Below are 54,538 nucleotides of genomic sequence, written 5' to 3'. Positions count from 1 at the left end.
TTTCCGCCATCTGCGGATCTGCAAGGGCGGCACGCTTCGAATGCAGGTTCTTCTATGTGTTTTTCTGCTATGCGATGAGGCGGTTTTCGGGTGTCGTGATTGAAGGCGGATATCTGGGGATTGTCATGTCGAGGTTGCTTCAATTTGGCGAGATCGTTCCGGGCCATGACATTCCGGTCCTGAACGAGCGCGAGGCCCGGGCATGGGGGCGGCATCCTGCTGCCGATCGCGCTGGTGATGAGCTCCGAGGCAAGCCACCACATGGCGCCGGTTATTGGCGCGGAGGCGCCGCTTGCCTTCGGGGCAGGGACGCCATCGGCCTGCGCCGGCGGGCCAACGGGCGGATGCACGCCAGCTGCCAGGCCTGACGCCGATGTCTGAGCAGCCGGTTCGTCTCGCCCGCGCGATCGGCCTCGGCCCGGCGGTGCTCTATGGGCTGGGCATCACCATCGGGGCCGGGATCTATGTGCTTGTCGGCCTTGCCGCTGGCCGGTCGGGCGCCCATGCGCCGCTTGCCTTCCTCATCGCCGCGCTGGTTATGGGCTTCTCGGCGGCCAGCTTCGCGGAATTGGGCACGCGTCTGCCAGTGGCGGCCAGCGAGGCGGCCTATGTCGAGGAAGCCTTTCGCCGCAAGCGGCTGGGGTTTGCGGTCGGCCTGCTCTGCATCGCCACATCCACGGTTTCCGCCGCGACCATTGCGGTCGGTGCATCGGGCTATCTCAGCGTCTTCCTGCCGCTGCCGCAGCCTGTCCTCATCGCCGGCATCGTGCTTGGGCTCGGCGCGCTGGCCATGCGCGCGACGCTTCAGGCCATCGGCATCGCCGGCGGAATGACGTTGATCGAGGTTGGCGGCCTTGCCGTCATCATCGTCGCCGGGCTGGCAACGCTCGATCTCGGGCCGCCGCTGGCGGCCATCATTCCGGGCGTGCAGGACGGAGGCGCCTGGGCGGGCTTGGCCTCGACAGCGCTGCTGGCGGTGTTCGCCTTCATCGGCTTCGAGCATCTGGTCAACATCTCCGAGGAGATGAAGGATCAGCGCCGCACCTTGCCGAGAGCGCTCTTCATCACGCTCGGACTGACGACCCTGTTCTACGCCCTCGTCGTGCTGATAGCGGTGACGGCCGTGCCGTCCGCCGAGCTTGCGGCGTCGCCTGCGCCTCTGGCGCTGGTGTTTCAGCGGCTCACGGGCTGGCCGCTCTGGCTGATGAGCCTTGTGGCGGTGGCCGCGACGCTCAACGGTGTGCTCGTCAACATGATCGTTATCGCCCGGGTGGTGTATGGACTCGCCGATCGCGGGCAATTGCCGGCGGCGCTCGGCAAGGTGGACCCAACAAGCCGCGCTCCTGTGACGGCCACTGTCGCCGGGGTTTGCGCGATCCTTGCGCTCTCGCTGGCTGTGCCGCTCTCGGGCCTTGCTGACATCGCCTCGACCGGAACGCTGATCGTGTTCGTGGTCATCAACATCGCGCTGATCGCCATCAAGGCGCGGGAGGACAAGCCCCCGACCGGGGTTTTCGTGTGTCCGACAGTGGTGCCCTATGCTGGCGCCATCGCAAGCGCGGGCCTGCTGGGCGCCGATCTATGGGGACGACTTTGAACAGTGATCCACCCCCATTGAATTGGTCTGCCTTGAGGTGTGTCTTGTGGCAACGAGGAGGATCTGATCCATGCCGGGAAAGCGTCATAAACCCGAAGCAGACAGTCCGCCCTTTGCCTGATCTCATCGGAACCTCGCATCCGCAGCAAGGATTCAATCAGGATCGCCGTGGCATCGGTCGAAAGGCATCGGCGTAAACGGGCGCGGGCAAGACCCGGCAGATCCGCTTCCTAATCAGACTCGCGCATATCTGCACGCTGAATGATCCGGAAGTTTGCGCCGCTCTCTGGCTGCTCGAACAGGACGAGCGCGTCGACCTTCAGGAACGCAGTGCCGATCTCGTTGGCCATCGCGTCCGCCAGCATGTCGGCGATGTCATGCACGTCGGCGACTTCTCCGGTCAACGTCATGTGGAAGCGAAAGTCGGGCCCGACGAACGGATAACCGAAGCGGTCCAGCGCGTCACGCTGGCGCGGGCTCAGGCGCTCGGGCCGTCTTGCTGCACGATCGGCCGCCGTCATCGGGCTCCGAAAATCATCGAAGGCGCAAACCGTAGCCATCTCCAGCTCCGCCAACGGAGCAGATGGCAAGGTCTGCGTCAGCGCAGCGAAACCATGGCCCGATCCATCGGCGATGGCGGTGACAGCCAGGGGGCCGAGATCGAAGGCGTCTCTAGCGGCAGCGAAGGCGGACAGCTTGCACTGAAGGTCTTCAAGACTCTTGCCGGCAGCCAGATGAAAAGGCGCCTTCAGCGTTGCGTGAAATCCATATTGGCGCGGCCGCATCGTGATCCTGCGCCAGGCGGCAGGGTCGATTCCGCGTGGCGCGAAGCCCTGCAGGTCCTTGCCGGTGGCGGCGTCATGGCCGAGCACCTTTGAGCCGAAGGCCCAGAGCGGGGCATCTACGGGCGGCGCGAGATAGATGGCGTAGCGCGGATGGGACATGATCGGCCGCTATCTCGCCAGCAGGGATCTGAGCGCGGCGACAAAAGCGTCGATGCTGTGATGCAGCGCCCCGTCATTCTCGATGCGGATGTCGGCCTCGACAGACTGATCCTTGAGCAGGGCGCGGGCCAGGCGATGCTCACGCTGGTCCGCAGGCTCGCGGCCGCGCTGTTCAAGGCGTGCGGCAAGGGTCTCGGACGAGGCTGTGACATGAACGACCAGCGCCCTGGAGAAACGGCTGCGCACCATCGGCGTCATGTCGCGTGAGACATTCGCCACGATGACCCGACCGTGCGCGAAATCGTCGAGAAGGGAGGCCGGAAGCCCGTACTCCAGGCCGTTGGCCGACCACCATAGCGCGAAGCCTCCACTCTCGGCTCTGAGGCGGAAAGCCAGCGGCGTGGCGCTTTCATAGGGCTCGCTGTCATCAGGCGGCCGCGTGATCACGCGCCGTGCAAAGACGATGCGTTCATCACCGGCAAAGACATGCCTCGCTCCTGCGATCAGGCTGTCTTTCCCTGCGCCGCTTGGTCCGGCGACTGCGACGAAAACTCCTGCGCCAGGCTGCGCCACCGGAGCGGCCTGACCGACGAGTGACCCGTGCCCCCCGATCGTCATAGGCTTACGCCACACGCTCGCCAGCCCGCCAGACGGTGCGGACCACGGGCGCAGAAGCCGAGCCCGTGACCCTGATCAGGTCCGCGCGTTTGCCTTTCGCGATCTCGCCCCGGTCGGAAAGGGCGAGTGCGGCGGCGGGATTGGACGTGACCAGCCGGACGGCGCCAGGCAGGCCGTCGATTCTCGGGCTATCCGCCAACTGAAAGGCGCCGAGCAGCAGGCTTGCCGGGACATAGTCCGAGGAGAGCATGTTGAGCAGGCCGGCGTCGGCCAGTTCCCGCGCCGCCACGTTGCCGGAATGCGAGCCGCCGCGCACGACATTGGGCGCGCCCATCACTGTGGACATGCCAGCCTCCTGGGAGGCGGCCGCCGCATCAAGCGTGGTTGGAAACTCGGCGACGCTCACGCCTTCCGCATGCGAACGCGCAACCTCATCGAGTGTCGTGTCGTCATGGCTTGCGAGCTTGATCCCCTGGGCTGCGGCCATCGCCACGATCAGGGGGCGGTTGTGCTCGGCGCGCTGGCCGCCGGTGCTCTGGCGCCGCGCCACCACTTCACGAACCTCGGCGTCGGATTTGCCGGTCCTGCCGCCGTAGTAGGTGAAGTATTTGTCGAGGTCACGGAACTGGCGCTGGCCGGGCGTGTGGTCCATCAGCGAGATCAACTGCACAGGGAAACGGTCGAGGAACAGCTTGAGTTCGTCCACCACGTCCCTTGCCGGGACCTCGCAGCGTATGTGGGTCAGGTGATTGCAACGCAGATGCCCTGCGGCCGAGGCCTGGGCGATCAGCTCCGCAAACTCGGCGACCCTTGCGCTCACGCCGGCCTTCGACTCGTGCTCGTCGATCCCGATGCGCAGTGAATCGAACACCGTCGTGATGCCAGAAGCAGCGATCTGCGCGTCGTAGGCAAGCACAGCGCTTGCCGCATTCCATTCCACCTTCGGGCGCGGCATGAAATGCGCCTCCAGATGATCGGTATGGATCTCGATCAGGCCGGGCAGAAGAAAATCACCGCCGAGATCGATGCCTTTCTCGGGCGCCGCGCCGGCGCCAACCTCGCTGATCAGTCCGTTCTCGACAACGAGATAGCCCCGAAAGCGGTCTTCGCGCGTAACGATCTCGGCATTGGCAAATATCTGCGCCATGGTCATCGCCTTGCCTCATAACGCATCAGGAATTCATCAATGGGAAGCGCACGGAAATCATCGAGCGCGTCGCGCAATTGCCCGTGGCTCCAGTCCCACCAGGCGAGCCGTTCGAGGCGCGCGCCGGTTGCTGCGTCGAAACGTGCACGGATCAGCCGGGCGGGCACGCCGCCGACGATGCTCCATGCTGGCACATCCTTGCTGACGACAGCCCCCGCGCCAATGACCGCGCCATTCCCGACCGTGACCCCCGGCAGAACCGTCGCGCCATGGCCAATCCAGACGTCGTGGCCGATATTGACCGCGTGCCTCCGTCTCCAGTCGAAGAACTCCGCCTCGTGCTGCGCATCGGCCCAGTAGTCGCCCGCGCGATAGGTGAAGTGGTGCAAGCTGGCGCGCCATGTGGGATGATTGGTAGCATTCAGCCGGACATGGCTGGCGATGTTGACAAACTTGCCGATCGTCGCTGTCCAGACCTCGCACTCGCGCATCATGTACGAGTAATCGCCGATCACGCTGTCGGTCACGGCGCAGCGTTCGGCGACCTCGGTGTAGCGGCCGATCTCGCAGCCGATGACGACTGCGGTCGCGTGGACAAGAGGCTCCTCCGACAGGCGCGTCGGCAGGCGCTCGGGCAGCTGGCCGGCGCTCATGCTGCCTCCCCCGTGACGTGATCACGCGCCGCGAAGCCGGCGACGTCGATGATGCGGTCGGCGACGCGAGCGCGCACCTCCTCGTCGTGGAATATCCCGACGAAGGCTGTGCCGGCCGCCTTGCGCGTCGCCATTAGCCCGATAACCGCCTCGCGGTTGGCGGCATCGAGCGATGCGGTCGGCTCGTCGAGGATGAGGATCGTATGTTCGCCAGCGAAGCCGCGCGCGATGTTGACGCGCTGCTGCTCGCCGCCAGAGAACGTCGCCGGCGGCAATCTCCAGAGGCGCTCGGGCAGGTTGAGCGTGTCCAGCAGCCCGGCTGCGCGCTCCATCGCCCGATCGCGCGCCACGCCCGCGGCGAGCGCCGGCTCCGCCACGATCTCGATCGTCGGCACGCGCGGGATGACGCGCAGGAACTGGCTGACATAGCCGAGCGTGCGCCGCCGGACGTCGAGCACGACGCGCGGCTCGGCGCCCACGATGTCCACCATATCCGAATCATGCCGCACCCGGATGTGGCCACAACCGGCAAGGTAGTTGCCGTAGAGCATCTTGAGGATGGAGGATTTGCCGGTGCCCGACGGCCCGCCCAGCACCACGCACTCACCCGCGTGGACGACGAAGCCGACATTCGCCACGACGGGCAGGCGCGCGCCGCCATGCATGTGCAGGATGAAGCTCTTGCCGAGACCCTCCACGGCCAGCGCGACCTTGTTGGGAAGATGGTTCATGCTGCCAGCACCGAAGAGACGAGGAGTTGCGTGTAGGGCGCCTGGGGATCGTCGAGCACCCGGTCGGTCAGCCCGCTTTCGATCACATGTCCCTCCTTCATCACGATGATGCGGTGGGAGAGCAGCCGCGCCACGGCGAGGTCATGGGTGACCAGAACGACACCAAGACCCAAATCCGCTACAAGCCCGCGGATGAGATCGAGCAGGCGTGCCTGCACGGAGACGTCCAGCCCACCGGTGGGCTCGTCCATGAAGACAAGGCGGGGGTTGGTGACGAGGTTGCGCGCGATCTGCAGCCTCTGGCGCATGCCGCCCGAATAGGCGGTCGGCTTGTCGTCGATGCGGTCGACGCCGATCTCGACGCGGGTGAGCCAGTTGGCCGCAGTTTCGCGGATGTTGCCATAATGGCGCCCGCCGACCGCCATGAGCCTTTCGCCGATGTTGCCGCCAGCGGAAACATTCATGCGAAGGCCAAGCGCCGCATCCTGATGCACGAAGCCCCAGTCAGTGCGCGCCAGAAGCCGGCGCTCAGCCTCGGACATCAGGGCGATGTCGCGCACCAACCCGTCACGCATGCAGTAATGGACCGTCCCCGCGTCGGGCGCGAGCCGGCCTGACAGGAGGTTCAGCAAGGTCGACTTGCCGGAGCCCGATTCCCCGACGATCGCCAGGACCTCGCCAGCGTCGAGGCTGAGGGAGACCTGCCGGCAGGCGGGGCGGCCGCCATAGCTCTTCGTCAGCGACCTCGCTTCGAGAAGGGGTCTGTGCCTGGCCGGGTTCATTCGGCTGCCTCCATATTCCGGCCCTGCTCGGGCCCGGTGGAGGGCGCATTGGCCAGCATCGTCCCGCGATGGCCCCTGGCGCGACGATCTTCGCAATGATCGGTGTCGGAGCATACGTACATCCGCCCGCCGCGATCGTCGGTCACCACTTCATCGAGATAGCTGTCGGTCGCGCCGCACAGCGCGCAGGGCGCGTCGAACCTGTTACGCTCGAAAGGATGGTCCTCGAAATCCAGGCTGACAACTTTGGTGTGCGGCGGGATGGCGTAGATGCGTTTTTCGCGCCCGGCGCCGAAAAGCTGAAGGGCAGGGCAGTCATCCATCTTCGGATTGTCGAATTTCGGGATGGGCGACGGGTCCATGACATAGCGGCCGGCGACCTCCACGGGATAGGCGTAGGCGGTTGCGATGTGGCCGTGGCGGGCGATGTCCTCGTAAAGCTTGACGTGCATCAGCCCATACTCCGAGAGCGCGTGCATGGTGCGTGTCTCGGTCTCGCGCGGTTCGAGAAAGCGCAGCGGCTCCGGGATCGGCACCTGGTAGACGAGCACCTGATCGGCGGTCAGCGGTGCCTCGGGGATGCGGTGACGGGTCTGGATGATGGTGGCCTCGGCCGTGGAAGTCGTCACGGCGACATCAGCGGTCTTCGCGAAGAAGGCGCGGATCGAGACCGCGTTTGTGGTGTCGTCGGCGCCCTGGTCGATCACCTTGAGCACATCGTCCGGCCCCAGGATCGCGGCGGTGACCTGCACGCCGCCCGTGCCCCAACCATAGGGCATTGGCATCTCGCGGCTCGCGAAGGGCACCTGATAGCCCGGCACCGCAATGGCCTTCAGGATCGCGCGGCGGATCATCCGCTTGGTCTGCTCATCCAGATAGGCGAAGTTGTAGGCGGCATTCATGGCTGGTCCCGTCATTCCGCGGCCTCCTGAACCTGTGCGGCCGCGCGCGCCGCGACCTCGGCGCGCATCTCGCGCAGCATCGAAATCTCGGCCTGGAAGTCGACGTAATGGGGCAGTTTGAGGTGCTCCACGAAGCCGGTCGCCTGCACATTGTCCGAGTGTGACAGGACGAACTCCTCGTCCTGCGCCGGACCCTTGCGTTCCTCGTCGAACTCGGCGGCCCGCAAGGCGCGGTCCACAAGCGCCATCGACATGGCCTTGCGCTCGCAATGGCCGAAGCCAAGCCCATAGCCCCGCGTGAACCGGGGCGGCTCCGTGAGCGAGCCCTTGAACTGGTTCACCATCTGGCATTCGGTGAGCGTGATGTCCCCGAGAGGAACGGCAAAGCCGAGGTCTTCGTCGAGCATCTCGACCTCGACCTCACCCATGCGGATCTCGCCCACGAAGGGGTGATTGCGGCCATAGCCGCGCTGTGTGGAATAGCCCAGCGCCAGCAGGAAACCCTCGTCGCCGCGTGCGAGGTTCTGCAGGCGAAGGTCGCGGCCTGCGGGAAAGCCGAGCGGATCTCGCGTGAGATCACCGACCGGCTGGCCCTGTCCGGGCGCCGGGTTGGCCTCGATCATGTCCTCGGCGCCGATGATGTCAGTGACGCGCAGCATGCGCTCATCCGCATCGGCCGGAGCGGTGGCGGGGCTTTCGGTCTCGCCACTGTCCTCGCCGTCGGCCATCAGCGCGAAATCGATCAGCCGGTGGGTATAGTCGAAGGTCGGGCCCAGCACCTGGCCGCCGGGCAGATCCTTGTAGGTGGCCGAAATGCGCCGGCGCACCTGCATGGCGGCGGTGTCCAGCGGCTCGGAGAAGCCGAAGCGCGGCAACGTGGTGCGGTAGGCGCGCACCAGGAAAATCGCCTCTATCAGGTCGCCGCGCGCCTGCTTGATCGCCAGCGCCGCAAGCGTGCGGTCATAGAGCGAGCCCTCGGTCATCACACGGTCAACCGCAAGGGCGAGCTGTTCCTCGATCTGTTCAACGCCGATGACGGCAACTTGCCTGTCGCCGCGCCGCTTGTCGGCCAGCAGCCGATGAGCGTTGGCGATGGCGCGTTCGCCCCCTTTGACCGCGACATACATCAATAAGCCTCCCCGATGATGCGGGCGCTGCGCGGCAGGCCGACAAGGGCTCCCGGCGCCGCGAAGATCATGTCGACGCCAAGCGGGAAGCTGGCGCGGTTTGCCGCCCACTGCGCGATGAAATCCGGGGGCAGGTCGGGAACGTGCAACTGCGCCACATCGGCGATGCCCGGCCCGGCAACGAACAGGGCCGCATCTGCCTGCAAACTCGTGCAGCAGGCGATGATGGTGGTCGATCGATCGGGATATTCGGGCGTGCCCTGCGCGAAGCTGCCGAGATCCAGCCTGTCATGGGCCAGGTCCAGCAGGGCGAAGGCCGCTCGTGAGGGCTCGGCCACCAGCGGGACCCCGCTGTGGAAACGCAGGAACGCGGCGACGCCGGGCAAGGCCGCGAGATGCGGCGACAGATAAAGCGGCGTCTCGAAGTCGCAGAGCGCGAGGATGAGGCCAGCGGCCGAAGGCAGGAGGGGCGCATCCGGCAGGATGTCTGCGCCGATCGGCCTGATGCGCCCTGGGCGGGCCAGCGCTTCCATTGCGGAGCGGAACGTCGACTGGCTGTCGAAGACGGAGTTCGAGAACCCTTCAGCGAGGGAAGGGCGAGCCTGTGCGGTCGTGGTCATGTCAGCCGTCTCCGCGCACCATGGTGAAGAAATCGACGCGAGTCGCCGCCGTCTCGGATCGCGTTCTCGTCGTCATGCTGGCCAGTCTTGCGCGGATCGGGGTCAGGATGTCGCGCTCGATGCGCGGCCGTTCCGCCTCGTCCTGCCATAATGCGTCGACAATGGCGGAAAGCCGGGCAACTGTCGCATCGCGCCCCAGCCTCTGGCCGTGGCCACGCTGTCCACCGGCAAGCTCCACCACGGCGCGCGTCACCGTGGCCTCGCCGAGGTTGAACGGGGCGCCGTCGCCGCCCATCCGGCCGCGCAGCATGGCAAGGCCGATCTCCGGCTTTCTCAGGTCGCGCACGACGATGTCGGGCCAGTTCCGGCCAAGCGGATCGGCCAGTTCCGGCCTCGTGGCCCGCGCCAACAGCGCGAGCACGGCCTTGCGGTCATCGATGGAATATGTCGTTGTCATGACCGTGCCTTTGACAAGCGTATATGACAGTGGCGTGACGTTTCTCACAGCTTTCCCGTCCTTGTGCCGACGAGCGCTAGTCTGAGGCGCGAGGAGACATGGTCGATCACGGCGACCGTCGCCAGGATCATCAGGATGATGAACGCCACCTGGTCCCATTCGTATGTGCGGATCGTCTCGGCGAGATAAAGCCCGATCCCGCCAGCGCCGACGATGCCGATGATGGTGGCCGAGCGCGTGTTGGATTCGAAGTAATAGAGGGTCTGGCTGATCAGCACCGGCATGACCTGCGGCACGATGCCGAACCTTATGGCGTGCAGCCGGCTGCCGCCGGTGGAGATCACGCCCTCTCCAGCCCTGCGGTCGATACCCTCGATGGCTTCCGAATAGAGTTTGGAGAAGGAGCCAATATCGCTGGTCATGATGGCCAGCACGCCCGCAAATGGCCCGAGACCGACGACATTGATCCAGATCAGCGCCCAGATCAGCGTGTCGACGCCGCGTATCGAATCGGAGAACCTTCGGGTGAAGAAGCGCACGATGCGGCTCGCCATGGTGTTGCGGGCCGCGAGGAAGCTGAGCGGAAAGGCGATGATCGCTGCAAGCAGCGTGCCCAGAAAGGCGATCGCCACGGTTTCGGCCAGCGCCTTCAGAAGCATCCAGAGCTGCGTGCCGGGCGTCGGCGGGACCATCATCCCCAGGAACGTCCCGAGCTGCACGATGCCGCTGCCCAGACGGGCGAAGGAAAACTCAAGCCTGACGAGCGCGAGCAGCGCGACGCCGGCCATTGCCAGGACGACGGCGAGCGTGATCCAGCGCTCGCGCCGGGAGCCGATCACCAGCGCTCCATGGCGCACCTTGACCGCAGACTGGTCAGGAAACATGCGCGAGGGCTGCCGAAGAGAGTTCACTTTGCGTGCTCCTGCGTGATCAGGCGGTGGCGGATGCGCTCGGTCACAACATCGATGACCATGACCGTGGCGATGATCAGCAGCAGGATCGCGGATACATCCGAGTAGTAGAATTTGCGGATGGCCTCGATCAGGTCCTGGCCGATCCCTCCCGCGCCGACGAAGCCCATCACGGAGGCGCCGCGCACGTTGATCTCGAAGCGCAGCAGCGCGTAGCTGGCGAAGTTGGGCAGCACCTGCGGCACGACCGCGTAGCGGATGGCCTGCCAGCGGGTCGCGCCGGTGGCGATGGCTCCCTCGACCGGATTCATGTCGATGTTCTCGACCACCTCGGCGAACAGCTTGCCGAGCGCCCCGACCGTGTGGATCATGATCGCGATCACGCCCGGCACAGGCCCGAGCCCGAAGGCCACCACGAAGATCAGCGCGAAGACGATCTCTGGAACTGTGCGGCAAAACTCGAGAAAGCGACGGGCAAGGAAGCGCTGCGCCGGGTTGACCGCGAGGTTCACCGTGGCCGCGAAGCACAGGAAGAAGGCCCCGATGGCACCCAGCAGCGTGCCGAGATAGGCAATCAGCACCGTGTCCCAAAGACGGCTCATCCAGCGCCAGAAGCCCCAGTACCAGTCGGCGATGTCGGTGAGGACGAGCTTGCCGTTGTCCAGGTAGAAGATGCGGCCGAGATAGCTCGTGAGTTGATGGGCGTTGGCCCACAGCTTGGCGAGATCAACCTCGGCGACGCGGCCCGCCAGCATGATCAGCACGGCAAGAACCAGCACGCCGATCAACGTTGTGCGGCGCTTGGCGGCCTGTGCTGACCGGTAGGCGGCGGACAGGTCAGCGATCTGGTGGTCTGGAAGCCGGGAAATCGCGTGTGCCATGGGGTCCTGGCGGCCTTGCCTTTGCGTGCAAAGAAGAGGGGCGCCGCACGATCATGCGGCGCCCCCGGTGAAGTCGATGGCTCAGGAGCCGCTGCGGCGGCGCAGGCTGTCGACGAAGCGCTGAAGCTCGATCGTCACCTGATAGTCAGAGTGCTGGGCTGGAGCGAAGTTGGGCGACTTGCCGTCCGAGAGGCGATCGAAAGCCGCCTTGCCCTTGGTAGGGGCATCGAAGAAGGCCTGCCGGATCGCGGCCTTGGCCTCGGCGGGCAGCGAGGTCAGGTAGGCATAGGGCGAACCGGGGATCTTCTCCGAGCGGAACACGATCTTGAAGTCTTCCTTCTTGACCATTCCCTTGTTGGCCATGCGGGTCAGGTTGGAGTCGTCATCCGAATTCCACCAGTTGAAGGCGACGTCGCATGTGCCCTGCTGTACGGCCATCACAGCATTTTCATGGCTGCCAGCATTGGTGACCCGGGCGAAGAACTGCTCCGGGTTCAGGTTCATCTTGCTGAAGCTGTAGAGCGGAACGTTGTTGCCCGACGCCGAGTTGGGATCGACGAGGCACAGGTTCTTGCCGCGAAAATCCTGGAGCGTCGAGCCGGGTGCGGAGGCTTTGGCGTAGGCAACCGAGAAGTATCCCGTGGAACCGTCGCCAGCCCGCAGCGTGGCGAATGCCTCGACGCCCCCATTGGTGACAGTGTGGGCGCGCACGTAAGACGACGGGCCGTAATCGCCGATGTGGATCGAGCCGGCGCGCTGGCCCTCGATCACGGCGGCGTAGTCGGAGGCGATGCGCAGCGTGACCTTCACGCCGAGTTCGCGGGAGAGATACTCCATCCAGGGGCCCATGCGCTCGGTCACGCCGGAGGCGTTCTCGGCTGGCACGACAGCGTACACGAGTTCCGGGAACCGGGCCCGCCAGTCCTGGGCGAAGGCGGCGGAAGATGTTGCGGCGAGCGCGAGGCCGGCGACGGCCCCGAGAGCAAGGCGGCGGGTCAGGGACATGCTTTCACTCCAGCGAGAAAGTTGGGGTTGGGACGTGTGGAACCGCGCCGACCTGAAGCCGGCAGCGGGCTCAGGCGACAGCCGCAAGGGGCTGATAGATGCCGCCGGCGACAGGCGGCAGGACGGTCATCGCCTCATGGGCTTCGAGGCCGTACAGGTCGCGGGCAGCGCTTTCGGTGAGCGCATCGGGCGCGCCATCGAACACGATCCGGCCCTGCGCCATGCCGATCAGCCGACCGCAGTATTCCTTGGCGATGTCGAGGTCGTGCAGGTTGCAGATGACCGTGATGCCGAAATGCTTGTTGAGGCGCAGCAGCGCATCCATGACGACCTTGGTGTTGCGCGGGTCGAGCGAGGCGATAGGCTCGTCCGCCAGCACAATCTCGGGCTCCTGCACCAGCGCGCGGGCAATGGCGACGCGCTGCTGCTGCCCGCCAGACAGAGATTCAGCTCGCTGGCCGGCAAGCGCCGTGATGTCGAACTGCTCCAGCGCGGAGACGGCGATGGCGCGGTCGTCCGCAGACCAGAGCTTGAGCAGGGAACGTATCTGCGGGGCGTGATTGAGCCGGCCCATCAGCACATTGGTCATCACGTCAAGGCGGCCGACGATGTTGAACTGCTGGAAGACCATGGCGCAGGAGGCCCGCCAGTCACGCAAGGCCTGACCTTTCAGCGTGGTGACGTCCTGTCCATTCCAGCGGATTGAGCCCGACGAGACATCCTGCAGGCGGTTGACCATCCTGAGCAGCGTCGATTTGCCGGCGCCGGAGCGGCCTATGACGCCAACGAAGCTGCCTTTTTCAATATTCAGGCTGACATCGTCGACAGCGCGCTTGGTGCCGAAATCGCGGTTGACATTTAGCAGTTCAAGCATGCTGTCCTCCTACTCGTTTGGCGACGCCTAGCGGTGTAGTGCGACGGTTGGATGACGCTTCAATGCAAGTTCAGTGTCAGGGGCCGTGCCTCCCGCCGCTGTCCACAGGCTGGCGGAACGGAATCCTCAGGCCCACGGCGGCAATGCCATCATGTCGGGGCTGCCGACGGCCGCTCCGAGGGGGCATGCGGGCACATCGGCGGCGAGGCGGCAGTGGCCGGCGATTTTTCGGTGGTGGTCCCATCCACCCCCATGCGGCTGTCCGTTCTCATGATGGCCGCGCAACTCGCGCAAACTCGGCGTAGAGACCATGGCGCACGCCCGTCACGCCACCGGCCGCTACCCGTGGGTCGCGGGCCTGCATGTCATGGACGCCGAGCGGCTGTCCTTTCCGGACGGCGCGTTCGACGCGGTTGTGGCGCAGTTCGTGATCACGCTTGTCGCCAACCCGGAGCGCGTGCTGGACGAGTGCGCCAGGGTGCTCGCACCGGGCGGCGAGATCATGCTCGTCAACCACTTCCATTCCGGGCGCGGCTTCGTGGCGAAGCTTGAGGATGGCCTTGCCGGCGTCGCACGGCCGCTGGGCCTGCGTCCGGAGTTCCCGTTCGCGCGGATCGCGCTGTGGGCTGAGTTGCGCGGCGACATGAGGTTTGTCGAGCGACGTAAAATCAAGCCGTTCAAGGCGTTCACGCTGGTCAGGATACCGGAAACGCTGACCCTCCGCCTGGCAGCCGGCGCCTTGCCGATCGCCTCGCGCGTCCGAATCATCGTTTCGGATGGCCTCTGCTGGCCGGACCCGGATCAGCTTCGGAGGTGTCGCGCACGATGCGCTCTCAGCCCCGGGCGAATGCCCGGGACACTTCTTGGATTACCTTATGCCGTGCGCTCGGAGAAGGCGGTGTCAACAGAGAGTCACCGCGCCGCGATCATTGCGCCAGGCCGAGCCGTATCAGATGGTCCGCCCCGGCCCTGACTGTCTCCTTCTCGCGCACTTCGAGGATAAGGCGCGGGTTGCTGCCGAGCTTGGCAAGGGCGCGGAACACGGCCTGCCACGGAATGTTGCCTTCGCCCGGGTTCCAGTGCCGGTCGGCATGTCCATCGGTATCCTGCAGGTGGACATGATGCAGCATGTCGCCGGCAGCATGGACGTAATTGTCAACCGGAGGTCCGTTGGTCGAGCCATGGGCGTAATTGGCGTGGCCCGTGTCGATCGAAACGCGGACGGAGGGGCTGTCGAACGATTTCGCCAGATCGACGCGGATTTGCGCATCGACATCCTCGATGTTTTCGATAACCAGAACGCAGCCGATCTCCTCGGCGCGCTTCACGGCCGCGGCCAGCGTCGCATGGGCGCGCTCGACCACGCCCTGCCGACTGCCCGGATTGGTGTCGAGATTGTTGTGATCCCAGGTGGTGTAAGGCGAGTGGATGACCATCTGCGTCGCGCCCAGCGCCTCGCAGACATCGAGCCCCTGCATCATGCGGCGGGAGACGACGGCGCGGATGTCGCTGTCCATCGAGGCGATGGCGAAGCCCCAGAACGGGCCGTGGATGCCCAGCCGGCCCGTGTAGCCGTCAAGCGCCGCCTTGTACTGGGCGACCATGCCGCGCCAGTCCCCATCGAGCAGTTCGGTATGGCAGAAATCCTGGATCTCGAGGTCGCGCTGCTTCTCGAGGATCCAGTCACGGTGCAGGCGGAATCCGCCAAGCGGCAGGGCGACGCCGAGGACGGGCAAGGTCGGGTGGCTGGTCATGTTCGGTCCGGTGTTCGGGTGGCTGTCAGGGGGCGGGATGGGCCGGGCTGCCAGCAAAGGGCAGAGGCGGCGCAGCGCACTCAATCCACGCCCAGATGACGCGCAGATGACGCGCGGATGACCACAAGCACGTAGCGCATCCTTCAGCCATGCGGCCGCGCACCGGAATCCAAACTGCCACAAAAGCACAACATGCCTGTCATTCCGCTGACCTAGGGAGCCATGCCGGCAGATGCCGCAAGCAGATGAGGGGTCCACCATGGCAACACGTTTATTGAGCATTGCATCGCTGGCGCTCGCGGCCACGATCGGCGCGGCGCAGGCGCAGGCACCACGCATCAAGTTCGAGTACTGGTATGGGCTCACCGGGCAGCTCGGCGAGATCATGGCCGAGCACTGCAAGCGCTTCAACGAGGCGCAGACACGATTCGAGGCGGTGTGCGTGGGCCAGGGCGGCTATGACCGGGCCGAGCAGAACACCATCGCCGCTTTCCGCGCCCGCCAGCATCCCACCATCGTGCAGATCTATGATGCAGGCACCGTCAACTTCATGCTGTCGCAGGCGACCTACAACGCGGTCCAGTTCGCCAAAGACTTCAAGATGAAGATCGAATGGAATGACTATTTTCCAGGAATCCGGTCGTACTACGCCACCTCGAAGGGCGAGATGTGGTCCTTCCCCTACAACTCCTCCACCGCTGTGATGTACTGGAACCGTGCGGAATGGGCCAGGATCGGGCGCACCGAAGCCCCCGCCACATGGGAGCAGTACGAGAAGGACATGCGGGCTCTGAAGGCCGCCGGCAGCGCCTGCGCGCTCGGTTTCGACATGGACACCTGGCAGAACATGGAGCAGCTCTCGGCCATCCACAACCAGCCGATCGCCACTATGGGCAATGGCTATGACGGGCTTGGCGCAGAGCTGGTCATCAACAAGGGCCTGTTCCCGCGCCATGTCGCCAATCTGAAGAAGTGGCAGGACGAGGGGCTGGCCCGGGTCCAGACCGCGCAGACCGGCAAGACGATCGTGCAGGCCTTCGCCGACGGCTCCTGCGCCTCGATGGTTTCCTCTATCGCCAACCATGGCGTCGTCGGCGCGACGGCTCGCGACGGGCTCGACTGGGGCGTCGCGATGATCCCGATCTATGAAGGCTTCACGCGCCACAATTCGCTGGTGGGCGGCGCCTCGCTCTGGGTCATGGCCAACAAGTCCAGGGAGGAATACGAGGCCGCCGCCGCCTTCCTCGATTTCGTGCTGACCCCGGCCGAGGTGAAGTGGATGCCGAACGTCACCGGCTACATCCCGATCACCGTCCCGGCCTATCGCCAGATGCTTGATGACGGCTTCTATGCGCAGCCGCGCTTCAAGGGCCGCGAGGTGGCGATGCAGTCGCTGACCTACACCCCTCCGACCGAGTTCACCCGCGGCATCAGGCTCGGCAACTTCACCTCGATCCGTTCAGAGGTCCGCTCCGAGCTTGAGGCGATCATGAACGGGCAGAAAACGGTCGAGGTCGGCCTGAACGACGCGGTGGCGCGCTCCAACCAGATCCTGCGCCGCTTCGAGCAGACCTTCCGCGGCCGCTCCCTGCCCTGAGCGGCAAGGCCAACTCTCCCGCGGTCGGGCAACACGCCCGGCCGCGCCTCAAGATGGATGCGGCCGATCGAGCCGCCGGGGCGCCAACATGACCGGAAAACGCGTGACATTCGCCGGGACCTGGCTGGCGGCGCTGCTGATCGCGCCGCAACTCATCCTGGTTTTCACCTTCTTCTACTGGCCGGCCGGCGAAGCGCTGTACTGGTCCTTCACGCTCGAGCCGCCTTTCGGCGGAGAGAACCAGTGGGTCGGCTGGCAGAACTTCAAGACCGTGTTCGACGATCCGCTCTACTGGAACTCGGTGCGCATCTCGGTCACCTTCGCGCTGGCGTCGACGGCGCTGGCGATGGGCATGGCGCTTCTGCTCGCGCTCTTCGTCGATCGGCAGCTTCCGGGCTACAAGACCTACCGCTTCCTTTATTTCTGGCCCTACGCCGTCGCGGCTCCGGCAGTCGGGCTGGCCTTCCGCTTCATATTCGCGCCCGATGCCGGTTTCGTATCCGCGTTGAACCACTGGTTCCCGGGGATATGGAACCCGGCGCGTGACGGCCTTGACGCGGTCATCCTCATCACCTTGGCCAATGCCTGGTCGATGGTGGCCTACAACTTCATCTTCTTCCTGGCAGGGCTGCAATCCATCCCGCGCACGCTGACGGAGGCTGCCGCCATGGACGGGTCAGGGGTGCTGCGCCGGATGGCCGACATCCAGTTCCCGCTTCTGGCGCCGACCTTCTTCTTCCTTGTGGTGATCAACCTCACCGACAGCTTCGTCAATTCGTTCGGCATCGTCGACATCACGACCGCCGGCGGCCCGGCCCGTGCGACCGACCTGATGGTCTACAAGATCTATTCCGACGGCTTCAAGGGCAAGGATTACTCGCTCGCCGCTGCCCAGTCGCTTGTCCTCATGCTCCTCGTCGTCAGCCTGACCTTCATACAGTTCAGGTTCGTCGAACGCCGCGTTCATTACAGCTGAGGTCGCCATGGTTGAACGCACCCCGATCCTCAACGTCCTGACGCACCTGATCCTGCTCACCGGCCTCGTGATGCTGCTGGTGCCGCTCTGGATCGTCTTCGTCGCCTCGACCCACGATTTCCGGACGGTGAACACGGTGCCGATGCCGCTGTGGCCGGGGAACCAGATGGTCGAGAACTACACGCTCGCCTGGAACCAGTCCGGGTTCGGGCCGAAGATGCTCAACTCGTTCATCGTGGCCATCGGCGTCACGGCCGGCAAGATCGCCATCGCGGCCATCTCCGCCTATTCGATCGTCTACTTCAACTACCGGTTCCGCAGCCTGTTCTTCTGGCTGATCTTCATCACGCTGATGCTGCCGCTCGAGGTCCGCATCGTCCCCACCTACGCGGTCGCCGCCAATGTGCTTCGGCCCTATCAGGAACTGCTCGACGCCACCGGGTTGAGCGCGCTGCTGTCGATGTTCGCAGGAATCACGGTCAGCTTGCCGGAATGGTCGATGCTGAACTCCTATACCGGCCTGATCCTGCCCTTGATCGCAACCGCCACAGGCACGTTCCTCTACCGCCAGTTCTTTCTCACTGTGCCGGACGAGTTGGCCGAAGCGGCGAAGATGGATGGCGCCGGCGCCTTGCGCTTCTTCTGGGACGTGCTGCTGCCCTTGTCCAAGACCAATATGGCCGCGCTCGCCACCATCATGTTCGTCTATTCCTGGAACCAGTATCTCTGGCCGCTCCTCATCATCACCGACATCGCCAATTACGGCACGGCCGTGATGCAGCTACAGCGCATCGTGCCGGGCCCGCTCTTCGGCGAGCCGCCGCGCTGGCACATCGCCATGGCGGGCACGCTCATGGTGATGACGCCGCCGCTGCTCGCGGTGATCTTCATGCAGCGCTGGTTCGTGCGCGGCCTCGTCCAGACAGACAAGTAGGAGCTTATCCATGGCGCACATCGACATCCGGAACGTCAGCAAGAGCTACGGCAAGACCCAGGTCGTCCACGGGGTGGACGTCGCCATCGCGGATGGCGAGTTCGTGGTCATCCTCGGCCCGTCAGGCTGCGGCAAGTCCACATTGCTGCGCATGATCGCGGGGCTCGAGGAGATTTCCCATGGGACGATCGCGATCGCCGGAGAGGTGGTCAACGAGCGTGAGCCGCGGGAGCGCGGCTGCGCCATGGTCTTCCAGAACTACGCGCTCTATCCGCACATGAGCGTGGCGGAGAACATAGGCTATGGTCTGAAGGTGGCCGGGGTCCCGAAAGCGGCCCGGCTCGCGCGCGTCAAGGCCGTCGCCACGACCGTTGGGCTCGACGAATTCCTCGACCGCAAGCCCGGCCAGCTCTCGGGCGGCCAGCGGCAGCGCGTGGCGATGGCGCGCGCCATGATCAAGGAGCCGAAAGTCTTCCTCTTCGATGAGCCGCTGTCCAACCTCGACGCCAAGCTGCGCGTCCAGATGCGCATCGAGATCAGGAAGCTGCACCAGCGCCTCAAGGCGACCTCGGTTTTCGTGACCCATGACCAGGTCGAGGCGATGACATTGGCGGATCGGCTCGTGATCATGAACAAGGGCGTGATCGAGCAGGTTGGAGCGCCGAAGGATGTCTATGACCGCCCGGCAAGCGTCTTCGTCGCGAGCTTCATCGGCGCGCCTGGACTGAACCTGCTGGATGCCGTGGTCAGCGCCGATGGCGAGGCCGTGAGCCTGTCGGACGGCCAGCGCCTCGCAGTCGACACGATGCGCTATCCATCCTTGAAGCCCGGCCCCGTCACCGCAGGCATCCGTGCCGAGGCGCTGACGATCCGGCCGCTTGGCGCCAGCTCCGGCGTGGGCATGAAGGCACGGTTCGACTTCGCCGAAGAGCTTGGCCTGGGCCAGCACATCCATGCCGAGATCGCAGGTCAACCCCTGGTGATCCATGTCGACGGCCGCCATCCCTATCGCCCGGGCGCCGCGATCGGCATCGATGTCAGCCCGCAGGACCTGCAGCTGTTCGACGCCGTGACGGGGCTGAGGATTGCTGAGGCAGATGCGGTTGTTAGGATCGAAGAGGCCGCATGACGCGCGGCGACGCAGGCTCAGGCGTTGCCTGTGCCCCAGGCGCGCACGTCGCCATAGGCTTCCGGGAAGGAAACGAGGTCATGGTGGATGAGGCCGCGCACCGGCACCACCTCATGACGATGCGAGCCGTCGGCGTGGAACTCGTGGGAGAGGTAGCCGACCATCTTCGCGCCATAGCCGGGTTGCCACGGATCGCTGATCATGAACGACGTCGCGGGCGCCCACAGGTGACGGCTGCCAGCCGAGATGGTGTCGCGGTACTGATGCACATGTCCGCAGCAGAACAGGGCGGGCGACGCGTCGCCGAGCAGGCCTGCCAGATGCCGCCTGGGGCCGGCCGTCATGAATCTGTTGCTTGTCAGGCTCTCCTCATGGCTGACATCCATCAGCGGCTTGTGCAGGAAGATGGCGAGGGACCGCCCCGCAAGGGACCTTGCCGCGTCCCTGACCAAAGTGTCCTGCTGGCCGTCGTCTAGATCGAGTCCCAGCGTCAGGGCGTTGAGGCCAAGCAGTCGCCAGCCCGGGATGTCGAAGCTCCAGGCGTCGGGGCCGACAATGCGTCGATAGCGCGCCAGCCGCTCCGCATTGACCGGCTGGCGGCGCGCCACGTCTAGATGGTCACCCACGTCATGGTTGCCGGGGATGGCACGGCATTCGAGCCCAAGGCCGGCATGGGCAGCGCGGGCTTCCTCAAGGTCAGCCTCCTGGTCCGCGCCATCTAGCGCCAGGTCGCCGGTGTTGATGACCATGTCCGGAGCGTGGGCCCGGAGATGGTCCGCCACGAGATCGAAATTGCTGCGGAACCAGGGCTTTGCAGGTGAAAGATGCGTGTCGGAAATCTGGGCGATGCGGGTGATCATGTTCAGTCCGTGATGAAGATTACGGGCGCCCGCGACTGCGAGCGCCCGAAGCGACGGGGTTGAAGACGGGTCTCAGCCCTGGCGCGGGATGAGGCGACGCACTTCGGTCGCCATGTCGGCGAGCACCTGCTCCGGCGTGGCCTTCTGCTCGGCGATGCGCGAGATGTTGTCGACCATGACCTGCGTGACGCGAACGGAGTTCTGGCCGGGGAAGGCATACCAGGGCACCATCAGGTGAACCTGCCGGGTAGCGGCCTGGAAGAGCGGGTTGGCCTTGTAGAACTCGCCCAGATAGCTTGGATCGTCGATCGCCAGCTGGTTGCATGGCACGTAGCCTGTGTTTTTGACCATCAGCGTCGTGCCCTCGGCCGAGGTCGCGAATTTGACGAATTTCCAGGCGGCCTCGAGTTTGCGAGGATCCTTCGTGGTGATCATGGCGCCCGCGCCGCCGGTGGGCAGGCGGCCCCTCGCCGGGTCGATGACAGGCATGACCGTGGTCCCAAGCTCGAAGTTGGAGCCGACCGAACTGGCGATCGAGCGCACCTGGGCGGTGGTGCGGAACATCATGCCGAGCTTGCCGGCGGCGAAGGCCTGAAGGTCCGCCGTTCCGGCGTAATTGGGCATGCCGCCCTCCTTGACCATCCGGTCGAGCAGCCGCAGCGCCGCGAGGCCCTCGGGTCCGTTGAACGCAACATCGGTCTCAGCGTCGTTGAGCATGCGGCCGCCATGGCCGTAGAGCAGCGCCGAGAACATCCAGTCATCGCCTGGCCAGCGGAAGAACATGCCGTCATTGCCGTCGCCGAGGGCACGGACCTTCCGCGCGTCAGCGATGACCTGATCCCAGCTGGTCGGAAACTTGGCCGGGTCGAGGCCGGCGCGCCTCAGCAGGGTCGCGTTGTAGTAGCTGATCGGATTGGAGGTCGCGAAGGGCAGTCCGCACTGCACCTTGGCGTGAAAACCAAGGCCGAGAATGGCTGGCGAGTAGCCCAGCCTGGCGAGATCTCCCTCCTTGGCCAGCAGCGGAGCGAGATCGACGGCGACGCCACGCTCGGCGAACATGCGGAGCCGGTTGAGGCCCTGGAAGGACACTTCCGGCATGGAGTTGGTCGCTGCGTTGCGCAGCAGGAGCTGCGCGCCATCCTCATAGGTCGGTGTCGGGTTGACATAGGTCGCCTTGACCTCGGGATGCTTGGCGGTGAAGGCCGCCATCACCGCGTCCTGCGCCTCCTTGAAGATAGCCGGCATCGAGTAATGCACCTGGATGTCGACCGTCTGCGCGCGGACGATGGACGGCATGAACACCGCGGCTGACGCGCCGCCCATCAAGGCGAGACCCTGGCGGCGGGTCATGGAGGCTGGTTTGGTCATGGAGGTTCTCCCTGGCGTGAATGCCGGCGCTCAGCCCTTGAGCCCGGTCATGGTGATGCCTTCGATGAAGCGGCGTTGTGCGAACAGGAACGCCAGCACGAGCGGCGCGGTTACCAGCACGGCTGCGGCCATCAGCGCTCCGTAGTCATCACCCGCCTCGACGGAGCGGAAGGCGAGGATGCCCATGGCGGGCGTGTAGAGGTCGCCCTTCTGGATGACGATCAACGGCCAGAACAGGTCATTCCAGTGCGCGACCACCGAGAAGATGGCGAAGGCGGTCGCCGCCGGCAGCGCATTGGGCACGATCACGCGCCAGACGATGGAGAACTCGCCCATTCCGTCGATGCGGGCGGCATTGATCAGATCGTCCGGGATGGCGCGGAAGAACTGCCGGAAAAGGAAGATGGCGAAAACCGAGCAGGTGAATGGTGCGATCAGGGCGGTGTAGCTGTTGAGCAGCCCAAGGTGGTGAATGCCGAGATAAAGCGGCAGCGCCGTCGTCTGATAAGGCACGAGCAGACCCAGCATGACGAAGCCGAAAACCGCCTCCCGGCCAGGAAAGTTCAGCTTCGCCAGCGCATAGGCCGCAGGCACCGCAAAAAGGATCTGAAAGAACAGGATTCCGAAGCAGACAGTCAGTCCGTTGAAGATGAAGGTCCAGACGGGAACCGTCTTCAGGACCTTGCCGTAATTCTCTACCAGCGCCCAATTATCTGGAATGAGCGACAGCGAGGCCTTGAAGACTTCGTCCTGCGGCTTCACCGAAACCGCGATCATCCAGATGTAAGGCGCAAGGACCACGAACGCGGCAAGGCTGAGGAGCGCGAGGCGGGGGAGATCCTTGATCAGCGGGCGGTGGCTCTCCATCACGTCACCCGTAATGCACGCGCCGGTCGATAAACCGGGTCTGGATGAGCATCAGTCCCAGCACGATTGCGAGGAAGACGAGCGTGATGGCGGCCGAGTAGCCGAATTTGAAGTAGTGGAAGCCCTCCTGATAGATCGTGCGCAGCAGCACCTCGGAGGCGTGGTTCGGCCCGCCTTGCGTCAGCGTCTGCACGGTGTCGAAGACGCGTATCGAGCGGGTCATGGTGATGATGATGACGAAGAGCATCGTCGGCCCGAGCATCGGCCAGGTCACCAGCCAGAACTTGGACCAGCCGCTGCGGGCGCCGTCGATCTCGGAGGCCGCGTAAAGTTCGCGCGGGATGGCGGTCAGACCCGCCAGGAACAGCACGAGGTTGAAGCCGACATTCTCCCACACGCCGATGAAGCCGAGCGAGACGATCACCCAGTCGGACGAGCCGAGCCAGTTGGGCGCGCCGGCACCGATCATGCGCAGCAGCGCGTTGAGCGGCCCGATGCTCGGATGCAGCAGATACTGCCAGGCTGTCGCCATCGCGACCGTCAACGAAACCACCGGCAGGAAGAACACCGCCCGCCAGAAAGCCCGTCCGCGCGCGCCTGCTTCGATCAGCACCGCCAGCCCGAGCGCGATGCCGATCGATAGCGGGGCGACGAAGAGGCAGTATACCACGGTATTGCGGATGGAGGCGGCGAAGGTGCGATCGCTTGCCATGTCCGCGAAATTGGCGAATCCGATCCAGCGGAAGCTGCGCGCGCCGAACTCGTAATCGGTGAAGGCCAGGGCCAGCACCGCGAGCAGCGGCAGCAGTATCATGGCGAGGTAAGCGAGAATGGCGGGCGCCGCCAGAAGCCAGGCCACGCCAGCGTCGCCACGCAAGGCAGGCGTTCGCACAAGCGTCGCTGCCGACATGGGCTGGCTCTGGATCGCTGCGTCAGCCATGGGCATGTTCCCGTTCCCGGGCATGGGAGGCAAGCCGCCGGCCATCGCCGTCGAACAGCATTGCCTTCGCGGGATCGGGCCTCAGATGCACCATCTCGCCGCGGGCAACCCGCCGCCGCATCTCGGGCGCAAGCCGGCATACCACCGCTTCGTCGCTTTCCCGCACGAGCGCATGGACCAGCAGGCTCTCGCCGAGATATTCGAGGTGTGTCACGCGCGCGGCGATGCCTGAGGGCGCAAGCGACAGATCCTCGGGACGCACGGCGAGCAGGACGGGGCCGGACCCCGGCAGCCGTGTCATCAGGCCGAGCGCCACGCCGCCTGCCATGGCATGGCCGTGAACGTCGAGTTCGGCCGCCAGCACGTTGATCGAGGGTGAGCCAATGAAGCGCGCCACGCGCAGATCCGCAGGATCGGCGTAGATCTCCTCGGGCGAGCCGATCTGGAGGATTTGTCCCTCCATCATCACGGCCACGCGGTCCGACATGGTCATGGCCTCCGACTGGTCGTGGGTGACGTAGACGGTTGAAGCCCCGACACGGCGATGCAGCGCCACGATCTCGGAACGGGTCGTGACCCGAAGCGCGGCATCAAGGTTGGACAGGGGTTCGTCCATCAGGAAGGCCTTCGGGCGCCGAACAATGGCGCGGCCGAGCGCCACGCGCTGTCTCTGGCCGCCCGAGAGTTGCGCCGGCTTGCGCGCAAGCAGCTTGCCGATGCCGAGCATCTCCGCCGCCGCGGCAACGTCCGCTTCGATCATGCGTCGCTTGTCAGCCACGCCCGGCAGCAGGCCGCCCATGAGCGGGATGCGCTCCGCCGCACTGAGCCGCCGCATGATCAGCGGCACGCCGATGTTCTGGCGCACGGTCAGGTGCGGGTAGAGCGCATAATTCTGGAACACCATCGCCACGTCGCGGTCAGCAGCGCGCAGCCCCGTCACCTGGCGACCGCCGATCTCCACCGAGCCGGCGCCGACCGCTTCCAGCCCCGCTATGATCCGCATCAGGGTCGTCTTGCCGCAGCCCGACGGTCCCACCAGTGACAGGAACTCGCCTGGAGCGACGCTGACGGAGACGCCGCGCAGCACGTTTGTCGTCCCGAACGACTTGTGGATGTCTTGAAGGACAATGCCGGACATGCGCACCCCGATACTCAGGCGTTTCGGGGCCCGGATGCGCCGGGGTCATGAACCTGTGACGACAGTTCGATGACTATGGCGTGACACGGGCCTGCACGCTGGCGTTATCCCCAGATGGCGCCCTCAGCGAACTGGTTGCCTTGTCGCTCATGCGGTGTCCGTCAGCACTTGCTCTGCCGGCGCCTTGCCCGGCCCGGAGTTCGCTGGCGCGGTCCTTCGGTTCTGCTTCATCTTCGCTCCTTGCGGCTGCGATGAACCAGAAATCCTCCCTTCGTGAAGACATCAAATCTGTCTCATGGAGGCTGACGGGGAACAGAGGCACGTCAACGCACCGCGATTCGAGCAGGCCTGCCAAGGGGCAGCATCCCGTTCAAGCCAGCGATTGCCGACATTCTAATCCCGCAGAGATGGTGGCGGCAAAGGTGGGTCGCTTTGTTTGAAAAGGCCGAGAATGTCGGATGCAGCTGCTTTCCCTTCCCAGCCTCCGCCGGAACCCATCAGCGAAGAGCGGGGCAGGTCTTCGCTTTCTCCACTTCCTGTATAAGGCAGAAATCAGAAAACCCGGCACCCCTGGGAGCAACGACGATCGTTGCGACCGGTTTGCCAGCAAGCCGCTTCTTCAGAATGGCATTCACCTCGACGAGGGAGAATGCTGCGACATAATGCAGGAAATTCTCGATGTAGTCGGGAGTTTGTCCGTCGAAGAGCGCCCCTCGCAGCAGCGTGGCAACCGCGGGTGGACGACGGATACTCTCGTTGTACTCTGTGCTCAGCCGCTGGCGTTCGGAATCAAGCTCGTTCTGGCTCAATCCATCGACCAGAAACCTCTGATGCTCCTTCCGTATTACGTCAAGCGCTTCGATCGCGCGCTCATGGGCAACCATTGAATTCATGGAGAAAACGACCGGTTGCGAGATCAGGGAGACGGTCTGGGCCGTCACGCCATACGTTGCGCCGAGTTTTTCGCGCACCTCGCGATGCAGGCGAGCCTGAAGCGCACGGGCCGAGATGAAGGCCATCGTTTGCTCCTTGCCGTTTTCAAAAGCGCTCCATCCGCCAATCAAGAGCATGGTCTGGGCCACATCAGCTTCGATCAAGACCGCGCCGCTGACCTCTTTCCGGGCAAAGATGGGCTCTGGAAGTTCCGCACCTGTCACCGGCAGCCCGGCGAACAGCTTGTCGATCTGTACAGCGGCCTCATCAGCGCTTGCCGGCCCCGCAGCAGCGATCACCAGACCCTTGCGCGTCAGAACGGAACGTCTCCAATCCTCGATCTGCGCGAGCGATGTCGCTGTGAAATTCGCCGGGTCTTCCTTGGTCCATCCCAGCATCGGGCCTTCATCCCACAGGAAATGAGCTCCGACACGGTTGGCGATCAGGATCGGCTGCCGCGCGGCCTGTGCGATGGCAGCAAGGTGTGCCTTGCGCAGATCTTCCAGCCTCGCCGCATCCATCGCCGGATCAGCCAGCGTCTTCGCCATCAGGTTCAGGGCCGCCGCGAATTTATCAGGAGGTGCAAACACACCGCCGATCGTGTGTTGAGGCGTCGAGGCAAGGTATAGCTGCGCTTGCGCATCCTTGACGTCTTCGACGAATTCGGTGCGACTTGCTCCTTTGGGGCCTTGCATGATCAGGGCAGGCCCGAATACAGCGATTCCCTTGCCATTTGGCTGTCGCGCGGCGAAACCGTCTTTCCAGCCGAACTGGATGGCCTGTGTCTGGCCACGCGGCAATTGCACATAGCGGAAGGCCAGTCCTCCCGGCGTCACGTGATCGGCGGCCCGCCATAGAACCTGCGCCTGGGCGGACAGAAAAGTTTGGAATGCGAAGGCGCAGGCTAAAATCAGAACTCTCATGGTCTTGCCTCCTCATTCGGCAACAGCACGCCGCTGACCAAACGGCCTGGACCTGTGAACGCTGTATAGGCTGCGGTAATCTCGGCTTCCGTCACCCGTTCCAGGTAATGTGGCATCCGCCCAAACTCTGAAAACGGACGCCCCGCCGCAAGCCACTGCACGAGCTGGGGAAAAACCTGTGCCGGCGCTTGCGACCCTTGGTTGGCGGCATCGATTGCACGTTTCCGCATGCGCTCGATGTTCCGCGCGCTTGGCGTGATGGAACGAGCCTCGCTCAGCAAAAAATCTGCCATTGCGCCGGCCAAGGTTGGACCATCAACGCCCTCGGCAACATCCGCGCGAATGTCGAGCAGAAACAGTCCCGGCCGGATCCGCCCTAGCGACGCAGAAAGCTGCTCATTGGGGATCTTCCGTTGTTCGATGATGAAATCGTAAAACGATCCGGTCAAACGGCTCCGCAGCAGATGGTTGAGTACAGAGACAGACGCCAACTCGGCCAATTCTTCTCGCTCAGGCATACGGAACAGCTTGCGCATCACAATTGATCTTTGTGTGGATTTCTCGTTTTGCATGACGATATCCAGGCGCGCATCCTCTACATCAACCGGTTTGTCGGAAGGACGGGCGGGCAACGAAACTGGAGCTTCCAAACTGGCAAGCTCCCGTTCCGCAATTTCCCTCAGCACTTCAGGCGCAAGGTTCCCGCGCACGACAAAGGCGACGTTGGAAAGATGATACCAATTGGCGTGGAAAGCTTTCGCGTCCGCCGCATTCAGCCCCTGAATTTCGTTTCTTTGGCCGATGGTCCAGGAACCGAGAGGGTGACTACCGAAAAGCTGTTGGTCGATCTTGCGCAGAAGCGGAGCCGCCGGGCTCGACCCAAGCCGCCAATCATGTTCCTGAAGCACGATCTGCCTCTCGCGCGCCTCCAGTTCGCGGGTGATCTCGAACGGGCGCAGCCTCGCGGCATAAAACCGGAACAGGCGTTCAAGCGCCGCCTTTGGCCCTTCTGCGGAAACCGGCACGCGATGCGTGTATGCCGTTGCGCGGGAGGTCGTCCACCCATTGGACATCATGCCGGGAAAGGTGGGGAGCGCCGCGTTTTCACTTTTGCCGTCCCGGCCCGCGAGGATCAGGTGTTCGAGGTAATGCGCGATGCCCCGGCAGCCTCCCGTCTCATCGGCGCAACCTGCTTGCACAACCATCTGGAAGTCCAACGCTGTGGCCTGTGGATCTTGGACCAGAAAAACACGCTCGCTTATCTGAATCTGGCTAAAGGCGCTCTGCGAGATGAACAGCGATGCCGCACTGACGAGCGACAAAGCCATTCGACGGACACTGCAATAACTTGCCATCCCTGATAGTTACGATTGCCCGGATTTTTTGTCAAAATGAAGCGTTGCAATAACGGCGGCAGTTCTTTTCACATGGGAAATTCCGTGCGCCTATCGTGTCCATGATCGGCGATCGGCTCAAATGTTCGTGTCTGGCGGGTTTCGATGCCCCCATTTGGATCTCCGGCCCGGTCAGGCGGTGATCCATCCCCCATTGGATTGGTTCATCTGCAAGGATGTTTCATGGCAATGAGGAGGAACCGATTCATGCCGGGAAAGCGTCACAAACCCGAAGAGATCGTCGCGAAGCTGCGTCAGGTCGATGTCCTGGTCTCGCAAGACCAATCCGTCGCGGCTGCCTGAAACCTGGGGGGCAAGAACAGCACTCCCACCCGCGTTCACCGAAGCCTCGATTCATCACAATGCGGGTCGATCAGGCTGGACGATTAATCGCGGCTGTTCACGAAAAGAAGCTCAGCATCCCACAGCCAGCAGCCTGATGTTTGGTGGCCGCTGCGGGGATCGAACCCGCACGGGCGAAGCCCGAGGCATTTTAAGTGCCTTCCGTCTACCAGTTTCGGCAAGCGGCCTTTCGTCGTCTTCCAGTCCCTCTACACACGCTTGCGGCTCATGTCAGCCAGGGACGTGGGGGCCATGTCCGGCCTCTGCGGGCAGGCCTGAGCCCAAGCACATGATCCGGTTCACTTTTTCGTCACGCACGGCGTAATTTCAAGTTCCTTTCGTCCACCAGTTTCGTCATGTCCGCGCGCGCTGGCGTTGCCGTAGCGACATCCCGATGGAAAGACATGGTGGAGCGACGGAAACGGCGGTGCTAGAGCAGCGCACGCATGGTGACGGCCAGTTCGCGCGCGGCGGTGTAGTCCACCTTGCCGGAGCCGAGCACCGGGATCATCTGCGTGACGAGGATGGCGCGGGGTATCCAGAGTTCGGGAAATCCCCGCGCCTGAGCCTGCTTGAGCAGGTCCTTGCGGTCGCCGTCCGGATTCTCGGTGATGAGGATGAGTTGCTCGCCCTTCCGGGGGTCAGGCAGGGCCACCACGACATGGTTGTGGCCCGGCCAGACCGACGAGACCATGCTTTCCACCGCCGCCAGCGACACCATCTCCCCGCCCAGCTTTGCGAAGCGCTTGGCGCGGCCCTTGATGGTGATGAAGCCGCCCTCGTCGATGTCCACGATGTCGCCGGTGTCATGCCAGCCGTCCTCGGGGGCGACGATCTCGCCGGGGCGATCGGCCAGCAGGTAGCCGAGCATGATGTTCGGCCCCTTCACGAACAGGCGCCCGCCCGTGTCGATGCCCTCGACCGGCTCGAGCCGGTGGGCTAGTGCCGGCAACATGCGGCCTACCGTGCCGTTGCGCGCGCCTGCGCCGATCGTGTTGCAGGCCAGGACCGGGGCGCATTCGGTGCAGCCATAGCCCTCGCAGATGGTTGCGCCCGTGGCCGACCACATGCGGCGCGTCTCCTCCTTCACGCGTTCGGCGCCGGCGATGACGATGCGCACGGATGCGAGATCGCCTTCATCGGCCGCGCGGGCATAGCCCTGCAGGAAGGTATCGGTGCCGAACAGCACCGTGCAGGCGGTCTCGCCGATGAGCCTGGGCACCTGCTTGTAGTGCAGCGGGGTAGGATACATCACAACCTTCATGCCGTTGAGCAGCGGCATGAGTGTGCCCGCGGTGAGGCCGAAGGAGTGGAACACCGGCAGCGGATTCATCACCACGTCGGCGGCGCTGAGCATCCCGTCGGCATGAGCGAAGATCTGCATGGCGTTCGCCACGAGGTTGGCATGGCTCAGAACCACGCCCTTGGGCGTGCCTTCCGTGCCCGAGGTGAAGAGGACGACCGCCTCCTCGTTGACATTGAGGCTGGCTCCGGCGCTGGAACGGGGTGTGATGCTGGCGAAGGCGCCCTTGAGCTTGTCCCAACTCGTGATCCGCTTGCGCACATCCTCAAGGTAGATGATGCGCCGGCCCGGCTCCAGCGCGGCAATCACATCGTCGAGCTTGCCCTGTTCCACGAAACGGCGCGAGGTCACGATGGTGCGGATCGAGCCGACCTCGCAGGCGGCGCGCAGATTCTTCACGCCCGCAGTGAAGTTGAGCATGGCGGGGACGCGGCCATGGGCGGTGAGCCCGAACAGCGTGACCGCGATGCCCTGGACATTGGGCATCAGCACGCCGACACGCTCGGCATTGAGGGTGACGTCGCGCAGCCTGGCGCCGAGCACCAGCGCGCCCAGCACCAGCCGGCCATAGGTGAGGGGCTGGCGCTCGGGGTCCTCGAGGATGACCTTGTCCTTGCCATGGGCGGACACCGCGTCAAGCAGCGCGGACCAGAGCGTGCGGCGGACCGCGCGGGATGACAGTTCAGTGGCGGCCATTTGCGGCTTCGCTTTCCCTGGGCTTCCTCAGGGAAGCCAAACTAGGCGAAAGCCGTCACGCGGGGAAGGGAGAGCGTGGGTGGCGGTTTGCCTGCCTCCAGCTCAGTGTCGTCATCCCGTCCCGGCCCTCGCTTTCGCTGGTGCGTTCGCTGCCTCTGAAAGCTCCACGGGACCTTTCCGGCGACGAGGCGGATCGGAATCTCAGCCCTTTGTTTCCTTGGCAATGGGCTCGACATAGCTCAGGCCCATGTCCCACGGGAAATAGATCCAGGTGTCCTGGCTCACCTCGGTGATGAATGTGTCCACCAGTGGCCGGCCCTCGGGCTTGGCATAGACCGTGGCGAAATGGGCGTTGGGCAGGATCTCGCGCACCACGCGCGCCGTCTTGCCGGTGTCCACAAGGTCGTCGAGGATCAGCACGCCCTTGCCCTTGCCATCGCCGATGGCCCGGATCGAGGGGGCGATATCCTTGACGACGACGAGTTCGGACTGGTTCTTGTAATCGTGGTAGCTCGCCACGCCGATCGTCTCGATCACGCGCAGGCCCAATTCGCGGCACACGATCGCAGCCGGGACGAGCCCGCCGCGCGTGATGCACACGATGGCCTCGAACGGGCCCGCATCTGCCAGCCGCCAGGCGAGAGCGCGGGCATCGCGGTGAAACTGGTCCCACGAGACGGGGAAGGCTTTCGGGGACATGGGGCTGGCCATGGCGATGCGGCTCCGGCAGGGCAGGGCGGGGGACCATGCCAAAGCGCAAAAGCGGGGCTGTCGCAAGGGGCCGGCGCTTCTGCTAAGGGGTTTTTCGATGATCCGCATCACACGCAGCCTGTCGATCGACCCGGCCGATCTTTCCGAGAGCTTCGTGCGCGCCTCGGGCCCGGGCGGGCAGAACGTCAACAAGCTCTCGACGGCGGTGCAGCTTCGCTACCCGGTCGATAGGCTCGGCATGCCTGACGACATGCGCGCGCGCCTTGTGCTGCTGGCAGGCCGCCGGCTCACAGCAGACGGAGAACTGATCATCAGCGCCGAGCGATTCCGTACCCAGGCGCAGAACCGGGAGGATGCGCTGGCCCGGCTGGTCGAGCTCATCAGGAACGCTTCGGTGCGGCCCAAGCCGCGCATCGCCACGCGGCCAACCCGCGCCTCGAAGGTCAGGCGTGTGGAGGGCAAGGTCAGGCGTGGCGCCGTCAAGCGCACGCGCGCCGGCAAGCCTGCGGAAGATTGAGGCCTGCTCCGGACGGCCCCATCAAGGCCGCCATCTGTTCCTCCTGCCCATCGTGTTCCGTCTGTCCTTTCTTGTCAGGACTCACCAGAGCCGACTGTCGACCGCGCGTGACGAAGTATCCGGCCTGCCCGGCATCCGGGCGGCGCTGTGGGTCGGCAATGTGCTGGTCGGATGGAACGGGCCTGCGGACACGCGTGGCATCGATGTCGGGGCCGCGCATGAACTGGCGGTGTTCAAGCGGGACGCGGAGCGCCGGCCCGAGGCCAGGGCTCTGGCCTGGCGCAATGTGCTGCCTGTCCAGGACGGAGCCGCTGCTGCGGCCTGAGCCAGGACGGGCTATGGATGAAAAAGACCGGGTCCGGCACCCTTTCGAATGCCGGACCCGTCTCGCGAAACCCGATCTGGACGGGTGGGTGGGGACGTGGCCGGGCCTCGCAATCGCATGAACTGGTGGATGAAACCTGCCTGCCTTAGGTCCTCACGGCAGCGGTTGGAAAGTGGTTTGGTCTCAGCGGGAGGCGAGTTGCGGGCCTGTGACGCCGCCGAGCGCGACCCAGCCGATGTTCTCCTGGCTCTCGCGCTTGACGTAGACATATCCCGTCTGGTGCCAGGGCAGAACGGCATTGCGCTTGTTGTCGAGGATGAAGTCGCCCTTGTCAGAGCGCAGCATCAGCACGGCATGTCCCGCGTTCTCATCATCGATCACGACAACAACGCGCAGCGCGCGGCGCGGGATGCCGGCCTCGACGAGGCGCTTGCGCTTGACGAGGACATATTCCTCGCAATCGCCTCGGCCATCCTCGGCCATGTCCCAGCGTTCGACCGTGCCCCAGTGATCCATGTCGGTCACGGGGTTGATCTCCTGGTTGATCTTCGTATTGAGCGTGGTCACCATCTTCCACAGGCGGGGCGTCAGCTCCACCTTGGCCGGCTCGGCCGGGTCCACAGCGCATTCCGCCGCATAGCGCTTGTCCGCGCAGAACTGCACCCAGCCAATGGGTGGGCGGCTGTCGCCAGTGCGCGCCACGTCAAGGCTCATCACCGGCGGCAAGGCGCCGGTCGTGAGCGGCGTCTGCCGCGATGATTGAGCCTGCGATGATTGAGCCTGCGCGGCGCCGGCTCCCGCCAGCATCGCGGCGATGCAGACCGCTCCGATCCATCCCCTGTCAGAACCATGCTTCTTTGGCATGTCTTTCTCCAAACCCTGTCCGGTTTCGGGGATCGCATGCGTTCGTGCTCAATCGGCTGACTGAATTGCCTCGCATTTTATGGATCGGGCGCCTGCGGCCGCTGCGGAGCTGGCGTCCTTGCGCCAGCGTGAACGGCTTTTGAGGCCGATGATTCAAATTGTCGGCAAGGGCTTCAGGGCTTCTTCAGGGGCGCGCTTCGCAGCCATGCCCTTGCCATCGCTGCGGTCCGCCGGTCATGATCGGTGCTGGAAAAACGGCGGGGACGCGACATGACCAGAATCACGCTTATCACGGGTGGCAGCCGCGGCATCGGTGCGGCCTGCGCGCGTCTTGCCGCCGAGGCTGGTCATGACGTCGCGATCAATTATCGCAGCGAGAAGGCCGCTGCCGAGGCCCTGGCCGCGGAGCTGGTCTCGGCCACAGGCCGGCGCGTCATTCCGGTCCAGGGCGATATGGCCAGCGAGGCGGACGTCATCGCCGTGTTCGATGAGGTCGCGCGCCGGCTGGGGCAGGTGACGGGCGTCGTCAACAATGCCGGCATCACCGGCCGCTCGGGCCGCCTCGACGCCACCGAGGCGAGCGTGATCCGTGGCTGCATCGATCTCAACGTCACCGGCGCCATTCTCGTGGCGCGCGAGGCTGCACGGCGCATGGCGACACGCCATGGCGGGTCGGGAGGCGCACTGGTGAACATCTCATCGGTCGCCGCCCGGATCGGCAGCCCGGGAGAGTATGTTTGGTATGCCGCCTCCAAGGGCGCGATCAATGCCCTGACGCTGGGCCTCGCCAAGGAACTTGCGACAGACGGCGTCAGGGTCAACGCCGTGTCGCCGGGCCTCATCGAGACCGAGATCCACGCCCGCAGCACGGAGGATGCCGGGCGCGTGGACAGAATCACGCCGCTCATTCCCATGCAGCGCATCGGCCAGCCGGTCGAGATCGCGCAGGCCGTGATGTTCCTGCTCTCGGATGCGGCGTCCTACACGACCGGTGCGGTGCTGGATGTCAGCGGAGGTCGCTGAACGGAGCCGTCAGAGCTCGATCTGGTCGATGCTATCGACCTGGAGGGCCTTGCGGAACTCGACCGCGTAGCCGCCCTCGAACTTGCGCATGACGCGCGCCTGGGTCTTTCCGAGCGTCACCAAATCCGTCACCATCAGCTTCACGTCGGCGGAGAAGGCGGCGCCGGACAGCGAGATGTCCAAGAGCTTGACGGGCACCTGCCTGCCGTCGTCGAGCGTCAGAATGATGCTGCTCTGCCGCGGCTGCACGCGATCATGCCGGCGGTCCTCCGGCAATCCGAGCGTTGCGCGGTTGGCGAGCCAGGTGAGCTGCGCGGCGAGCTTCTCGCGCTTGCGCGTGGTGGCCCGAAAGCTCATCGCGAAGCCTTCCACGGTGATGCGCGCGATCTCGCCCTCAATGCGGCCGATATTCTCCAGATAGACGATGACGCGCTCGCCGATGCGGCCCTTGACCGGGGCGGTCAGCAAAAGCCCGCCCACCGACATGTCGATGCTCTGGCACGGAAACTCGGAGCGGTTCGTCAACATGTAGCGTCCCAGCAACGACACCTTCACGCGGGCATGCCTGCGTCGTTCGATGCTTCGGGATGCAATCTTGGGTGCGGCGGACATGCGGTCTTCATCGTTGAAAGAACGATTCACCATAGCCACCCGCAGGTTAACCATGCCTTACATATGGCGGTGATGGCGGCGGATAGACAGGTAGTTCGGCAATTTATCGCTCAGGCCCGCCCGCCATTGACCAATGTGAAGCGAGAGCGCCTTTCCTCCGGCCCCGCCGTGGCGGCGCGGGGCATGCCGGATGGCCAGATGATCCTCATCGACCGGACCTCGACGGAGGCGATTCGGTCCAGGCCAAGCCAGATCGGCACGGCAACAGGGCTGAGCGCGCCCAGAAGGCGGCTGTGGGTGCGGCCCCGGTGGCGAAGCGGAAGGACGAGCAGCTCCAGTTCGGCGACAGCCTCGCGCTCGGTACGGACGGTCAGGCCAGTCACCGCGCCGGCGCTTTCGTCCATCACCGCATCGACCATGCGGCACAGTTCCACGCGCGTGGCGGCATCGGGCCAGAGCGAGGCGAAGGGGCGGTCCTTGAGCTCGCCGCCGAAGAGCGCATTGAGGCGCGTGCCCGCCAGCCGGAAGGTGAGGGCCTGGCCCTCATTCTCGAGGATGAACGTGTCAAGCAGGGCGTGACGCACGGCGCCGGGCTCGATCTCGCCGCGCTCCGGCGCCGCGCGCGAGCCGCGAAGCTCGTCCCAGTACTGAAAGATAAGCTTCGTGCTCGTCGTTTTCATCGTGCATCCAGTCGCAGCCGCGCCGTGCGGCATGCGCACGAACAATATCCCGGAACGGAGCGAGGCCGTGCCCGACTGGGACAGCGGCCCCTCGCAACGCTCGCCTTGCCTCATCACCTGCGATGCTTATGCCGGGCGGGGCAGTCTGTCTGATTAAGTTTTCGTTAAGGTTAACAAGATCTTGCCGTTGCCAGCCCGAGTGGGCGGTGGGATGGTCCCGACACGCACGGATCTTCCGGCAAAGCGGCTTTCACTCCACCGCGCGGCGCCGGCATTTACTGACGGGTGGCGGGACGCGGCCGGGCTCTTACCGAGACCCAACCGGCAGCGACCGATCGTCAAGCAGGGAGGTTGCCCGATGGCAGCCTCCCCTTTTTTTGTGCGCCGCCGCGGACTTGGGCAAAGCCTGATGCCCTTGGCGCTTGCCCCTTGAGACTGGATCAGCAATCGTGCGGCATGAGCATGTCGGATGAGCCGCGCGAAGCTGTGGGCAGGGCGGGCCCCGCTGGGGCTGAGCCCATCTTCAACATTCCTGGCGTCGTCATCGGCCTGATCGGCACCTTCTTCGCGGTGCATCTCGCAAGACTTGGCCTTGCGCTCGAGGATGACCTCGCAATCCTGCGCGAGTTCGCGGTCGTGCCCGCTCGCTTCGCGCTCGAATTCGGCTGGTTCGACCAGCGCCGCATTGTCGAGGCCCTGACGGCGGGAGCGAGCGCGGCGGAAGCGGCGGAGCGCATGGCCGTGGCGCGCTACCTCCTGGATGGCGGCGGTCCGCGCTGGTGGAGCCTCGTCAGCTATGGCGTGCTGCATGGCGGCACGGCTCATGTGGCGATGAACTGCCTCTGGCTTGCGGTGTTCGGCTCGCCCGTCGCGCGGCGGCTCGGCGTCTTGCCTTTCGCAGCGCTGATCGTTGCGGGCATCGTTGCGGGCGCGGTGCTGCACCTGTGGGCGCATGCGGCTGATGTCGTGCCGCTGGTCGGCGCCTCGGCCGGGGTGTCGGCGGCCACCGGCGCGGCCGCGCGATTCGTGTTCTCGCGCGGGATGCAACTGGGATCGGTGAAGACGCCAGATGCCGCGAGGGCGCTGCCTGCGCTCTCCCTCATGGGGATGGTCCGCAACCGCGCCGCGCTTGTCTTCGTGCTGGTCTGGTTCGCCAGCAACTGGCTGTTCGGCGCTGGGGTTCCGGCCTTCGGCTCGGCCGAGTCATCCATTGCCTGGGAAGCCCATATCGGCGGATTCGTGGCGGGGCTTGTGCTTTTTCCTTTGCTCGACCGCCACGGCGCGCGCGGCTGAGGCGACAGGCAGCGCTTGCGGCGCATCCGACTTTCGTCGCACACTCGGTGCGGGCATCAGCCCTCAAGACGATGCGCGCCGACTTCCAACGGCGCCAGCCACAAGGAGGATTTGCAATGAGCGTTTCCAGCATCCTGGCCGAGAAGGGCCGCGAGGTTCAGACGATCCTGCCCCATCGCACGCTGGCCGAGGCCGCGCGCATCCTCGCCGAGCGCCGAATCGGGGCCGCGGTGGTGACCGGCGCCGATGGGGCGGTCCTCGGAATCCTTTCGGAGCGCGACATCGTGCGGGCCGTCGCCGAGACGGGGCCGGCCGGGCTCGACGAGCCGGTTTCGCGCCGCATGACGGCGCGCGTGACGACCTGCACCGAAGCCATGAGCATCGAGAGCGCGATGGAGATCATGACGACCGGCAAGTTCCGCCATCTGCCCGTCGTGGAGGCAGGCCGGCTTTCCGGCATCATTTCCATCGGCGACGTCGTGAAGCGGCACATCGAGAAGATGGAGGCCGAGACGCGGGCGATGCGCGATTACATCGCAACGGCCTGACGCAGCCGGATCGGCGCGCGCCTCAGCGCAGGCGCGGGCAGGCGGCAACCGCCGCGTGGATGTCGTCCACGATACGCACCGCGGCGGCCGCGCCTTGCTCGATCGCCTCAGCGGCGCGGTGAAAGTCGAACAGGCCTAACTTCGCCAGACGGAGCGAGATCATCACGTCGGGCGGATCGCCTGCCAGGCGCGAGCGCGAGATCCTGTCCTGCGTGATGTTGAAGGCGTCGATCATCACGCCCACGAGCCCCGGCGCCGGATTGTCATCCTGCGCTCGGCCGACTAGCGAGCGCACGCGTCGCGCCGCTCCGGAGAAGGATGACAGCCAAGGCGCCGAAGGCCGCACCTCAAGGTCTGGCGTCAATGACGTCGGGTCGCGCTCGGCGCGATGGGACTGGATCGTGGTGCCGCGCCCGCCGGGATCGCCGTTGAGGTTCACGCACACCACGACATCCGCGCCCATGGCCCGGGCCGCCGAGACGGGGATCGGGTTGACCAGTGCGCCATCCATGAGCCAGCGCCCGCCCAGCCTGACGGGATCGAATACGCCGGGCAGGGCATAGGAGGCGCGCATCGCATCGACAAGCGAGCCATGGGTCAGCCAGATCTCGTGGCCGGTGCCAAGCTCGGTCGCGATTGCGGCATATTTGGTAGCAAGGTCCTCTATGCGGACGTCCATCAGCTCGGCGCCCAGCAGGCGCCGGAGCCTGTCGCCGGAAATCAGACCCGAGCCGCCAATGTGGAAGTCCATCAAGCCGACAATGCGCCGCTTGGTAAGCGACACGGCCCAGTCCTGCAGGTCATCGAGCCGTCCGGCAGCATGGATGCCGCCCACCAGAGAGCCGATCGACGTGCCGGCGATGATGTCCGGCTTCACGCCCGCGCGGGCGAGGGTACGAAGTACCCCTATATGCGCCCAGCCGCGGGCCGCGCCGCCTCCCAGCGCAAGCCCGAGCCTCGGCTTGCCTGAGGGCGCTTCCTGTAGTCCTAGGGTTTCCATGTTCACTGCGTTGCCACCCCTCTCCGAGCCTCATTGTGTGGCGCGTGATGCGGCCCCATACGGCAAGCGCTAGCTGCAGGGTACAAAATATTCTTGGCGATTTTATAACAACCAATTTCCAGTAGCGTCAGAACCTCATTCGAAGCAGTCAAATTTCCAAATGAATCCTGTTCAATTTCCAGAAATGACCGTTTTTACTGTTTGTCTTTCGCCTCGAATTTCAACATAATCAAAAATTGAACCACCTTCCGGCAGGCTGCTGCCTGGCACTGCCCAAACAACTCTTGTCATTACAATGTATCGACCCGGTTTCACGTTCTCGAATTGAAAATTCCCCTGCGCGTCTGCTTTAGTCTCGCGAGTTAAACGAATATAATCGGCGTTCGTGTTTTCGGTTCGATTTGCGAAGAGAAGTGGAGCAAATTTGTTGCCCCCATAAATTTTCTGAAATCTTTCTTCAGCGTATCTCGTTGCTGGAATAAGTCGAACAACTTCGCCTGCAGCAGTTACAACGCTTCCGCCGCGTTGCCTCAAAAAAGCGTTGCCTTCAATTCTATTTGTTCCAGGCTCGAGTGCTGTCTGTGCTTGTCGAATATCGAACTGGGAATCGATCGTTACCGTCTGACACGCGGTCAAAATTCCGGAGATCAGCATCGCGATAACTACATGTTTCATAACAAGACCCGCAGTCATTTTTCGAATGAAATTGCTTAGCTTGTAATTCTGATTCTTGCAAACATTCATAATAGGCAGCTTGAAAGTACTATTCTTCTAGCAATTCTAGACCTGTTTGTCGCGCGGGCTGGACCCTGTAAAAACAGCTTCGCCGCCCGGTGTGGCAGCAGCCGCCATCCCCCGCGACCTTGACCTTGATCCAGACCGCGTCCTGGTCGCAATCGACCCGCATCTCGACCACCGTCTGGATCTGTCCCGAGGTCGCGCCCTTGCGCCAGAGCTCCTGCCGCGAACGGGACCAGTACCAGGCTTCGCCTGTCTCGATGGTGCGCTGGAGCGCTTCCGCGTTCATGTGGGCGACCATCAGCACCTCGCCGCCATCGGCTTCGGTGGCGACGCACGTCACCAGGCCCGCAGCATCGAAGCGCGGGGCCAGACGAAGGCCTTCCTCCAGCTCCTTCTTGCTGGCGAGCGTCGGGAACGGGCTCATCGGTGTCTCCTGGCCAGGCGCATGGCGCGCCTGTGCGGCGCGGCCCTGCTCTAGCCCGTGACGCGCAGGCGCGTCAAAGGAAGCTGCGCAGGGAGGGAGACTTCACCATCGTGAAGAACTTGACCTGCTCGGCCGGGTCGGTCTCGAACACGCCCCGGTACTGCGTGGTCATGGTCGACGAGCCATGCTTCTGCACGCCGCGCATCGACATGCACATGTGCTCGGCTTCAAGCAGCACCGCGACGCCGCGCGGCTGGAGCACCTCGTCGATCACGTTGGCGATCTGTGCGGTCATCGTCTCCTGGGTCTGCATGCGGCGGGCATAGACCTCGACCACCCGAGCCAGCTTCGACAGGCCGACCACGCCCTTTGCGGGATAATAGGCGATGTGCGCCTTGCCGACGAAGGGCACGAGATGATGTTCGCAATGCGAATAGAAGGGGATGTCGCGCACGAGCACGATGTCGGAGTAGCCATCCACCTCCTCGAAGATGCGGTCGAGAATGTCGGCGGCATCCTCGTCATAGCCCTTGTAGAATTCCTTGAAGGCCTTGGTCACGCGCTTGGGCGTGTCGAGAAGGCCCTCGCGAGACGGATCATCGCCCGCCCAAAGGATCAGCGTGCGCACGGCCGCCTCTGCCTCCTCGCGCGTGGGCTGACGGATCAGGAACTGGTCTTTCTGCGGCGCGATCTGCGCGGTGGGGGGAGACATGGGAGCCGCCACGGCATTGGACGTGATGGCAGAGGGCTTAACCACGCGGTTCATGGAGCCTGCCTTTCATGGATTTGTACGAGTTCTACGAGGTGGCCGCGGCGGTGGACCACAGGCGCGGGGCCTGGCCAAAAGATTCACATGCAGGCATCACATGACAGTGATCAGGCCGCGCATGAAATGAGGCTCTTCTGGCTCAAGCCGGTGCGGATGGTCCTCGCAAACCGGGTCCGGGCGCGGTATATTGGCAAGATCATGCTCAATGACGTCTACAACAAGCGGATTCTGGAACTCGCGGCCCATATCGGCCGGATCGGGCGGTTGGCGAAGCCTGACGCAACGGCGGTAGCCCACTCGAAGCTCTGCGGCTCGAAGGTGACGGTGGACATCGCCATGGATGGCGACCGGGTGGTCGATTTCGCCCACGACGTGAAGGCCTGCGCGTTGGGGCAGGCCTCCTCCGCGATCATGGCGCTGCATGTCGTCGGCTCCACGGCGTCAGAACTGCGCGCCGTCCGCGACATCGCGCGGCGGATGCTGAAGGAGGGCGGTGATCCGCCCGAGGGCAAGTGGAGCGACCTGGCGGTGCTGCAGCCCGTGCGCGACTACAAGGCGCGCCATGCCTCGACCTTGCTGACCTTCGACGCCGTCGTGGACGCCATCGCGCAGGTCGAGGCCCGGCAGGCGGTCGATGCTGCCGAGTAGAGTTGAAGCCAAAGACGCATGCCAAGGTCGCATTGATGCATCACGTTCCAGCGCACATCGCCGCGGCAGGCCTCTATGTCGGCCTGCTCATCCTCATGTCGATCGTCCTGCAGTTCCTCGTGATTCGGCTGCGACGCAGGAAACTGATCGGCATCGGCGACGGGCAGGACAAGGATCTCGCGCGCGCCATCCGCGTGCATGGCAACTTCACGGAGAGTGTGCCGTTCGGCATGGCCGGGCTCATCATGCTGGCTCTCATCGACGCGCAGGCCGTGCTGATCCATGGCGTGGGCCTGCTGCTGCTCGCGGGCCGCATTGCGCATGCGGTCGGGCTCAGCCGCTCGGCCGGCAAGAGTGCGGGCCGGGTCGCGGGCATGCTCATGACCGTGTGCGCCCTCGGCTTGTCTGCGCTCGCGCTCATCGCTGCGGCGCTCTGGCGCTGAAGGAGGGGCGCGTGAGGCCCGTCCGCCGCGCCGCGCATTATGCAATCCGGGGCTACCAGCTCACCTTCTCCGCCCTTGTGGGCCGCCAGTGCCGGCACTGGCCATCCTGCTCTGACTACACCGATGAGGCCATCCAGCGCCATGGCCTGTGGGCCGGGGGCTGGATGGGGCTCGCCCGCATCTGCCGCTGCAACCCTTACGGCACGGACGGAATCGATCTGGTCTGCGAGGAGGTTGCCGCCGGAGCGACGGCCCTGGCGCCATGGCGCTATGGCCGCTGGCGCGGCGTGAACGGACCGCCCGTCAGCGCCGCGGATTCGGCCCCGCCGGCACCCGGCCCGGCTGCGCATTGCAGCGGCGAGCCAGTTCGGGGAGCAGACGGCTCAGCGATGGATCATAAAGGCTCTGGTTGAGCGCGGGTCGGCCCGGCGCCGCAATCTCGATCATCACCGCTGATTGGCCGATGCATCCTCGAAGGCCTTGCGCGGCGCGCTGCGGCGCATCCACAGATCACGCCCCGCCGTGTCGATGCCAGGCCCCGGCCGGGCGCGCGGAAGATGAAGTCCCGGCCGCCGCTGTCGAGCCGTGCGCTCGCGACCGGGACGGGCTGTTGCGCCAGGCGCGAGCGCCGCCAGCCAGCGGCGCGGGTTTCGGTCCTGCGGAAGGCGGGCCGTCATGCAGAGACAAGAGGCACGGAACATCGCGCTTGTTTGGCCCTGTCGCGTCAGCTATTGCGCAACGCAAGGTGTTTGCAGCCACGCGCATTGGCAAGCCCTCGTCGATGGCGCTGCATTTCCGGGCGCGGGCCCGCCGTCGCGCATCACATCCGCGCCTGGACTGACTTACGGGGTTCGTATCCCCGAGTGAGCAGGAGCGACTGCCATGTCGAACCCCGACACGATCTCCCTGACATTTCCCGATGGCGCCGTGCGCCCCTATGCCGCCGGCACCACCGGCACGGCGATCGCGGGCGGCATCTCGCCCTCGCTGCTCAAGCGCACCGTTGCGATGGCGCTCGACGGCGAACTGCACGACCTCAATGATCCGATCACCGCCGATGCGCGGATCGAACTGCTCAACCGCGAGGACCCGCGCGCGCTGGGGCTGATCCGGCACGATTGCGCCCATGTGCTCGCGGAGGCGGTGCAGGCGCTGTTCCCGGGCACGCAAGTGACGATCGGTCCCGTGATCGAGAATGGCTTCTTCTACGATTTCCACCGCGATCAGCCCTTCAGCCCGGAGGATTTCGCCGCGATCGAGCAGAAGATGCGCCAGATCATCGCGCAGGACAGGCCCTTCACCAAGGAAGAGTGGAGCCGCGAGCGGGCGAAGCAATTCTTCCGCGACAAGGGCGAGCTGTTCAAGGTCGAGCTGGTCGATGCGATCCCGGAAGACCAGACGCTCAAGATGTATGCGCAGGGCGACTGGATCGACTTGTGCCGCGGCCCGCACATGACCTCCACCGGCAAGGTCGGCAACGCCTTCAAGCTTATGAAGGTGGCCGGCGCCTACTGGCGCGGGGATTCCAACAACCCGATGCTGACGCGCATCTATGGCACCGCCTTCGCCAGACAGGAGGAGCTGGACGCGCACCTCAAGCAGATCGAGGAAGCCGAGAAGCGCGATCACCGCAAGCTCGGCCGGGAGATGGACCTGTTCCATTTTCAGGATGAGGGCCCCGGCACGGTTTTCTGGCACGCCAAGGGCTGGACGATGTTCCAGCAACTGACCGCCTACATGCGCCGTCGCCTGCGAGGCGACTATGACGAGGTCAACGCCCCCCAGCTGCTCGACAAGTCGCTGTGGGAAACATCCGGGCACTGGGGCTGGTATGCGGACAACATGTTCGCCTCCAAGAGCGCCACGGCTCTTATGAATCCGCTTGATTCGACCCGCGACCAGCGCGTCTTCGCGCTCAAGCCGATGAACTGCCCGGGCCATGTCCAGCTCTTCAAGCATGGTCTCAAGAGCTATCGTGATCTTCCGATCCGGCTTGCCGAATTCGGCATGGTCCACCGCTACGAGCCGTCGGGCGCGCTGCATGGGCTGATGCGCGTGCGCGCCTTCACGCAGGATGACGCGCACATCTTCTGCACGGATGAGCAGCTTGAGGCCGAATGCCTCAAGATCAACGAACTCATGCTCTCGGTCTATGCCGATTTCGGCTTCGACGAACTGGTGGTCAAGCTCTCGACCCGTCCCGAGAAGCGGGTGGGGTCTGATGCGCTGTGGGACCGCGCCGAAAGCGTCATGATGCGTGTGCTCGAGCAGATCGAGACGCAGTCGGGGGGCAAGATCAGGACGGGTCTGAACCCGGGCGAGGGCGCGTTCTACGGTCCGAAGTTCGAATACACTCTTCGCGATGCGATCGGGCGCGACTGGCAGTGCGGCACGACGCAGGTGGACTTCAACCTGCCCGAGCGCTTCGGGGCCTTCTACATCGACGCCAATGGCGACAAGACGCAGCCGGTGATGGTGCATCGCGCGATCTGCGGCTCGCTGGAGCGCTTCCTCGGCATCCTGATCGAAAGCCATGCCGGCCATTTCCCGCTCTGGCTGTCGCCCGAGCAGATCATCGTGGCTCCGATCACCTCCGAGGCCGATGCCTACGCCGAAAAGGTGACGAACCTGATGATCGCCCACGGGCTGCGTGCGCGGGCCGACCTGCGCAATGAGAAGATCAACTACAAGGTGCGCGAGCACTCCCTCGCCAAGGTCCCGGTCATCATCGCCGTGGGCAAGCGCGAGGCGGAGGACAGCACCGTGACCATCCGCCGGCTGGGCTCGCAAGCCCAGACCGTGATGAGCCTGAAGGGTGCGATCGACTCACTCGTCGATGAGGCGATGGCCCCGGACGAGAAGCGGGCGAGGGCCGCGCTGCAAGCCTGACTGTTCTGCACGCCGAAACCGCCAGGGCGCCGGGTCTCCCGGCTCCTCTTCACATGGCACCGTTTTCTCGCGTATACGCTTCCCCACAGGAGTGCGCGGTGACAGGGTGGGCGTCCAGCCATGATGTTGCATAGTTACCGCAGGCGTCTCGAGGCCGACCTTGCCGAATGGACGCGGGCAGGCCTCATCGCCGCAGAGCAGGCCGCCGCGATCCGCAAGACGGCCTTCGCCGACAAGGGCGGGATGAAGCTGCCTTCCGTGCTCGGCATGCTGGGAGGGCTGCTTATCGCCGCCAGCGTGGTGGCCTTCGTCGCCGCAAACTGGCAGGGGATCCCGCGCCTGCTCAAGCTCGCGGCTATCCTTGGCGCCATCATCGCAGCGCTGTTCGTTGCCTATCGGTCAGCATGCCGGGGCTCCGAGCGCGCGTCCGATGCGGCGGCGACCTGCGCCGCCCTGATCTTCGGCGCCGGTGTCGCGCTTGTCGGGCAAATGTATCATTTGCCGGCGGACTGGCCTGCGGGCTCGCTTCTGGTGGGCTGCGGGGCGCTGGCGGTCGCGGCCTTGCTCAGGTCGGACGGGGCCTTGCTCACCGCCTTCGCCTGCATGGGCGCGTGGTTCGCCGGCCTCACGACGGATGGCGCGGGCGTTACGCCGATGAACCTGCTCTTGCTCGCGCCGGCCTTCGCGCTGGCGCTCGGGCGAGAGCAACGCGTCGTGCACCATGCGGCCGTCCTCACGCTAGGACTGTGGCTCTTCCTGGCGGACGGAGACCTGCTCGGCTCGCAGCTGTTCGGCGCACAGCTTGCCTACTGGCTGTTCATCGCCGTGGTCGCCACCTCGCTCGGCGCGCTGGCGACAGACCGGGGCTGGCATCATCTGCTCACCGCTTTCCTGCCTTGGGGGCTTTTGGGCTATGTCGCCGTGCTTGCTGCCCAGCTTAACCTCGTTCTGGAGGCGCGCGGGTTGGGCGCCGGGATCGTCAACCTGACGGTTGTGCTGGCGGGCCTTGCCGCGGTGGGCGCGCTGGCCGCACTCTCGGTGCTGGCGCGCGACAGGCGCAGCGCCGCGCTTCTGGCCGGCGCGCTTGGCCTTGCGTGCGTCAGTCCTCTGATGGTCTGGGCCGGTGTGGACAAGCTGCTCATGGGCAGGCTCGTGGTGGCCGCTCTGGTGCTCGGCTCGACGGCCCTGATGGTGGCCGCCGGCACATCCGGCGGCCAGCGGCGCGTCGGCATGGCCGGCATCGCCGCCTTCGGGCTGGCCGTGCTGGCCCTGCTCGCCCGGACGGTGGGGACGCTGCTCGACCAGTCGCTGTTCTTCCTTGTCGGCGGCGTCGCGCTGATCGCCATCGCCTCGGTGGCGCGCCGCATGCTCGCCCGCATCACCCCGCCCGAGGGGAGCCAGCCATGAACCTGACGACAACGAACCCGACCATGACGGAAGCGCCGCCATCCGGCCTCGACGCATGGATAGCCCGCGTGCCGCTCGCGCTGCGGGCTGCGCTTGCGGCGCTCATCCTGTGCGGGCTGATCGGGGCCATGGTGAGGGAACGCGCCGCGATCCTGAGCGGGGGGCGGGAGGTGAGGCTCGCCACCGCGCCCGTGGACCCGCGCGATCTTTTCCGGGGCGATTATGTGGTTCTGACCTATGACATCTCGCGGCTTCGTCCAGGCCGGCTCGGCCTGGACGGGCCTCTCGCCTTGGGTGAGCGGGTCCATGTGACGCTGCGCCCCGGGCCCGATGGGCTGGCGCAGGCTGTCGCAATGTCACGCGCAGCGCCCGCGCCGGCTGCGGGGGATGTGGTGATCGAGGGACGCGTCGCCGATTCGCGGCGCTGCATGCCCCCGCCAGAACCACCGCGCCAGTGCTCCAGCGAGGATGAAATGGTGCGGGTGACCTATGGGCTCGAAAGCTATTTCGTGCCGCAAGGCGAGGGGCTTGCCATCGAGCGCACGCCGCGTGCGCGGATGGAGGTCGTCGCGGCCGTCGCGCCCTCCGGCAAGGCCGCGATCAAGCGGCTGCTGATCGATGGCAAGAAGGTCTACGACGAGCCGCCCTACTAGGCCGCGCGCGCCTCAGCGGCCGGCCACCACCTCGATGTCGCGGTCCAGCCCGGCCTCGATCCGGAACTCGTGGGTATGAACCTGCCCGCCCTGGCGGGCGATCAGCACATACTCGCCCTCCGCGAGGATGACCTGGGGAAAGGCACCGATGGCTTCGCGGATGATGTCGCCGCCGGGGGTCAGCACTGAAAAGGCGGTTCCGGCGAAGGCTTCGCCTCCGGGTGCGGCCACAAGCTTGAGCGTGGCCTTGGCGGCGCGGTGAAACAGCGTCGCCTCGACAAGCTTGCCGCTCTCCACCTTCACGTCGGCGCGCCGGATGGCGTTGGCGTCGCCATAGGTCGAGACGACATGGTAGGTGCCTTCCGGCAGGCGCAGGATATCGTCAGGCCTGACATTGTCGGCGACGAGGCGCCCTTCGGAGTTGCCTGCCAGCGGCACGAAAACCGAGAAGACAAGCATGTTGGCCGGGATCGGCCGGTCGATGACGACGCCGCCGAGCTTGAGGCCCCCGGCGCTGAGCGTCACCCGCTCCGTCAGCGTTCCCCCCTGCGGCACGGTCACGCGCTTCCAGCCGCTGGCGAAGCCATAGGCGGCATGCACGACATAGGCGCCGGGCTGAAGATTGAAGACCGGGGTGGCCAGATCGGAACGCGCGACGATGCGGGGAGGGCCGCCGCCGGCATCTTCCTCGAGGATGCGCCAGAGCACGCCCGAGGTGATGGGCTTGTTCTCTGTGGCGTAAAGCGCAGTGAGGGACAGTCCCCGGCGCGGCGCGGGCGTGAGCGGCTGAGGGGACGGCGGCGCGGCGCCGGGCCACTGCAGCGGCGGCAGCGCCGGCATCTGGGCCTGCGCGATGCCGGCCAGATACGGCCAGCCCGCGACGAGGGTCGCCAAGGCCGCAGGCAATGCGGCGTTGCGGAGGGTTCGCGCCGATGACATGGACGCTCTCATAGCGCGCGCCGGATGGCATGGCCAGTTGCCGTGCGCGGGTGCTTGGGCTACCGACGCTTCGCCTGATAGATGAGGGACGTCATGCTGGAGCTTCTCAAGACACGGCGCTCGGTCAAGCCGATGCTGATGAAAGGTGGCGGACCGAGCCCCGCAGAGCTTGAGCAGATCCTGACAGTGGCGGCGCGCACGCCCGATCATGGCAAGCTGGCGCCCTGGCGTTTCATCGTGTTCGAGGGCGCTGCGCGGGAACGGGCCGGCGCGATCATCGCGGACGTCTTCGCAGCCGACAATCCGCAGGCGGACGAGGACGCGCTCGGCTTCGAGCGGCGGCGCCTCGCGCGGGCTCCGCTCGTGGTTGGCGTGGTATCGCGGGCGGCGGCTCATCCGCGCATCCCTGAATGGGAGCAGGTGCTGTCGGCCGGGGCCGTGTGCATGAACCTCACGTTCGCGGCCAATGCGCTGGGCTACGGCACCAACTGGCTAACGGAATGGTATGGCTACGACAGGCGGGTGCTGGACCGCCTCGGCCTTGCGCCGCACGAAAGGCTGGCCGGCTTCCTGCATGTCGGCCGCAGCGATGCGCCGGTGGAGGATCGCGAGCGGCCATCGCTCGCCACCATCGTCACCCATTTCTGAGAGGCGTCATGCATTACCGTCCGGAGGCGCGCGACACCCGGCTGCTGCCCCATGATCCCATCAAGGCCATCGTGGCGCCGCGGCCCATCGGCTGGATCAGCGCCATGAGCCGGGCGGGTGAACTGAACCTCTCGCCCTATTCCTTCTTCAACCTGCTCTCGTCGCCGCCGACGCCGATCGTGGTCTTCTCGTCCGAGGGCCGCAAGGATGCCGTGACCTTCGTCGAGGAGACGGGCGAGTTCACCTGCTCGCTGGCCACCTACGATATGGCGCAGCAGATGAGCCTGACCTCCGCGCCGCTGCCGCGCGGAACCAGCGAGTTTGGCCATGCTGGCCTCGAGACGGAGGAATCGCAACTGGTGAAGCCGCCCCGCGTGAAGGGCACGCCCGCAGCGCTCGAATGCCGGCTGCTGTCGATCAGCGAGCTGACCGACCTCGAGGGTCGCAAAATCGATCGCTTCATGGTGCTGGGCCAGGTGATCGGCGTCTATATCGATGAGCGCTATGTCGTCGATGGCCGCTTCGACATCGCCAGGGCCCGCACCATCGCGCGCTGCGGCTATTCGGATTATGCCGTGGTCGATCAGGTCTTCTCGATCCAGCGGCCGCCCGGCGGCTGATGCTGCCGCCTCTTGATCCCACGCTCGCGCATGAGGCCCATCGGCGCCGCCGGCTGGCCGTGGCGGTGCGGCTGGGCATGATCGCGCTGCTGGGCGGGTGCGGTCTGTGGCTCGTATTCGAACTCGACAAGGCCCGGCGCGCGCAGGAGTGCCTGGAATCAGGCCGGCGCAACTGCGCCATCATCCAGACCCGCTGAGCCTTGCCTGGTTCAGATGCGACGCAGCAGGCGCTCAGCCCGCTTGAGGTGGGGCAGGTCGATCATCTCGCCATCGATCCCGATGACGCCGAGGTCCGGATTTGCGGCGAAGGCGGCCACGATGGCGCGGGCCCGCTCCAGCGCCTCGGCGGAGGGCGTGAACACGGCGTTGATGACCGGGACCTGGGCTGGATGAATCGCCATCTTGGCGACGAAGCCGTCACGCCGCGCCGCCTCGCATTCGGCGCGCAGCCCGTCCATGTCCCTGAAGCTGGTGTAGACGGAATCGATGGGGTCGATCTCGGCTGCGGCGGCGCCGATCAGGGTCAGGGCGCGGGCCAGACGGTAGGGGTCGGCATAGCTGCCATCGGCCAGGCGGTTGGCCTCGGCGCCCAGATCGGCCGAGAGGTCCTCTCCGCCCCAGGTCAGCCCGATGAGCCGGTGGGACGCGCCGGCATAGGTGCCGAGCTGGAACACGCCGCGCGCCGTTTCCGTGCCGATCGCGATGATCTTCACGGCACCATCGCCGACATCATGCTCGGCTTCGCGCACGGCCATTTTCGCGCCGATGTGCTGGACGCTCATCCCGCCTTCGGCCTTGGGCAGCATGATCGCATCGGGGCTGGCCTGCATGACCCCATCGAGATCGGCATCGGTCAGGCGGCTGGTGAGGCCGTTGACGCGCACGATCAGCCGCGGACGGGCAACAACGCCAGAGTGAGCCTTCATGAACCCGGCCGCGATGCGCCGGGCCTGTGGCTTGCGCTCGAGGGCAACCGAATCCTCAAGATCAAGGATGAGCGCATCCGCACCCGAGGCAAGCGCCTTCTCCAGTTTCCGCTCATCGTCGGCGGGCACGAACAGCAAGGATCGCATCGCGGATATCTTTCCGGTTGAGGCCGCGCTCAAGCCTGCGGGGGGCGCTTGCGCATGAAGGCCTGTCGGCGGCACTCGGCCACAAGCACGCCATCCTGACGCTGGGCCCGGTGGATGAAGTCGACGATGCCCGCGTCTGGCCGGGACCGCGATTCACGCAGGGCGGCGACTTCGGTGGTGCAGCTGATGGTGTCGCCCTCGAAGAGGGGCGCGGGGAACTTCACGTCCGACATGCCGAGATTGGCGATGGTCGTGCCGACGGTGGTGTCGTTGACCGAAATCCCGATCATCAGCCCGAGCGTGAAGAGTGAATTCATCAGCGGCTTGCCCCACTCGGTCTCGGTTGCGCAGAAATGCGCGTCGATATGCAGAGGCTGCGGATTGAGCGTCATGTTGGAGAACAACATGTTGTCCATCTGCGTTACAGTGCGGGTGAGGCGGTGGCGGATAACCTCGCCAACCGCGAAATCCTCGAAATAGCGCCCGCCGCGCCAGTGGCGGCCATCCGCATCAGATGTGCTGCTCATCGGTTATTCCCTGTTCCGCACAGCGCGCATCGAGCCCGCTTAACGATTCGCTTACCATATCCGTCGCATCGTTGCGCGGCACTCACTGCGGATTCCCGCGCCGCGCGCCTTCGAGGCAACCAGTCCTTCATGTTCCTTTTCAGAACCAGCGGAACTCCCCAGGCAGCGCCGGCCAGTCCGGTGATCGAGGCCATTCGGCAGGGCGCCGACCGGACAGGCACGAGCTTCGACTATCTGGTGAAGACAGCCCAACGGGAATCGGCGCTGAATCCGGACGCGCGGGCGCGCACGTCCAGCGCCACTGGCCTGTTCCAGTTCATAGAGCAGACCTGGCTGAGCATGGTGCGCAGCGATGGCGCCCGCCACGGTCTCGACGATGCGGCCAAGGCGATCGTGCAGGGAGCCGATGGGCGACTGACCGTGCCCGACGTGGCCATGCGCGACCAGATCATGGCGCTGAGGCGTGATCCCGAGATCGCCGCCGTGATGGCCGGGGCATTCACCCAGCGCAACAATGAACAGCTTCAATCCGCGCTCGGTCGCGAGCCGACGAAGGGCGAGCTTTACATCGCCCATGTCCTGGGCGCGCGCGGCGCGCAGGACCTGATCGGCGCGGCCCAGTCCTCGCCCACCCGCGTCGCGGCCCGGGATTTCCCCGATGCCGCGGCCGCCAACCGCAACATCTTCTTCGACAAGGCCGGAAAGCCGCGCAGCGCGGCGGAAGTCTATCATGTGCTCGCGGCCCAGCATGCACAGCTCGGGCAGGCCGACAGCGCCGTCTCAGCCCCTGCCGCAGCGCCCTTGCCGGACCGCAAAGGCCTGATGGGCCTGTTCTCCACCGAAGGGGGCCGCAAGCCCATCTCGGATCAGGTGGCGGCCTTGTGGAGCGGCCAGCGTGGCCAGCGCGTGCAACTCGCCTCGCTCGAGCCGGCGCAGCGCTTCTTTCCAAGCCAGGGCGGCGCGTTGAGCGTGGCGAACGTGCAGGCCGAGCCGCCGCCGCGCCTTGTGGAAGCGCCACAGCCGCCAGTGCGTCCGCAGGAGCTTTCGCCTCAGGCCGCTGCCGGGCAGAAGAGACGCAAGCCGCTTGATCTCAACGCCTTCCTCCGTCCGGGCACCATCCCATGATCGTTCGCCGTTTCCTGCTCTGGGCCCGCACTGCCAGCACCGCCGACCGGGCCGCCGGCGCTCACGCACTGGCGCGGGCCTATCTGCAGTCGCCCATGACTATCGAGGACAGGCGCGAGGCCGAGACCGCGATGCTCTCGCTGCTCGACGATCCATCCGCGCCCGTGCGCCGCGCTCTGGCCGAGGCTCTCGCCGGCGAGGAGGCGCCGCGCGCCGTGATCCTGGGCCTCGCCCAGGACCAGCCCGACATCGCGGCGCTGGTGCTGATGGCGTCGCCCGTGCTGACCGTGGCGGATCTTGTCGACGCTGTCGCGATCGGGGGGGAACTGGCGCAGTCCGCCGTGGCCATGCGGCGGGATGTCGGCGTGGCGCTCGCCGCCGCGCTCATCGAGGTGGGAAGCGCAGAGGCCGTTCGCGTGTTGCTCCGCAACGCCGAGGCGACCATCGCGCCCTCATCGATCGAACGAGCTGCGGAACGGCTTGGCAACGTGCCGGCGATCCGCGAGGCGCTGCTGGCGCACCCCGACCTGCCTGCCGCCATCCGTCACCAGATTGCCGTGAGCGTCGCGGAAAGCTTGTCCAGCTGGGCAGGGGGATGCGGTCTGATGAGCCCCGAGCGCGCGGAACGCATCGCCCGCGAATCGAGCGAGAAGGTCGCGCTGAGCCTGGCGCGGACCAGCGAGGGATTCGAGGCCGAATTGATGGCGCTGATCGCGCATCTGCGACGCAGCCATCGCCTGACGCCCAGCCTGATCCTGCGTTCGCTGCTGACCGGCGAGACCGCGCTGGCCGAGGCTGCGCTGGCGGATCTCGCAGGGCTTCCGTTGGCGCGGGCGTCGGCGATCATCCACGATCGCCGCAGCGCCGGCGTGGCGGCCCTGTGCCGCAAGGCCCAGATCCCGGCCGCGTTGCTGCCGGCCTTCGTGGCGGCGGTCGAGGCGGTGCGCGAGATCGGCGCGCCGGCATCGGAAGCCGCCCGAGCCGCTACATCGCGGCGCATCATCGAACGGGTGCTGATCGTCTGCGACATGGCGGACGAGGCAGAGAACGCCCCGCTGATGGCGCTGCTGCGCCGCTTCGAGGCAGAAGCTGCGCGGGAGGAGGCCCAGGAGGCCGCCCGCGCCATGGCTGACTCCGCCGCGCTGGCTGCGCTGCTGGAAATCGATCCGGAACTGACCCTGCTCGCCGACGAGCGGGTCCTCGCACGCGCCGCCTGAAGGCGCATGCCGGCCCGTGCGGCGCCGGCTTATTCCGCAGCTGGCGGCTTTCTGCCCTTGGCGGCCTTCGACGCGTCCAAGGCCTTTTGAATGAGTCTCTGACCGAGATCCTCAAGGCTTATCACCATTTCCAGCGCGACCGGATGGTCCTGGATGGAGATCTTCTCGCGGATGATGATGCGGATGGTGTGAAGGTGCGTCTCAATCGCACTGTCAGGCACGCGCTGGAGCGCATCGAGCAGCTTGCACAGGTTGTCTGCGGCACGCCCGGCCAGCGGAAAGCCTAAGGTGGCGGCATGGCCGCGCATGTCATGGACCTTGCGGAACAGCAGGCGAGGCCCGTCTTCGGCGCCGGTCTTGTAGTGTTGCAAGACGGATTCCAATTCGGAAAGCTCTGACGCCATCCAGGCCGGGAACTCCTGCCGCAGCGATGCAAGGCTGTGCTCGGCCTCCGCGAGGATGCGTGCGACATCGCGCGCCGAGCCGCCGGTGATGGCGCGCTCCGCCAGATTGCGCGGGGGCTCGATGACGGAATGGGTCTCATGCTCCACAGACGAGGGAGTCTTGCCCAAGCGTGACTGGGTCATGTCTTGTTCCTTGCATTCTCGGCGAGGGGCCGGGTGCGGATCGTCTCCGCGTCCGCGTCCGCGCCGCCCTGCCGCCGTTCCGGTCCCGAATAACTGTTGCTTGCGCCACGCCGCCGTTCAGGCCCGAAGTAGGACTTGGTGCGGATGAAGGGCCGTGGGAACGCGACAACCGCCAGAATGCGGTCGTAAAGCGCCTTCGACGAAATCGGCTTGGCAAGAAACTCGTGAACGCCGGCATCACGCGCCATCGCGATGCGTCGCCGCTCTGTATGGCCCGAGACCATGATGATCGGCGCGAACGGGTTCACGCTCCTGTTGGGCTCGCGGATCATGCGCGTCACCTCGAGTCCGTCCAAGACAGGCATTTCCCAGTCAAGCAGCACGATGTCGGGCGAATAGGTCATGAAGACCTCGAGTCCGGAAGCGCCATTATCGGCCTCAAGCACGTCACGCGAGCCGAAGCCGTGCAGCAGGGCCTTGGTGACCTTCCGCATGAACGGATTGTCGTCAATGACGAGAAATCCCAGCTTGGCAAAGTCCACCCGCATCGCGACGATTATCCAGTGACGATCATCAATTCATGAATTGGCCGGCTTAAGCCCGCAGATGACCAATTTAAGATTATACTCCCATTAGTAACCAAACTGTTCCCGCAAGATGCGTTCGTCAAGGCTATGGCCGGGGTCGTGCATCATTAAAAGGTCTATGCCGTGGTCCATGGCGATGTCGACGCGCACCACGTCATCGACCTGCGTGTGGTCGGCGACGGCGCTGACCGGGCGCTTCTCCGCCTCCAGCACCTCGACGGTGACTTGCGCACGGTCGGGGAGCAGAGCCCCGCGCCAGCGCCGCGGCCTGAACGCCGAGATCGGGGTCAACGCCATCAAGGTGGCGTTGAGCGGCAGGATGGGGCCGTTCGCCGAAAGGTTGTAGGCGGTCGAGCCGGCCGGGGTGGCCAGCAGCACGCCATCGGCGATCAGTTCGGGCATGCGCTCCTTGCCATCGATGTGGATCGAGAGCTTGGCGGCCTGATAGGAGCGCCGGAGCAGATGCACCTCGTTGATCGCGCGGGCGGAATGCACCTCTCCGCGCTTGTCCGTGGCCCGCATCTGCAGCGGATGGACGATGGAGATTTCAGCGCTGCGCAGGCGCTCGATGAGGCCTTCCTCCTTGAAGTCATTCATCAGAAAGCCAACCGTGCCGCGGTGCATGCCGTAGATCGGCTTGGACGCGCCCTTGCCGTTCATGAAGCGGTGCAGGGTCTGGAGCATCAGGCCATCGCCGCCGAGCGCGACGATCACGTCGGCGCTGTCGGGGTCGGCATTGCCGTAGAGCTTCGTGAGGCGACCGAGGGCCCGGCTCGCGCCTGCCGTGTCGCCGGCCACGAAGGCGATTCTCTCGATCGCGCCGCGCAGCCTTTCAGGCGAGGTCTTGGCCGCCGAGTTCATGCTTGCCCCTGATTCTGAAGACAACGCGGGAGCCCGCAGGCTCCGGCGCATCGTTCATAGCATGAAACCGGTCTTTGCCGTCCAGCCTCCGGCAGGAGGCTGGGCGCGGAGCGGTCATCAGGTCGCGCTGGACCATTGCACGGGCACCATCTCGAAGCCGTTGCCGGCCTTGGTGATGAAGCCAGTGGCCGGGAAGGGCGCGTGGTAGAAATGGACCTGGGTCTTTTCGGCGGCGGCCATGTCGAGCAGACGGCGGCGCGTGGCGCGGGCAACATCGGCGTCCATGTCGAACACGGCCGACCAGTCCGGGTTGCGCACGAAAAGGGCCGGGTGGTTGGTGGTGTCGGCCATGAACATGAGCTTGCCCGAACCGGACGAGATCATGAACACGCAATGGCCGGGCG

Annotated in this window: 59 protein-coding genes, 1 tRNA gene and 1 pseudogene (1 of these 61 running past the window's edge); 22 read left to right on the top strand and 39 right to left on the bottom strand. The window is 65.3% G+C overall.

Annotation, left to right across the window (positions count from 1 at the left end):
- The first annotated feature begins 373 nt into the window (after window positions 1–373).
- Entirely contained in the window at window positions 374–1,597 is a 1,224-nt protein-coding gene (locus HEQ16_14195) for an amino acid permease (GenBank protein MCO4055166.1), read from the top strand.
- 230 nt (window positions 1,598–1,827) lie between these two features.
- On the opposite strand, the gene HEQ16_14190 is transcribed toward HEQ16_14195, so the two are convergent.
- The 14 genes from HEQ16_14190 to phnC all read right to left on the bottom strand — a co-directional run bounded on the left by HEQ16_14190 (window position 1,828) and on the right by phnC (window position 13,249).
- Window positions 1,828–2,544 carry a DUF1045 domain-containing protein gene (locus HEQ16_14190; GenBank protein ID MCO4055165.1) on the bottom strand — a complete coding sequence of 239 codons (717 nt, stop codon included), beginning with the start codon at window positions 2,542–2,544 and terminating at the stop codon, window positions 1,828–1,830.
- Between the two features lie 6 nt (window positions 2,545–2,550).
- Entirely contained in the window at window positions 2,551–3,159 is a 609-nt protein-coding gene (gene phnN, locus HEQ16_14185; GenBank protein ID MCO4055164.1) for a phosphonate metabolism protein/1,5-bisphosphokinase (PRPP-forming) PhnN, read from the bottom strand.
- Between the two features lie 4 nt (window positions 3,160–3,163).
- The gene (locus HEQ16_14180) at window positions 3,164–4,312 is read right to left on the bottom strand and encodes an alpha-D-ribose 1-methylphosphonate 5-triphosphate diphosphatase (protein MCO4055163.1); all 1,149 of its coding nucleotides are present in this window, start codon (window positions 4,310–4,312) and stop codon (window positions 3,164–3,166) included.
- Window positions 4,309–4,959 (bottom strand): acetyltransferase, encoded by a 651-nt coding sequence (locus HEQ16_14175; protein MCO4055162.1) that lies wholly within the window; start codon window positions 4,957–4,959, stop codon window positions 4,309–4,311. The genes HEQ16_14180 and HEQ16_14175 overlap by 4 nt, the downstream gene beginning before the upstream one ends.
- Window positions 4,956–5,690, bottom strand: a complete 735-nt coding sequence (phnL, locus tag HEQ16_14170) for a phosphonate C-P lyase system protein PhnL (protein ID MCO4055161.1) — start codon at window positions 5,688–5,690, stop codon at window positions 4,956–4,958. The genes HEQ16_14175 and phnL overlap by 4 nt, the downstream gene beginning before the upstream one ends.
- Entirely contained in the window at window positions 5,687–6,472 is a 786-nt protein-coding gene (phnK, locus tag HEQ16_14165; protein ID MCO4055160.1) for a phosphonate C-P lyase system protein PhnK, read from the bottom strand. The genes phnL and phnK overlap by 4 nt, the downstream gene beginning before the upstream one ends.
- Window positions 6,469–7,374, bottom strand: coding sequence for an alpha-D-ribose 1-methylphosphonate 5-phosphate C-P-lyase PhnJ (locus tag HEQ16_14160; protein ID MCO4055159.1), 906 nt, complete (start codon window positions 7,372–7,374; stop codon window positions 6,469–6,471). Before HEQ16_14160 ends, phnK begins: the two co-directional genes overlap by 4 nt.
- An 11-nt stretch (window positions 7,375–7,385) precedes the next feature.
- Window positions 7,386–8,501 (bottom strand): carbon-phosphorus lyase complex subunit PhnI, encoded by a 1,116-nt coding sequence (locus tag HEQ16_14155; GenBank protein MCO4055158.1) that lies wholly within the window; start codon window positions 8,499–8,501, stop codon window positions 7,386–7,388.
- On the bottom strand, window positions 8,501–9,121 hold the full coding sequence (gene phnH, locus HEQ16_14150) for a phosphonate C-P lyase system protein PhnH (protein ID MCO4055157.1): 621 nt from the start codon (window positions 9,119–9,121) through the stop codon (window positions 8,501–8,503). Before phnH ends, HEQ16_14155 begins: the two co-directional genes overlap by 1 nt.
- 1 nt (window position 9,122) lies before the next feature.
- Entirely contained in the window at window positions 9,123–9,578 is a 456-nt protein-coding gene (phnG, locus tag HEQ16_14145) for a phosphonate C-P lyase system protein PhnG (protein MCO4055156.1), read from the bottom strand.
- A 44-nt stretch (window positions 9,579–9,622) separates the two neighbouring features.
- Window positions 9,623–10,462, bottom strand: a complete 840-nt coding sequence (gene phnE / locus HEQ16_14140) for a phosphonate ABC transporter, permease protein PhnE (GenBank protein ID MCO4055155.1) — start codon at window positions 10,460–10,462, stop codon at window positions 9,623–9,625.
- 23 nt (window positions 10,463–10,485) lie between these two features.
- Complete coding sequence (phnE, locus tag HEQ16_14135) at window positions 10,486–11,370, bottom strand: phosphonate ABC transporter, permease protein PhnE (GenBank protein MCO4055154.1); 885 nt, start codon at window positions 11,368–11,370, stop codon at window positions 10,486–10,488.
- 81 nt (window positions 11,371–11,451) lie between these two features.
- Complete coding sequence (gene phnD, locus HEQ16_14130) at window positions 11,452–12,375, bottom strand: phosphonate ABC transporter substrate-binding protein (GenBank protein ID MCO4055153.1); 924 nt, start codon at window positions 12,373–12,375, stop codon at window positions 11,452–11,454.
- 70 nt (window positions 12,376–12,445) lie between these two features.
- Window positions 12,446–13,249 (bottom strand): phosphonate ABC transporter ATP-binding protein, encoded by an 804-nt coding sequence (gene phnC / locus HEQ16_14125; protein ID MCO4055152.1) that lies wholly within the window; start codon window positions 13,247–13,249, stop codon window positions 12,446–12,448.
- A gap of 310 nt (window positions 13,250–13,559) precedes the next feature.
- On the opposite strand from phnC, the gene HEQ16_14120 reads away from it, so the two are divergent.
- On the top strand, window positions 13,560–14,222 hold the full coding sequence (locus HEQ16_14120) for a class I SAM-dependent methyltransferase (GenBank protein MCO4055151.1): 663 nt from the start codon (window positions 13,560–13,562) through the stop codon (window positions 14,220–14,222).
- Here HEQ16_14120 and HEQ16_14115 read toward each other — a convergent pair.
- Window positions 14,176–15,003, bottom strand: coding sequence for a sugar phosphate isomerase/epimerase (locus HEQ16_14115; GenBank protein MCO4055150.1), 828 nt, complete (start codon window positions 15,001–15,003; stop codon window positions 14,176–14,178). The two genes, HEQ16_14120 and HEQ16_14115, sit on opposite strands and share 47 nt — an antisense overlap.
- A 259-nt stretch (window positions 15,004–15,262) precedes the next feature.
- Between HEQ16_14115 and HEQ16_14110 the strand changes: the two genes are divergently transcribed.
- From HEQ16_14110 to ugpC, 4 genes are all read left to right on the top strand, one after another.
- Complete coding sequence (locus HEQ16_14110; GenBank protein ID MCO4055149.1) at window positions 15,263–16,600, top strand: extracellular solute-binding protein; 1,338 nt, start codon at window positions 15,263–15,265, stop codon at window positions 16,598–16,600.
- 88 nt (window positions 16,601–16,688) lie between these two features.
- A complete protein-coding gene (locus tag HEQ16_14105) occupies window positions 16,689–17,576 on the top strand; it encodes a glycerol-3-phosphate transporter permease (protein ID MCO4055148.1) in 888 nt (295 codons plus the stop codon).
- Between the two features lie 7 nt (window positions 17,577–17,583).
- Window positions 17,584–18,510, top strand: coding sequence for an ABC transporter permease subunit (locus HEQ16_14100; GenBank protein ID MCO4055147.1), 927 nt, complete (start codon window positions 17,584–17,586; stop codon window positions 18,508–18,510).
- A gap of 10 nt (window positions 18,511–18,520) precedes the next feature.
- Window positions 18,521–19,639: a sn-glycerol-3-phosphate ABC transporter ATP-binding protein UgpC gene (ugpC, locus tag HEQ16_14095; GenBank protein ID MCO4055146.1), complete on the top strand. Its 1,119-nt coding sequence runs from the start codon at window positions 18,521–18,523 to the stop codon at window positions 19,637–19,639.
- Window positions 19,640–19,656: 17 nt separating this feature from the next.
- Here ugpC and HEQ16_14090 read toward each other — a convergent pair whose 3' ends face one another.
- From HEQ16_14090 to gpt, 10 genes are all read right to left on the bottom strand, one after another.
- Complete coding sequence (locus HEQ16_14090; GenBank protein MCO4055145.1) at window positions 19,657–20,499, bottom strand: metallophosphoesterase; 843 nt, start codon at window positions 20,497–20,499, stop codon at window positions 19,657–19,659.
- Between the two features lie 72 nt (window positions 20,500–20,571).
- Window positions 20,572–21,849 carry an ABC transporter substrate-binding protein gene (locus HEQ16_14085; GenBank protein ID MCO4055144.1) on the bottom strand — a complete coding sequence of 426 codons (1,278 nt, stop codon included), beginning with the start codon at window positions 21,847–21,849 and terminating at the stop codon, window positions 20,572–20,574.
- Window positions 21,850–21,897: 48 nt separating this feature from the next.
- Window positions 21,898–22,734 (bottom strand): carbohydrate ABC transporter permease, encoded by an 837-nt coding sequence (locus HEQ16_14080; protein MCO4055143.1) that lies wholly within the window; start codon window positions 22,732–22,734, stop codon window positions 21,898–21,900.
- 4 nt (window positions 22,735–22,738) lie between these two features.
- Complete coding sequence (locus HEQ16_14075) at window positions 22,739–23,644, bottom strand: sugar ABC transporter permease (protein ID MCO4055142.1); 906 nt, start codon at window positions 23,642–23,644, stop codon at window positions 22,739–22,741.
- 22 nt (window positions 23,645–23,666) lie between these two features.
- Window positions 23,667–24,812 carry an ABC transporter ATP-binding protein gene (locus HEQ16_14070; GenBank protein ID MCO4055141.1) on the bottom strand — a complete coding sequence of 382 codons (1,146 nt, stop codon included), beginning with the start codon at window positions 24,810–24,812 and terminating at the stop codon, window positions 23,667–23,669.
- 497 nt (window positions 24,813–25,309) lie between these two features.
- Window positions 25,310–26,668, bottom strand: coding sequence for an insulinase family protein (locus HEQ16_14065; GenBank protein MCO4055140.1), 1,359 nt, complete (start codon window positions 26,666–26,668; stop codon window positions 25,310–25,312).
- Window positions 26,665–27,996: an insulinase family protein gene (locus tag HEQ16_14060; GenBank protein MCO4055139.1), complete on the bottom strand. Its 1,332-nt coding sequence runs from the start codon at window positions 27,994–27,996 to the stop codon at window positions 26,665–26,667. The genes HEQ16_14065 and HEQ16_14060 overlap by 4 nt, the downstream gene beginning before the upstream one ends.
- Before the next feature lie 510 nt (window positions 27,997–28,506).
- Window positions 28,507–28,592: transfer RNA gene (locus HEQ16_14055), tRNA-Leu, on the bottom strand.
- 242 nt (window positions 28,593–28,834) lie between these two features.
- Entirely contained in the window at window positions 28,835–30,403 is a 1,569-nt protein-coding gene (locus HEQ16_14050; protein MCO4055138.1) for an AMP-binding protein, read from the bottom strand.
- Between the two features lie 201 nt (window positions 30,404–30,604).
- On the bottom strand, window positions 30,605–31,114 hold the full coding sequence (gene gpt, locus HEQ16_14045; GenBank protein MCO4055137.1) for a xanthine phosphoribosyltransferase: 510 nt from the start codon (window positions 31,112–31,114) through the stop codon (window positions 30,605–30,607).
- A gap of 97 nt (window positions 31,115–31,211) precedes the next feature.
- Between gpt and arfB the strand changes: the two genes are divergently transcribed.
- Entirely contained in the window at window positions 31,212–31,631 is a 420-nt protein-coding gene (gene arfB / locus HEQ16_14040; GenBank protein MCO4055136.1) for an aminoacyl-tRNA hydrolase, read from the top strand.
- 52 nt (window positions 31,632–31,683) lie between these two features.
- Complete coding sequence (locus HEQ16_14035; protein ID MCO4055135.1) at window positions 31,684–31,956, top strand: hypothetical protein; 273 nt, start codon at window positions 31,684–31,686, stop codon at window positions 31,954–31,956.
- 183 nt (window positions 31,957–32,139) lie between these two features.
- On the opposite strand, the gene HEQ16_14030 is transcribed toward HEQ16_14035, so the two are convergent.
- Entirely contained in the window at window positions 32,140–32,763 is a 624-nt protein-coding gene (locus HEQ16_14030; GenBank protein MCO4055134.1) for a transglutaminase-like cysteine peptidase, read from the bottom strand.
- A gap of 327 nt (window positions 32,764–33,090) precedes the next feature.
- On the opposite strand from HEQ16_14030, the gene HEQ16_14025 reads away from it, so the two are divergent.
- On the top strand, window positions 33,091–33,843 hold the full coding sequence (locus tag HEQ16_14025) for an SDR family oxidoreductase (protein MCO4055133.1): 753 nt from the start codon (window positions 33,091–33,093) through the stop codon (window positions 33,841–33,843).
- A gap of 9 nt (window positions 33,844–33,852) precedes the next feature.
- Here the strand turns inward: HEQ16_14025 and HEQ16_14020 are convergent, their stop codons facing one another.
- Window positions 33,853–34,455, bottom strand: coding sequence for a PilZ domain-containing protein (locus HEQ16_14020; GenBank protein MCO4055132.1), 603 nt, complete (start codon window positions 34,453–34,455; stop codon window positions 33,853–33,855).
- A gap of 110 nt (window positions 34,456–34,565) precedes the next feature.
- Window positions 34,566–35,135 (bottom strand): PAS domain-containing protein, encoded by a 570-nt coding sequence (locus tag HEQ16_14015; protein ID MCO4055131.1) that lies wholly within the window; start codon window positions 35,133–35,135, stop codon window positions 34,566–34,568.
- A 456-nt stretch (window positions 35,136–35,591) separates the two neighbouring features.
- Between HEQ16_14015 and HEQ16_14010 the strand changes: the two genes are divergently transcribed.
- Both HEQ16_14010 and HEQ16_14005 read left to right on the top strand, forming a co-directional pair.
- Entirely contained in the window at window positions 35,592–36,428 is an 837-nt protein-coding gene (locus tag HEQ16_14010; GenBank protein ID MCO4055130.1) for a rhomboid family intramembrane serine protease, read from the top strand.
- Between the two features lie 116 nt (window positions 36,429–36,544).
- Window positions 36,545–36,976, top strand: coding sequence for a CBS domain-containing protein (locus tag HEQ16_14005; protein MCO4055129.1), 432 nt, complete (start codon window positions 36,545–36,547; stop codon window positions 36,974–36,976).
- A gap of 22 nt (window positions 36,977–36,998) precedes the next feature.
- On the opposite strand, the gene HEQ16_14000 is transcribed toward HEQ16_14005, so the two are convergent.
- The 4 genes from HEQ16_14000 to folE form a co-directional block, all read right to left on the bottom strand.
- Complete coding sequence (locus HEQ16_14000; GenBank protein ID MCO4055128.1) at window positions 36,999–37,976, bottom strand: NTE family protein rssA; 978 nt, start codon at window positions 37,974–37,976, stop codon at window positions 36,999–37,001.
- Between the two features lie 171 nt (window positions 37,977–38,147).
- On the bottom strand, window positions 38,148–38,720 hold the full coding sequence (locus HEQ16_13995; GenBank protein MCO4055127.1) for a carboxypeptidase regulatory-like domain-containing protein: 573 nt from the start codon (window positions 38,718–38,720) through the stop codon (window positions 38,148–38,150).
- A 19-nt stretch (window positions 38,721–38,739) separates the two neighbouring features.
- Window positions 38,740–39,141: a phosphoribosyl-AMP cyclohydrolase gene (gene hisI / locus HEQ16_13990; GenBank protein ID MCO4055126.1), complete on the bottom strand. Its 402-nt coding sequence runs from the start codon at window positions 39,139–39,141 to the stop codon at window positions 38,740–38,742.
- A 73-nt stretch (window positions 39,142–39,214) separates the two neighbouring features.
- Window positions 39,215–39,853, bottom strand: a complete 639-nt coding sequence (folE, locus tag HEQ16_13985; GenBank protein MCO4055125.1) for a GTP cyclohydrolase I FolE — start codon at window positions 39,851–39,853, stop codon at window positions 39,215–39,217.
- A gap of 255 nt (window positions 39,854–40,108) precedes the next feature.
- Here folE and HEQ16_13980 point away from each other — a divergent pair, with 255 nt between their 5' ends.
- The 6 genes from HEQ16_13980 to HEQ16_13955 all read left to right on the top strand — a co-directional run bounded on the left by HEQ16_13980 (window position 40,109) and on the right by HEQ16_13955 (window position 45,950).
- Window positions 40,109–40,558, top strand: coding sequence for an iron-sulfur cluster assembly scaffold protein (locus HEQ16_13980; GenBank protein MCO4055124.1), 450 nt, complete (start codon window positions 40,109–40,111; stop codon window positions 40,556–40,558).
- Between the two features lie 35 nt (window positions 40,559–40,593).
- Window positions 40,594–41,001, top strand: coding sequence for a glutathione S-transferase (locus HEQ16_13975; protein MCO4055123.1), 408 nt, complete (start codon window positions 40,594–40,596; stop codon window positions 40,999–41,001).
- Window positions 41,002–41,012: 11 nt separating this feature from the next.
- On the top strand, window positions 41,013–41,414 hold the full coding sequence (gene yidD / locus HEQ16_13970) for a membrane protein insertion efficiency factor YidD (GenBank protein MCO4055122.1): 402 nt from the start codon (window positions 41,013–41,015) through the stop codon (window positions 41,412–41,414).
- Between the two features lie 469 nt (window positions 41,415–41,883).
- Window positions 41,884–43,890 (top strand): threonine--tRNA ligase, encoded by a 2,007-nt coding sequence (thrS, locus tag HEQ16_13965; protein ID MCO4055121.1) that lies wholly within the window; start codon window positions 41,884–41,886, stop codon window positions 43,888–43,890.
- 120 nt (window positions 43,891–44,010) lie between these two features.
- The gene (locus tag HEQ16_13960) at window positions 44,011–45,297 is read left to right on the top strand and encodes a DUF2157 domain-containing protein (GenBank protein MCO4055120.1); all 1,287 of its coding nucleotides are present in this window, start codon (window positions 44,011–44,013) and stop codon (window positions 45,295–45,297) included.
- A gap of 23 nt (window positions 45,298–45,320) precedes the next feature.
- Window positions 45,321–45,950 (top strand): GDYXXLXY domain-containing protein, encoded by a 630-nt coding sequence (locus HEQ16_13955; GenBank protein MCO4055119.1) that lies wholly within the window; start codon window positions 45,321–45,323, stop codon window positions 45,948–45,950.
- A gap of 12 nt (window positions 45,951–45,962) precedes the next feature.
- On the opposite strand, the gene HEQ16_13950 is transcribed toward HEQ16_13955, so the two are convergent.
- The gene (locus HEQ16_13950; protein MCO4055118.1) at window positions 45,963–46,889 is read right to left on the bottom strand and encodes a hypothetical protein; all 927 of its coding nucleotides are present in this window, start codon (window positions 46,887–46,889) and stop codon (window positions 45,963–45,965) included.
- Window positions 46,890–46,970: 81 nt separating this feature from the next.
- Here HEQ16_13950 and HEQ16_13945 point away from each other — a divergent pair, with 81 nt between their 5' ends.
- The 3 genes from HEQ16_13945 to HEQ16_13935 are packed head-to-tail and all read left to right on the top strand — an operon-like array spanning window position 46,971 to window position 48,354.
- Window positions 46,971–47,537 carry a nitroreductase gene (locus HEQ16_13945; protein ID MCO4055117.1) on the top strand — a complete coding sequence of 189 codons (567 nt, stop codon included), beginning with the start codon at window positions 46,971–46,973 and terminating at the stop codon, window positions 47,535–47,537.
- Window positions 47,538–47,545: 8 nt separating this feature from the next.
- Complete coding sequence (locus HEQ16_13940) at window positions 47,546–48,157, top strand: flavin reductase family protein (protein ID MCO4055116.1); 612 nt, start codon at window positions 47,546–47,548, stop codon at window positions 48,155–48,157.
- On the top strand, window positions 48,157–48,354 hold the full coding sequence (locus HEQ16_13935; GenBank protein MCO4055115.1) for a hypothetical protein: 198 nt from the start codon (window positions 48,157–48,159) through the stop codon (window positions 48,352–48,354). Before HEQ16_13940 ends, HEQ16_13935 begins: the two co-directional genes overlap by 1 nt.
- Window positions 48,355–48,366: 12 nt before the next feature.
- Here HEQ16_13935 and HEQ16_13930 read toward each other — a convergent pair whose 3' ends face one another.
- Together HEQ16_13930 and HEQ16_13925 are read right to left on the bottom strand one after the other, a co-directional pair.
- Window positions 48,367–49,230, bottom strand: coding sequence for a CoA ester lyase (locus tag HEQ16_13930; GenBank protein MCO4055114.1), 864 nt, complete (start codon window positions 49,228–49,230; stop codon window positions 48,367–48,369).
- A gap of 29 nt (window positions 49,231–49,259) precedes the next feature.
- Complete coding sequence (locus HEQ16_13925) at window positions 49,260–49,757, bottom strand: MaoC family dehydratase (GenBank protein MCO4055113.1); 498 nt, start codon at window positions 49,755–49,757, stop codon at window positions 49,260–49,262.
- Window positions 49,758–49,886: 129 nt separating this feature from the next.
- Between HEQ16_13925 and HEQ16_13920 the strand changes: the two are divergent.
- Both HEQ16_13920 and HEQ16_13915 read left to right on the top strand, forming a co-directional pair.
- Window positions 49,887–50,819, top strand: a pseudogene (locus HEQ16_13920) (transglycosylase SLT domain-containing protein).
- A gap of 59 nt (window positions 50,820–50,878) precedes the next feature.
- Window positions 50,879–52,099 carry a DUF2336 domain-containing protein gene (locus tag HEQ16_13915; GenBank protein MCO4055112.1) on the top strand — a complete coding sequence of 407 codons (1,221 nt, stop codon included), beginning with the start codon at window positions 50,879–50,881 and terminating at the stop codon, window positions 52,097–52,099.
- A 29-nt stretch (window positions 52,100–52,128) separates the two neighbouring features.
- Here the strand turns inward: HEQ16_13915 and HEQ16_13910 are convergent, their stop codons facing one another.
- From HEQ16_13910 to HEQ16_13895, 4 genes are all read right to left on the bottom strand, one after another.
- The gene (locus tag HEQ16_13910; GenBank protein MCO4055111.1) at window positions 52,129–52,686 is read right to left on the bottom strand and encodes a hypothetical protein; all 558 of its coding nucleotides are present in this window, start codon (window positions 52,684–52,686) and stop codon (window positions 52,129–52,131) included.
- Window positions 52,683–53,234: a response regulator gene (locus HEQ16_13905; GenBank protein MCO4055110.1), complete on the bottom strand. Its 552-nt coding sequence runs from the start codon at window positions 53,232–53,234 to the stop codon at window positions 52,683–52,685. The genes HEQ16_13910 and HEQ16_13905 overlap by 4 nt, the downstream gene beginning before the upstream one ends.
- 84 nt (window positions 53,235–53,318) lie before the next feature.
- Complete coding sequence (locus HEQ16_13900; protein MCO4055109.1) at window positions 53,319–54,134, bottom strand: NAD kinase; 816 nt, start codon at window positions 54,132–54,134, stop codon at window positions 53,319–53,321.
- A 117-nt stretch (window positions 54,135–54,251) separates the two neighbouring features.
- Window positions 54,252–54,538 carry the 3' end of an MBL fold metallo-hydrolase gene (locus HEQ16_13895; protein MCO4055108.1) on the bottom strand. The gene runs 688 nt beyond the window's last position, so only the last 287 of its 975 coding nucleotides appear in the window; the start codon falls outside the window, past its right edge — the gene reads right to left on this strand; it ends in the stop codon at window positions 54,252–54,254.

It is taken from the genome of Bosea sp. (in: a-proteobacteria) (assembly GCA_023910605.1).
Taxonomy (GTDB): domain Bacteria; phylum Pseudomonadota; class Alphaproteobacteria; order Rhizobiales; family Beijerinckiaceae; genus Allobosea.
This window is presented reverse-complemented; position numbering and strand designations above follow the sequence as displayed.

Coding starts and splice junctions, on each gene's coding strand:
- HEQ16_14195 (MCO4055166.1), top strand. CDS start 374: ATGTCTGAGCAGCCGGTTCGTCTCGCCCGCGCGATCGGCCTCGGCCCG.
- phnN (MCO4055164.1), bottom strand. CDS start 3,159: ATGACGATCGGGGGGCACGGGTCACTCGTCGGTCAGGCCGCTCCGGTG.
- HEQ16_14180 (MCO4055163.1), bottom strand. CDS start 4,312: ATGACCATGGCGCAGATATTTGCCAATGCCGAGATCGTTACGCGCGAA.
- HEQ16_14175 (MCO4055162.1), bottom strand. CDS start 4,959: ATGAGCGCCGGCCAGCTGCCCGAGCGCCTGCCGACGCGCCTGTCGGAG.
- phnL (MCO4055161.1), bottom strand. CDS start 5,690: ATGAACCATCTTCCCAACAAGGTCGCGCTGGCCGTGGAGGGTCTCGGC.
- phnK (MCO4055160.1), bottom strand. CDS start 6,472: ATGAACCCGGCCAGGCACAGACCCCTTCTCGAAGCGAGGTCGCTGACG.
- HEQ16_14160 (MCO4055159.1), bottom strand. CDS start 7,374: ATGAATGCCGCCTACAACTTCGCCTATCTGGATGAGCAGACCAAGCGG.
- HEQ16_14155 (MCO4055158.1), bottom strand. CDS start 8,501: ATGTATGTCGCGGTCAAAGGGGGCGAACGCGCCATCGCCAACGCTCAT.
- phnH (MCO4055157.1), bottom strand. CDS start 9,121: ATGACCACGACCGCACAGGCTCGCCCTTCCCTCGCTGAAGGGTTCTCG.
- phnG (MCO4055156.1), bottom strand. CDS start 9,578: ATGACAACGACATATTCCATCGATGACCGCAAGGCCGTGCTCGCGCTG.
- phnE (MCO4055155.1), bottom strand. CDS start 10,462: ATGTTTCCTGACCAGTCTGCGGTCAAGGTGCGCCATGGAGCGCTGGTG.
- phnE (MCO4055154.1), bottom strand. CDS start 11,370: ATGGCACACGCGATTTCCCGGCTTCCAGACCACCAGATCGCTGACCTG.
- phnD (MCO4055153.1), bottom strand. CDS start 12,375: ATGTCCCTGACCCGCCGCCTTGCTCTCGGGGCCGTCGCCGGCCTCGCG.
- phnC (MCO4055152.1), bottom strand. CDS start 13,249: ATGCTTGAACTGCTAAATGTCAACCGCGATTTCGGCACCAAGCGCGCT.
- HEQ16_14120 (MCO4055151.1), top strand. CDS start 13,560: ATGGCGCACGCCCGTCACGCCACCGGCCGCTACCCGTGGGTCGCGGGC.
- HEQ16_14115 (MCO4055150.1), bottom strand. CDS start 15,003: ATGACCAGCCACCCGACCTTGCCCGTCCTCGGCGTCGCCCTGCCGCTT.
- HEQ16_14110 (MCO4055149.1), top strand. CDS start 15,263: ATGGCAACACGTTTATTGAGCATTGCATCGCTGGCGCTCGCGGCCACG.
- HEQ16_14105 (MCO4055148.1), top strand. CDS start 16,689: ATGACCGGAAAACGCGTGACATTCGCCGGGACCTGGCTGGCGGCGCTG.
- HEQ16_14100 (MCO4055147.1), top strand. CDS start 17,584: ATGGTTGAACGCACCCCGATCCTCAACGTCCTGACGCACCTGATCCTG.
- ugpC (MCO4055146.1), top strand. CDS start 18,521: ATGGCGCACATCGACATCCGGAACGTCAGCAAGAGCTACGGCAAGACC.
- HEQ16_14090 (MCO4055145.1), bottom strand. CDS start 20,499: ATGATCACCCGCATCGCCCAGATTTCCGACACGCATCTTTCACCTGCA.
- HEQ16_14085 (MCO4055144.1), bottom strand. CDS start 21,849: ATGACCCGCCGCCAGGGTCTCGCCTTGATGGGCGGCGCGTCAGCCGCG.
- HEQ16_14080 (MCO4055143.1), bottom strand. CDS start 22,734: ATGGAGAGCCACCGCCCGCTGATCAAGGATCTCCCCCGCCTCGCGCTC.
- HEQ16_14075 (MCO4055142.1), bottom strand. CDS start 23,644: ATGTCGGCAGCGACGCTTGTGCGAACGCCTGCCTTGCGTGGCGACGCT.
- HEQ16_14070 (MCO4055141.1), bottom strand. CDS start 24,812: ATGTCCGGCATTGTCCTTCAAGACATCCACAAGTCGTTCGGGACGACA.
- HEQ16_14065 (MCO4055140.1), bottom strand. CDS start 26,668: ATGAGAGTTCTGATTTTAGCCTGCGCCTTCGCATTCCAAACTTTTCTG.
- HEQ16_14060 (MCO4055139.1), bottom strand. CDS start 27,996: ATGGCTTTGTCGCTCGTCAGTGCGGCATCGCTGTTCATCTCGCAGAGC.
- HEQ16_14050 (MCO4055138.1), bottom strand. CDS start 30,403: ATGGCCGCCACTGAACTGTCATCCCGCGCGGTCCGCCGCACGCTCTGG.
- gpt (MCO4055137.1), bottom strand. CDS start 31,114: ATGGCCAGCCCCATGTCCCCGAAAGCCTTCCCCGTCTCGTGGGACCAG.
- arfB (MCO4055136.1), top strand. CDS start 31,212: ATGATCCGCATCACACGCAGCCTGTCGATCGACCCGGCCGATCTTTCC.
- HEQ16_14030 (MCO4055134.1), bottom strand. CDS start 32,763: ATGCTGGCGGGAGCCGGCGCCGCGCAGGCTCAATCATCGCAGGCTCAA.
- HEQ16_14025 (MCO4055133.1), top strand. CDS start 33,091: ATGACCAGAATCACGCTTATCACGGGTGGCAGCCGCGGCATCGGTGCG.
- HEQ16_14020 (MCO4055132.1), bottom strand. CDS start 34,455: ATGTCCGCCGCACCCAAGATTGCATCCCGAAGCATCGAACGACGCAGG.
- HEQ16_14015 (MCO4055131.1), bottom strand. CDS start 35,135: ATGAAAACGACGAGCACGAAGCTTATCTTTCAGTACTGGGACGAGCTT.
- HEQ16_14010 (MCO4055130.1), top strand. CDS start 35,592: ATGAGCATGTCGGATGAGCCGCGCGAAGCTGTGGGCAGGGCGGGCCCC.
- HEQ16_14005 (MCO4055129.1), top strand. CDS start 36,545: ATGAGCGTTTCCAGCATCCTGGCCGAGAAGGGCCGCGAGGTTCAGACG.
- HEQ16_14000 (MCO4055128.1), bottom strand. CDS start 37,976: ATGGAAACCCTAGGACTACAGGAAGCGCCCTCAGGCAAGCCGAGGCTC.
- HEQ16_13995 (MCO4055127.1), bottom strand. CDS start 38,720: ATGAATGTTTGCAAGAATCAGAATTACAAGCTAAGCAATTTCATTCGA.
- hisI (MCO4055126.1), bottom strand. CDS start 39,141: ATGAGCCCGTTCCCGACGCTCGCCAGCAAGAAGGAGCTGGAGGAAGGC.
- folE (MCO4055125.1), bottom strand. CDS start 39,853: ATGTCTCCCCCCACCGCGCAGATCGCGCCGCAGAAAGACCAGTTCCTG.
- HEQ16_13980 (MCO4055124.1), top strand. CDS start 40,109: ATGCTCAATGACGTCTACAACAAGCGGATTCTGGAACTCGCGGCCCAT.
- HEQ16_13975 (MCO4055123.1), top strand. CDS start 40,594: ATGCATCACGTTCCAGCGCACATCGCCGCGGCAGGCCTCTATGTCGGC.
- thrS (MCO4055121.1), top strand. CDS start 41,884: ATGTCGAACCCCGACACGATCTCCCTGACATTTCCCGATGGCGCCGTG.
- HEQ16_13960 (MCO4055120.1), top strand. CDS start 44,011: ATGATGTTGCATAGTTACCGCAGGCGTCTCGAGGCCGACCTTGCCGAA.
- HEQ16_13955 (MCO4055119.1), top strand. CDS start 45,321: ATGACGGAAGCGCCGCCATCCGGCCTCGACGCATGGATAGCCCGCGTG.
- HEQ16_13950 (MCO4055118.1), bottom strand. CDS start 46,889: ATGTCATCGGCGCGAACCCTCCGCAACGCCGCATTGCCTGCGGCCTTG.
- HEQ16_13945 (MCO4055117.1), top strand. CDS start 46,971: ATGAGGGACGTCATGCTGGAGCTTCTCAAGACACGGCGCTCGGTCAAG.
- HEQ16_13940 (MCO4055116.1), top strand. CDS start 47,546: ATGCATTACCGTCCGGAGGCGCGCGACACCCGGCTGCTGCCCCATGAT.
- HEQ16_13935 (MCO4055115.1), top strand. CDS start 48,157: ATGCTGCCGCCTCTTGATCCCACGCTCGCGCATGAGGCCCATCGGCGC.
- HEQ16_13930 (MCO4055114.1), bottom strand. CDS start 49,230: ATGCGATCCTTGCTGTTCGTGCCCGCCGACGATGAGCGGAAACTGGAG.
- HEQ16_13925 (MCO4055113.1), bottom strand. CDS start 49,757: ATGAGCAGCACATCTGATGCGGATGGCCGCCACTGGCGCGGCGGGCGC.
- HEQ16_13915 (MCO4055112.1), top strand. CDS start 50,879: ATGATCGTTCGCCGTTTCCTGCTCTGGGCCCGCACTGCCAGCACCGCC.
- HEQ16_13910 (MCO4055111.1), bottom strand. CDS start 52,686: ATGACCCAGTCACGCTTGGGCAAGACTCCCTCGTCTGTGGAGCATGAG.
- HEQ16_13905 (MCO4055110.1), bottom strand. CDS start 53,234: ATGCGGGTGGACTTTGCCAAGCTGGGATTTCTCGTCATTGACGACAAT.
- HEQ16_13900 (MCO4055109.1), bottom strand. CDS start 54,134: ATGAACTCGGCGGCCAAGACCTCGCCTGAAAGGCTGCGCGGCGCGATC.